Origin of the sequence: Streptococcus sp. 68 (assembly GCF_013277415.1) — a bacterium.
GTDB lineage: Bacteria > Bacillota > Bacilli > Lactobacillales > Streptococcaceae > Streptococcus.
The window spans coordinates 1-53,524 of record NZ_VMMX01000011.1 but is presented as its reverse complement, the minus strand read 5'-3'; the positions used below and the strand labels follow the sequence as shown (position 1 = coordinate 53,524).

Sequence of the window (53,524 nt, the reverse complement as noted above, 5' to 3'; positions counted from 1 at the left end):
GGTTTTACACCATTTAAAGCAATATCAAGTTCTTCTTCTAATGCTGTAGTATCTTTTCCATCAGCTTTATCTTTTGCAATTTGACGACGTAGTACACGAACTTCTTCTACTTCACGGTCTGCTACATATGAATAATAATCTTCATCTGCTTGTTCTAATGCAGCTTTAGCTTCTTCTGCTTCTTTTTCTGCTTGTTTTAATGTTTCTTCTGCATCTTTTAATGCTGCTTCAGCTTTTTCTAAATCAGCTCTTGCTGCTTCTCTATATTGATCAGCTTGTTCACCGTCAGCATCTTTATAGCTTGCTAATTCTTTTTCAAATTTTGCTTTAGCTTCTTTTGCAGCTGCTAATTCATCTTGAGCTGCTTTCACATTTTCTTTAGCTGCTTCTACAGCTGCTTTAGCTTCTTCTCTGTTAGATTCAGCTTCTTTTTCATCATGTTTAGCTGCAGCTAATCTTTCTTCTGCATCTTTAACATCTGTATTTTCTTCATCTAAACGTTTGTTGATTTTATCTTGAGCATCAGCGTCAATTCCACCGTTCAATGGTTTAACTTCTGTTACTTCACCTGATTCGTTACGAACTAATTCAGCACCTGGAGCAGGTTTTGCATCTTTAACTTCTTTAGGAGCATAGTTTGCACCATATTTTCCTGGTTCTGCTTCATCTGATTCTGTCTTGCTAGCTTCTGCTAAGTCTTTTAGCACTTCTTCAGGTGTAATCTCTTTATCATCAATAGCTTTTAATAAATCATCTTTACCGATAGCTGCTTTAGCTGCTAAAATTGCTGCTTCTTTATCAGTAATTTTATCATTTTTATTAATAGCTTCTTCAGCTTGTTTTTCTAAATCTGTGAAGTAATCAGCAACATCTTCCTTAGTCAAAGGAGATGAAGCCATTTCTTCAGCTTTCACAACTGATGGGTTTGAAGCAAGGAAACCTGCTCCCAGAACGGCAACGCTAGCCAAGCTAGCAGTGAAAAGTTTTTTCTTGTCCATAAAGTATTTACCACCTTTAATATCCTTTTTGCTATCATTATAGCATTTTCTTTCGGAAAAATCAAGAAATAACCTCCTTATTGACAAAAAAATAAGAGGAATTTCCCCTTATTTCTTTATTATATTCCTTACACCCACTCACCATTGGCATTTACCGTGTAACCATCGATAGTTGTGTTCACAGCCAAAGCTCCTGATGAATATGAGTAATACCATTTACCACTAACTTGGTACCAACCTGTCTTCATAGCGCCTGAGCCAGCAAGATAATACCATGTACCACCTTGCTTGAGCCAACCTGTTTGCATAGCACCTGAGCTGTTGAGGTAGTACCATGTGCCACCTTGGTTCAACCAACCTGTCTGCATAGCACCTGAACCATTGAGATAATACCATACCCCATCAATTTTTTGCCAACCTGTCTTCATTACACCAGAAGCATCCAAGTAGTACCATGAGCCATCTTTAACCCAACCTGTCTTCATGTTATCTTCCGCATCATAATAGTACCACTTACCATCAATTTTATTCCAACCTGGCTTGCTACTAGCACGATCCGCTAAACGATAAGTCACACCGTCAATAGTGACAGAACCTGTTTTACGTTCACCTTCTGGAGTAAGGTAATGATAAGCACCATCACTATCTTTTACGAGACCAACTTTACGTTCGCCATCATTTGTAATATAGTACCATTTCTTATTTGCATCTTGAACGAGACCTGTTTTACGGCTACCGTCTGCCAATAAATAATACCACTTCTTCTCAATCTGTTGAAGACCTGTTTGTTGAATCCCCTCTTTAACGTAGTAAATCTTCTCACCTTTTGCAATGATCGTAGTTGGTTTAGAACCATCATCAGTAATATAGTAATCCTTACCACCTTCATTGACCCAACCAGTTTTCTTCACACCATCTTCATCAAAGTAGTAGCGTTTATCTTTGAGTTCGAGGATTCCTGTTTTCATGACTCCTTTGTCATCAAAATAATAGATTTTTCCATCAACTTCTTGCCAGCCTGTAGCTAAATTATTATTAATATAAAGCTGAGGTTTCCCATCAACAGTTAACCATTTGTACTCAGTTTTTTGGTTAGTTGATGAGTTAGTATTAGAAGAATCTACACGATCCGTGTTATTTCTACCAGTACTATTGGTATTAACATATGTGTTATCGTTTGAAGCTGGAGGTGTTGCACCAGCGTTTAAAGAAAACTCATGTACCCAAATGCCTCCATCTGAATAACTTTTTTTATAAGTTAAACCTGTCTCCTCTCCTGGTTCATCTGAGTATCCCTCAGTATATTTGAAGGTTAATGGAATATTAGATTTATCTCTATATCTCCATTGTGTACTACGGAAGTTTTCTGGATTAGGATTTTCTGTTGTATTCTGACTAGCATAGACTGTTAGTTCATCTGAAATTGAAGCTAATAAAGTACTAGCACCAAGTAATGTTACCCCTGCAGCTCCCACTGCTAAAATATGTTTTGCTTTCATTTTTTTACCTCTTTATCACTTATTCCGTGTATAATGTTACACCCACTCACCATTTGCATTTAGAGTGTAGCCGTCAATCGTTGTATTTACTGCAAGAGCGCCTGAACTATAGGCATAATACCACTTGCCACCTGCTTGGAACCAACCAGTCACCAGAGCACCAGAAGTATTTAGATAGTACCAAACACCATCTACTTTTGTCCAACCAGTAGCCATTGCACCGTCGGAGTAGAGATAGTACCACTTACCACCTTGATTTAACCAGCCAGTCTGCATAGAGCCAGCGCTATTGAGATAGTACCATTTACCAGAGATAAACTTCCAACCTGTTTGCATACTGCCATCTGCCGCTAGGTAATACCAGCTGCCGTCACTGACCCAGCCAGTTTTCTTCACGCCATCTTGATCAAAGAAATACCACTTATCAGCGATATATTGCCAACCTGTAAGTTTCTCTTCCACTTTTTCAGTTCCAGTAACACTATCGTCTTTTACAAACCAATGCTTACGAACTCCTTGGTCAATCTTAGTTTCTACAAAACGATAACCTTTAAATGTACCATGTTCAACTTCTTCAGCTTTTTTGGTAGCATTAGCAGGAAGAAAAGCTTTTAATTCTCTACTAGTTCCATCTGATTCCATTACCAACCAAGAAGTCCCTTTAACTGTATCTTTAAATGGCTTTACAATATCAGGCTTTGCAGAAAGACCATCTACTTTATCTCCTGTAACAGTCACTGCTGGCTTAAAGTAATGCTTTAATACCGTTCCATCTATTGAAGAAGTATCAAATTGATATCCTGAAAAAGTACCTGGAGAAGCGGTTTCAGGTTTTGATGAATCATAAGTTTGAGCACCTCTTAAAACCTTTTCCTTCCCATCTTCCTGTTTTGTGACCCAAACAACTGTCTTATACACATTCGTTTCCGAAGCCTTTACAGCAGTTGCTTTTGCACCAAGAAGAGCAGCACTTGCCAAAGTAGCACCTAATAAAACGTTTATCACTTTTGATTTCATTGGAAACCTCCTATTATTTTTAACTATTATAATACTTATACAAAATAAATGCAAGAAAAAACAGGAGATAACTCTCCTGTTTTATATTTCATGTATTAGGATTATACCCACTCACCGTTTGCGTTTACGTTGTAACCGTCAACAGTTGTATTTACTGAAAGGGCACCTGAACCATTCACATGGTACCATTTACCAGCAACTTCAAACCATTGGCTAGCTTTCATAGCACCTGTTGCTTCAAGGAAGTACCAAGTTCCACCATCTTTCAACCAACCAGTTTGCATAGCACCTGATTTGTTTAGGTAGTACCAAGTTCCGTTAACGTTTACCCAACCAGTTTGCATTACACCTTTATCGTTTAGGTAGTACCAGTTGCCATCAACTTGTTTCCAACCTGTAACAGCTGTAGCGTTTTCGAAGTATTTCCATCCTTCAGCTGTGTTAGCCCAACCATATTGAGCAGCTGAAGTTTGATTACCAATTTTTGCAGCACGATCGTCAAGTTTGTATGGCAACTCGATTGTTCCGTTAGTGTACAATACTTTACCATATGCATTTACATCTTCAACTGTTAACTCTCCTACTAATTCAACTGCTTCTTTAAAGTCAGTAGCTGTCTTAGCAACACGGTATTGAAGTACTTCACCAGCTTTGAAGACTGTTGGAAGTTCAGCATCACCTGCTGCATTAGTTTTAACAGTAAAGTATTCTGGTTTCTTTTCACCTGAAGCTGGTTTCAAGAAGAAGTCTACTTCTACGTTTGGAACTGGACGTCCACCACCATCAACAACAGTTACACGAACATGACGGTCGAAACCATGTGCTGCATCACGGTCGTAACGGATGTATTTAGCTCCAATTGCAAATCCATAACCAAAACGGTCATGAGCTGTACCTTGGAAGTATACATCTCCACCTTTTTGAGTTGAACCATATCTTACTGAACCATCTGGATTATAATTTCCAAACGATTCTGCTGAAGTAGCTGAAACAGCTTGTACAGCACCAAATGCTGCAAGAGCGACTGCGCTTGTCAATAAAACTTTTTTCATCGTTTTATCTCCTTTGTTTTCTTTAAAATATTTTTTCGTAAGACTATCTTACTACCATACAGTATATAAATATTTGCAGGATTTGTCAAGGGTTTTCATCAACTTTTTACCTATTTTTTTCAAAAAAGGTGAAAAAACGTCTTTGTGAGATGAAATACCCTTCAAATACCGTATCTCCCAAGTGAAAATCTCACAAATTTCTTAAACCCTGAGTCAAACCTCACATATCTAATCCACATCAATAGTTGGATAGAACTCACTTCTATGGTATTATCCTATAACCCCTTCCAAATGTCAAGCAAAAATGGCAAGTATTTTGGAAATAACTCGCCATTTCATTAACTTTCTACTATTTAAAATGTGACCTCATAGCAAGGACTCAAACTCAGTAACTGACATGCCCAACTGTTCACTCGCAAATTCAGAGGTTAAAACATGTTGGCGTACTAAATCTAGAAAGGTAAAGATTTTCCCACGCTCCAGTCCCTGTTCAACGCCTTCTGCTCGTCCTTGTTCAAGACCCTCTGCACGACCACGTTCAAGACCTCGCTCTAAACCTTTTTCGATTCCTTCCGCTCTAGCTGTTTCCAAGGCATAGTCATGAGCGAGTAAGGCTTGTTCTTCACGCCTGCGTTGTTCACTAAACATTCTCCTGTCCTCCTCGGACCAGCTCTTGTAGTCCAGCAGTTGGTCTGCTTGGCTGATGGCTCGCTCGGGTTCTTGGGTAAAGGGCTTGTTGCCGAAAAACTCCAACCATGGCTTGCGAACCTCATCTTTGCTGGTTTCTCTATATTTTTAGGTCTTATTTATGATGGTCTTTCAATAGTTCTTCAAACTCAGCCACGGTCATGCCTAATTGCTCACTCGCAACCTCAGGTGTTAGAAGACCTTGACGTACTAGATTTACTAAACCTACTTTTAATCCCTCTTCTCGCCCTTTTTCAATACCCTCTGCACGGCCACGTTCAAGTCCTTGTTCAATACCACGCTCCAGTCCCTGTTCAATACCTTCCGCCCTAGCTGTTTCCAAGGCATAGTCATGAGCGAGTAAGGCTTGTTCTTCACGCCTGCGTTGTTCACTAAACATTTTCCTATCCTCCTCGGACCAGCTTTTATAGTCTAGCAGTTGGTCTGCTTGGCTTATGGCTCGCTCAGGTTGTTGGGTAAAGGGCTTGTTACCGAAAAACTCCAACCATGGCTTGCGAACCTCGTCTTTGCTGGTTTCTCTATATTTTTTTAGTTCTAAGAACGCCATCTTAACTAAATGGTTTTCTTGTCCATTATTGGTGATGGTTAATATCTCACCTGTCGTGTCCTCTCGCATACTAAAACTGTGAAAGGCTAAATCATCTTGAAAATAATTACTGTCAACGATAGCAATAGCGTATACTGGTGCTATGTGTTTATAACTTTGGTGAGTGTTTCCTTCTTGTTGGCGAATTTTTTCGAGATTTTGATTGACCTGACTACACAGATACGCCCACAGGCGATTGATGAAAAAATTCTGATGATGAACTTGAATTTCAATGATAACCTGTGTTCCATTGTCCAACTCCGCCAAGACGTCTATACTGGTATAGAAATCCTGAGCCGAGTAAGGCAGGGAAGGCAAGACATGAATGTTACTTCCCTCCAAAATGGTCACATTTTTAGCTGGCAAGTCCAGCATATCGCGAATAAATTGACAAGTGATTTCTGGGTTGCTAAAGATTTTCTTAGCAACCAAATCATTAGTTGGGCTAATGCCCGGATGACGTAAGGTCATATTTCTTCTCCTTTCATTATAGCACATTTTTAAATCTAGGTTTACTAGATTCTCTGGCTCTATCTATTTATTCGGAAAAGAGACGAAAAAAAATAAAAGTTATTAAAATTATTGTTTATCCTTAATTTTGTCTGTATTAAAAAAGGTTTCGACACCTAATTTTTAAAATTAAAGCACACTGAATCTAGGAACGATTTGAATCATCTTGACCTGCTCTTGGTATTCTTGACTGAGTTTCCAAATCTTCTTTACAGACGGAAAGAGCATCATCGTGTTCCTTGATGATTCTGATTTTCTCACCTTGTTCAGCTATTACATCGTCCGCTATAGCGATTCCAAAATCTCGCATCTTATCCTTCATTCATCTTGGTAATCAACTTCTTAATGTTTGGTTTCTCATCTGGATTGTCAAAGATTCTCTGAATAATAGCTTGAGCAAATAAATCATTCCTTAGTTCAACCAATCCACAATATATCTTTCCAATTGCTTGGCAAACCAATCTTACTAGATAATATGATATTTGACTTTTCCATCAACTGTGCCTCTAAACTCATTAAAAAATCGTTCCAATCTTGAACAAAAGAATGTGAATGATGTTGTATAAGATTTTTCATAGCTAAAAGATAAGCAAATAAATCGTTATTATGGGTCTTTTTCTTTTTAGTCTCTGCATTCTTGTTTATTTGACGCAAATCAGCTGAAAAGAAACTTGGACTTGCTATTGTAAAATTTTGACCATATAGTCTTAAATGATGTGCTGTCCTATTTCTCATATACCATGTAGCTGAAACCCAGCCAAATAATTTACTCCGGATTTCTTCTCCATGAATTTTAGAATTTACCACACCAGTTGATAAAAATGTAGTATCTATCCAATACTCCCGGTACTCTTTTTTCAGTGCACTTATAAAACGAGTTGTTTCCCCAAAAGTCATCTCTTGAAAAAGAACCCAAATTGGAAATTTAGAACCTTTATTTTTGATATGATGCTGTATTGAAAGACTTTGATTCTCTGATAAATGTTTTTCTATAATTGAAATAAATTCGTGATATAATTCAGAGTTTTCATAAATAGTTTCATCCAAGTAACACTCACCTTTTTGATATTTTCCATTATATTGCTGACAAAGCGATTCAATAAAAGTTGATTTTATAAACTGCTCTAATCTACCAGAAAATATAAACAGAAACTGTGACAACCAGTCATTAAATTCATACAATGAAATCGCTGCTTGAAATTTTCCTTTATGAAGATTATCTGGAACCTGTTTAATAAAAGCAGAAAACGAATAGTAATTATGGCAACGTAAAAAATTTTTGGAATCTAGTTCCTCTTCAGGTGACATATCTAGCTTATCTGAAAGATAACTTACCAAATCTTCAAGAGGTAAAAATGCTTTCATTTCTCTCTTTAAATCTCTTGACAAAGAAATACTATTATCAGTTGTGTACATCATTAACCTTCTAAATTTATAAAAAAATGACTCCAGTTGCTATGAAACAGGGAGCAAAAGGAGTGCTTGTATCTAAATACTATACTATTCTATAAAAAAAGTCAAGTCAACTTGATATTTTTTCAATTTGTGTCTAATTGTTCACTCGCAAATTCGGAAGATAAAGCATGTTGGCGTACTAAATCTAGAAAGGCAAAAAATTTCCCTTCCTCCCTAGCAGTTTCCAAGGCATAGTCGTGTGCTAACAAGGCTTGTTCTTCACGCCTGCGTTGTTCACTAAACATTTTCCTATCCTCCTCGGACCAGCTCTTGTAGTCCAGCAGTTGGTCTGCTTGGCTGATGGCTCGCTCGGGGTGCTGGGTAAAGGGTTTATTCCCGAAAAACTCCAACCATGGTTTACGAACCTCGTCTTTGCTGGTTTCTCTGTATTTTTTTAATTCCAAGAATGCCATCTTGACTAGATGGTTTTCTTGTCCGTTGTTTGTGATGGTTAAGACCTCACCTGTCGTGTCCTCTCGCATACTAAAACTGTGAAAGTCTAAATCATCTTGAAAATAATTACTGTCCACGATAGCAATAGCGTATACTGGTGCGATGTGTTTATAACTTTGGTGAGTGTTTCCTTCTTGTTGGCGAATTTTTTCGAGATTTTGATTGACCTGACTACACAGATACGCCCACAGGCGATTGACGAAAAAATTCTGATGATGCACCTGAATCTCAATGATAACCTGTGTCCCATTGTCTAGTTCAGCTAAAACGTCTATGCTGGTATAGAAATCCTGAGCCGAGTAGGGCAGGGAAGGCAAGACATGAATATTGCTCCCCTCCAAAATAGTCACATTTTTTGCTGGCAAGTCCAGCATATCGCGAATAAATTGACAAGTGATTTCTGGATTGCTGAAAATTTTCTTAGCAACCAAATCATTGGTCGGGCTAATGCCCGGATGTCTGAGAATCATTCTTTCTCTCCTTTCATTATAGCACAGTTTTAAATCTAGGTTTACTAGATTTGATGCTTCTATCTATTTATTCGGAAAAAAGACGAAAAAACCTGAGAATCATCTCAGGCTTGGTCATTAAATTTTTTTCTCAATACCGAAAAGTGGAGAAAGTGGTCGTTTTTCATGAATACGTACGATAGCATCCCCTAGGAGATGAGCGATTGAAATCTGCTCAATCTTATCAATCAAACGCTCTTCTGGCAGATAGATGGTATCCAAAACAACCAATTTCTTAATAGCTGAATTTTGGATATTGTCCATAGCAGGACCAGAAAGAACTGGGTGCGTACAGCTTGCATAGACTTCAACAGCACCAGCTTCTGCCAAGGCATCTGCCGCGTGACAAATCGTTCCAGCTGTATCAATCATATCATCAATCAAGATACAAGTCTTACCTTCGACCTTACCGATGATGTTCATGACTTCACTAGTATTCATCTTATCAACACTACGACGTTTGTCAATGATAGCAATAGATGTTTTCAAAAATTCTGCCAACTTACGGGCACGAGTCACCCCTCCATGGTCTGGACTGACAACCACATAGTCAGAACCAACCATGCCACGACGCTCAAAATAATCCGCAATCAGAGGAGCCCCCATCAAATGATCCACAGGAATATCAAAGAATCCTTGAATCTGGGCAGCATGCAAGTCGATTGTCAATAAACGATCTACTCCAGCTACTTCAAGCATATTTGCAACAAGTTTTGAAGTGATTGGCTCACGCGCTCTCGCCTTTCTATCCTGACGTGCATACCCATAGTAAGGCATGACAACATTGACAGATTCTGCACTGGCACGCTTCAAAGCATCCACCATAATCAAAATTTCAAGCAGATTGTCATTTACAGGCGAGCTAGTTGATTGTAGGATAAAGACGTGTTTCCCACGGATTGATTCTTCGATGTTGACCTGAATCTCTCCATCTGAAAATTGGCGAACACTTGATTTCCCCAACTCTATCCCAATCTCCTGCGCCACACGTTCTGCCAATTCTTTATTAGAAGAAAGGGCAAACAGCTTTAAATCAGAAAAAGACATGATTTCCTCCGGTATATATGTATCGCTTGTGCTTTTCACAAGATTTTTCCATCTACCATTGTAGCGCTTTTTACACTATTTTTCAATCAAAAATAAAAGAAGGGCACCATATTTGTACCCTTGCATCATTCTTTTGAAAAATATTCTAGTTCATCAACCCATTGTGCTTCTCAACAAAGCAATAAGCCTGATAAAAACCATAAAGAGTAATAGCCGTAACCACTGGAATCGCTAATGGCAACTCTGTCTCCAACTCCACAAAAGGAGAGTTAAACAGGAAGTGAGTTCCCAAGGCTAAAGCTAGGAAAATAAGCCCCTCTTTCTTGCCAACCTTCTGCCCTTTATAGGCTCTGTAAAGCAAGTAAACACCTACTACAGCCAAACCTGAAAAAGTCCAGTGAGAGGCAATTCCTGAGATGATACGCTCTAAAATCCTCGAAATAGTAAAGTCAAAGCCCTCTGGCAAATCCGTACGAATATAGCTAATATCCTCAATCATTTGGAATCCCAAACCAGAAGCAATCCCAAGTAAAAACAAAGATTTTAATTTTCGCACAGGAATTAACACCAAAACAAAAACAAGTGGCAATAATTTCAAGGGCTCTTCTACCAAAGGAGCCACAATAGCACTTTCAAAGGCATTTAAAAATGTACTATCTGGGAAAAGAACGTCCAGTAAATCATGGATATAAGTATTAGCAAAGCTAGACAACCAACCTGAAAGGAACATCCCACCCAATAAAGACAAAATCAAGGCCTTCTTTGGCAATTCCCATTTTTTCCCAATGCGGAAAAGGAAATAAAGAGCCGGAATCATATAAAAGAGAGCTAGAAAGATAGAAACTCCCATTAGTCCATATTCCGCAGCTGACATCGAACCGTCCGTATAGTAGATGGTTTCATACTGCAAACCAATACATAGCAATAAAATAAAAATAAATAAAATACTGTTTTTCTTCATACACTTTCTTTCTAAATGAATTTTTTACAATTCTACGACTGTCATACTTCCTGTATCCACATCGTAAATGGCACCAGAGATAATGACATCGTCTGGTATTAGGGGAGACTCGATAAGCAATTGCATGTCCTCACGTACACTCTCCTCTATATCTTGGAAAGGCAAGAAGTCCTGGTCTGACACATCGACACCTAGTTCCTCTTTCAGATACTCCTGAAAAGGTCCATTTTCAAAGGTCTGAGCACCACAGTCGGTATGGTGCAATACCACAATCTCTCTTGTCCCCATTTGTTGCTGGGAAATAACTAGCGAACGAATCATGTCCTCGGTCACCCGACCACCTGCATTCCGCAAGATATGAGCATCCCCAAGTGCCAAGCCCAGAGCTTGCGCAACGTGCAAACGAGAGTCCATACAGGTCACAATAGCCACTCTTGTTTTGGGTTTAAGTGGCAGATTTAACTGCCCATGTAGGGCAACATAAGCCTGATTGGCTTGCATAAACTGTTCAAAATACGACACGATTCCCTCCTTGAAAATTTGATAGTCAAATATTTCTCCTATCTTATCATTTTTAAGAGGATTTGTCACGGATTATGCAAATACCTTTTTCAAAACTTCCTGAATCGTTGTCACCCCAATGACCTGAATTTCCTTGGGTGGAGTGATTCCTGTCAAGGAATTCTTAGGTACATAAATCTTAGTAAAGCCCAGTTTAGCAGCTTCATTGATGCGTTGCTCGATACGATTCACGCGCCGAATCTCTCCAGTCAAACCTAATTCTCCTACAAAACATTCCTGAGGATTAGTTGGCTTGTCCTTATAGCTCGAAGCAATAGCAACTGCAACGGCCAAGTCTATCGCAGGTTCATCCAATTTGACACCGCCAGCAGATTTGAGATAGGCATCCTGATTTTGCAAGAGAAGACCTGCCCGTTTTTCTAAAACAGCCATAATCAAGCTAGCACGGTTAAAATCAAGTCCTGTCGTCGTACGCTTGGCATTTCCAAACATGGTCGGTGTCACCAAAGCCTGCACTTCCGCCAAAATCGGACGCGTTCCTTCCATGGTCACAACGATTGATGAACCAGTTGCTCCATCCAAACGCTCTTCTAGGAAAACTTGACTCGGATTGAGTACCTCAACCAATCCGCCCGACTGCATCTCAAAAATCCCAATCTCATTAGTGGAGCCAAAACGGTTTTTAACCGCTCTCAGAATACGAAATGTATGGTGACGCTCCCCTTCAAAGTAAAGCACCGTATCCACCATATGCTCCAACATACGCGGACCAGCCAGAGTGCCCTCCTTGGTCACATGTCCTACGATAAAGATGGCAATATTATTAGTCTTGGCCAGCTGCATAAGTTCAGCCGTCACCTCACGCACCTGAGAAACAGACCCCTGCACCCCTGAAATCTCAGGAGACATAATGGTCTGGATAGAATCAATAATGAGGAAGTCTGGTTGGATGCGCTCCACCTCAGCTCGAACACTCTGCATATTGGTCTCTGCATAGAGATAAAACTCGCTATCAATATCACCCAAACGCTCTGCACGTAGTTTAATCTGCTGGGCAGACTCCTCCCCACTGACATAGAGAACAGTCCCAACTTGAGACAGCTGGGTTGAGACTTGTAGGAGAAGCGTTGATTTCCCAATCCCAGGATCCCCACCGATAAGAACGAGACTTCCCGGTACCACTCCTCCTCCAAGTACACGATTGAATTCCTCCATCTCCGTCTTGGTTCGATTGACATTGATAGAAGTCACCTCAGCCAGTTTCATGGGCTTGGTTTTCTCACCTGTCAAGGACACACGCGCATTCTTGACCTCGGCAACCTCAACCTCTTCTACAAAAGAAGACCAAGACCCACAGTTAGGGCAACGCCCCAGATATTTAGGGGAATTATACCCACAATTTTGACATACAAATGTCGCTTTTTTCTTTGCGATGATAAACCTCTTTCTATATCTCTAACTCACACTCAATCACTTGGCAAAAATCAATCTTCTCATTTGGCACAAACTGACGCATGAGCATTCGATGAGCAACAACTACCACAGTCTGATGTTCTCGATACTTAGACATACATTCTAAAAAACGAGACTTCATTTCCGTAGCTGTCTCATATTGAATAGGACTATTAGGAAGTAACTCCCCCTCATTTTCTAGAAACATAGTACGAGCTTTTTCACAATTATCTGTGCCACTTTCATAGACCTGCCATTCATGTAATAATGGCTCCACTCTCAAAGGAAGTCCCGTAGCACAAACTACATAAGAAGCCGTTTCTAAAGCTCTTGTGACTGCAGAAGATATGATTATTTCAGCTGAAAGGAGTAAAGGATTGGTGCTCAGTTCCTGAGCTTGCTGCCGTCCCTTCTCAGACAAGGGTGCCAAATCTATCCCAAATCCCGTATAAGAACGCTTCTCTAACTCACAATAATCTGGCTCCCCATGACGTACAAAGATAATCTTCATTCTAGTGCCCTGTCGATCCAAATCCACCAGTTCGAATGCCATCAGCTGCATCTCCATCTGCAATTAAGAAAGGAGCAAAGACAGCCTGGACAACACGTTCTCCAACTTCAAGAACAACTTCTTGATCTGTGATATTCTTCATCTGAGCAAAAATATGCCCTTCATTCCCAGGATTTCCATAATAATCCCCATCAATGACCCCAACTGAATTAATTAAAACCAAGCCCTTCTTACGAGGATTTGAAGAGCGATCATAAAGGTAAAGAACCTCAGTCGGCTGCATATAAGCCTTAACCCCTGTCGGAACCAAGACAATCTCTTCTGGAGCGATAACTGTGCGCACAGCAACCTTTAAGTCGTAACCAGCCGCATGCGCTGTCTCACGCTTGGGCAATAAATTTTCATCTGTATAACTCGAAACCAATTCAAAACCACGAATTTTCATCATCTTCTCTTTTCTATTATCATTTATTCTAGATTATTCTATCTTATTTATTCGCAAAAAGCACGAAAAAAAGAGCACACAATTCAAATCGCTTAGGGCTGCTGGATTCCTCCCCTGACCCGCTTCACGCAGAACTGTTGCTCCATTATTTATTATATCACATTCCTATTCATTTTAAAAGCAAAATTATTTTTTCCGTCTATTTCTAAAAAAATCCTGCATAATAGCTGCGCATTCATCTTCCAAAATTCCCGTTTCAACCTCCACACGATGATTGAGACGCTCATCTGTCAAGATATCGTACAGACTCCCAGCAGCGCCAAATTTCTGGTTTTTAGCCCCATAGACCACGTTTGGAATACGGGCAAGCCCAATCGCCCCACTACACATAACACACGGCTCAATGGTCACAAAAAGCGTGCAATCCAGCAAGCGCCAGCTCTCCTCACTCAAGTTCGCATTCTCTATGGCCATAATCTCCGCATGCATAACCGCTCGCTGCAGTTCCTCACGCGCATTATGCCCACGGCCAATGATTTCTCCGTCCTTGACAATCACACAACCAATTGGAATTTCATCGTGTTCAAGAGCAATCTCAGCCTCTCTCAAAGCTTCCCTCATAAAGACTTCTTTTTCTTCAACTGTATAATTCATCCGTTTCTCTTTTCCTACTTATCGACTTTATTATTATATCATGAATCCCAAGACAAAAAAAGCCACCGAATGCGGTGACTTTATAGGGAGATTATTATGAAAAAGGTAAAATAAAATCTTATTAAATCAATGCTTTTGGAGGGTGCCCCCTCCAACTCCCCGACCTCTGGACAAGGTCTATTTTTTTGAAAAAAATTTAAAAAACTTTCTCAAAACGCTTGACTTTCTCGGTATACCGTGATATAATATAATCAAGATAAGGAAAGGAGGTGAGAAAATTGAACAAAGAAGATTGGCTTAGGTTACTTGAAAAGGCGATAGATAATATCCCTGAAACGGTAACTGCTATCGCAAGTCTAGTGACTGCAATAACAGTTGCAAGGCAAAACAAAAAGCGTAAACCCAAATTCCGGCAAAAGAAAAGGTAAACGCTAAGAGGTGGGGGCGAAAGCCCCTCACACCTCTATTTTATCAAATGAAAAGAGGAAAAGCAATGGTTAGTGCAATAGCTATTTTTATAATTGCCATCAATGTATACATTTATCTAAAAAATAAAAAGGACAAATAATATGAGAAAAGTTATCCAAGAATTGTTAGACAGTTCGATGTCTACATCTGCTATTTCGCAAGGCGCTGGAGTTCCTTGGACTACTGTTTCTGACCTCAGAAAAGGAAAAACAAGCATGGATAAAATGGCGCTTCTAACGGCAGAAAAGCTCTATGAATTTGCTATAGCTGATAAGCAGTGATTTCGGTCACTGCTTTTATTATTGCAAACAAAAAAACCGCAAGCCTGAGCCTGCGGTTAGTGTAATCTATTTTGAAGCCTTTCTATTTAGTTGTAATCAAACCATCTGGCTCTACTGTGAACTCTGGCTTGTCTGCCAGTGTTCCATCTGGTTTGAGGTAGTACCAGCCTGTTCCGTCTGCGGACTGGACGAAGGCGTTTGATACCATGGCACCTTCTTTACCGTCTAAGTAGTACCAAGTCTCCTTGTACTTGACCCATCCTGTCTTCATAGCGCCCTCTGTGTCAAAATAATACCACTTATCAGCGATTTTCTTCCAGCCTGTCGCCATTTCACCTGACTGGTCAAAGTAGTACCAGTTGCCGTCAGTGTGCTGCTTCCAGCGGTCCGCAAGCATGTAGCCTGAGCCGTCGAAGTAATACCAAGTGCCGTTGATTTTCTCAAACTTATCTTTTGGATAAGAGCCGTCTGAGTGTACATACCAATAGCCTGTATCGTTCTTCTTCCAGCCTACTTCAATTGTCAAGCCACTTTCAATATCCTGCTTGAACTGTTCACGGCTAATGCCCCATTTGGCTAGATATGGATAAGGGTCAACGTGGTCTGAGTTGTTATTAGGTTGGTTATTGGTACAGTATTCATGCGTTTTGATACCTGCCAAGTCGTCTGTATCAAGCGTTTTAGGTAAACCTGCTTCATCAGCTAGATTGCGTAAGAGTTCGATATAGAGGCGGTAGTCAGCCATGAACTCTTCTTTAGTTGAATGGCTTTCAATCAATTCAACTGCTGCATAGGTCTCAGCATTCCAACCGCCACCAACGTCCCACATTCCCTTGTTTACAGGGCCTACTTGCATGACACGACCGTTACCAACGACATGAGAAAAGAACCCAAGTTCAGGGTTCTTTCTGTAGTGGTAGTCCGCCTCGTTCTGAGCTGTTGAGTTACGGTTGCCTGTTGAGTGGGCATGGACTTGTCGGTAAGGCTGTACCCCAACCTGTGGCAAGCCTGTACGTAGTCTGCTTGTATCGATATCCATACCTACTCCTTCCAAGCGTCATTCATCTGTTTCACGGCTGACTCAACAAAAGTATCCAAGTCCTTGTTGGTCATACTGATGTTATATTTGGTCAGCTCTGCACGGATTTTAGCACGAGCCTGTGCCAGTTTTTCATCTCCCTTGTAGCCAGTTTCAGCAGCTACCTGCTCAACGGCATTTACTGCGTTCTTGGCTAGGATTTCAGCGATGATAACCGCTTTCTCTCCACCTTTACGCAAAAGATAGTCTTTCACTGCTTTTACAATACCGCCTACTGCTACTGCTAAAAAGCCTGTCGCAAAGGCAATGATGAGTTCGTTAAATTGTGTCATATGTTGTTTCCTTTCTATTTTGGTTCATACACATCATAGATAGTATTGGGGTCTTTCGTTCTGATAGCTTCATATTGAGCCTTTGTACCAACCCAATATTTCAAGGCTTGCCCACCGTTTTGGTTGATGATGTTTTGGCCGGGCGCACCATCTGCTCCTCTAGGCCCTTGAATGCCCTGCAGTCCTTGTTGCCCTCTTTCGCCTTGGACACCCTGCGGACCACGTTCTCCTGCAGCGCCTCGTTCGCCATCGTTAACATTATCTAAATGGGTAAAAGCAGAGGCTCTCAATCCTCTATAATTCACTTCAATGCGGACTTCAAACCAGCCACCAGAGCGCTGAGTAGCGTTCCACTGACCAAATTTACCATTTGCATCAGGCGTTTGATTTCTCAAAACACCCCAGCTATTATTGCCAAAACCACGGTAGTAATAATCAAGAGTATAGCCACTCGTGACTGCTTCACCATCGTAGAATACATCCGCAAACAGATTCAATTGGCTAGTAGAGCCATTCTTATAAGAACCCTCAATACGAACGCTGGCATTTAAGCTATGCCCATTTTCCCCTTTTAAGCTTTCTCTCTGGCTGGAGGTCAGATTGTCAAATGACGGGCGATTTTCCAAGGCGGAAATCCTAGCCTTGATGGGGATATCATTGTACAACTCCCATTTTTGGGCATAAGTAGACAAGTCTTGGTGGGAGATCAAGTAGCCTTTCTCTTCCAGCTCCGCTTTTGTAACGAGGGTTTCTGGATTGACTCTCGGTCTACTCTCAAGAGAGTCCAGTCTTTCCTTAACCTCCCTATCCTTTAGCTCTGAGTCTTCTTTGATCGCCTTGACATCCCTACCAATAGCTGTTGCTAGATTTTCAAGGTTACTCATAGCTATCACGCTTTCGCTGCGTTGTAAGTCGCTACCAAGTCAACATTGGCAATCTGGTCTACACGTCCGCTGACTTCGGTAATTTTTCCAAGAAGTGCGCTATTTTCATCTTGTCCCATACTTGTGATTTTTTCCGCGATTTCTTTCAGTGTGTCAAGATTTTCAGGCGTTCCCTCACCCAAGATTTCAGCCTTAACTTCAGATTTAGCTTGGGCGATTGCCTGATTCATGGCAGACGTGCTGACTTTCGTTTTAAGCTCTTCGTTTACCTTTTTGTTATCTTCCCCCACTGCCTGCGCAAATGCTGTTAATTTTGTAGTATCCATTTTGTGTTACACCTTTCCTAAATTGTAATAAAAGAGCAGGTCTGGCAATTCCTGACCTGCTGGGCTCTCGCCTACAGTTCTACCTGCAAGCTGTTTTTCGACTTCTTTTGCAATATCCAGCTCTTTTAGAGCGTGGACTTCTTCAGTGACCAATTCCTTATCTGAGGCGACTATCTGGATATGGACAGATTTATCACTGGGGAAAACATAGCCTCCAGCCGTGATTTCCAAGCGATAACTCCCAATGGGCAAGATAGCGTCCAGATGAAAACTCACACCTTGACTGGTAACAGCTACCTGCTTCTTCCACTGGTAGCCCTCCTTGGTCAGACTGATCAGCGCCTGCTCCCCTTCCAGAGAGGAGATGACTTGGTAGTCTTCGTCTAAGAGGGCAAAACCAAAGGTAGAAGCCAAGTCCCCTTGCTTAATCAGGTGACCGCCGTCAATCTGTGCGAGATTGGTCATATTGAGATTACAGACCATTCTGCACCTCTTTCTTTACTGTTTACTTTGTATCAAGGTTTTCAGTTCTCTCACATCTTCACCTAGCGATTTGACCTGTTCAGCCAGCACCAGAATAGCCTTGTTTTGTTCGTCATGGTTATCCAGTCTTTTGTTAGCCGACATTCGAAATTCGCGTAAGTTCTCAATGTCTTTTTCTATAGCTGTCATGCGATTTTCCTGTTTGGTTGCCCTGTCCTTCATGGAAAAGTACAAGACAACCACAGGAATCAGAGAAAAGAGAAACCGAATCAATAAGTGCTCAATCTCTGTCATAAACACCTCGCTAGTTCGCCAAGTGGCTCAAACCACGTCGCTTCAATTCCTTGCGCACACGGTCTTTCCAGCGTTTATGTACCCACGAAAAGTCAACTGCTCCACGTTCCAGTAGGTTGATGTACATATCGATTTTTGCTTGATCTAGTGTAATCTTACTCATTGCTGCTACCTCCATTGTCTTCACTAGGGCTCTCTTGGTTTGTCGTTTCAGAAATGTCATCTTCTTTCTCGCTTTCTTTCTTATCTTCTACCGCTGGGGTTGGTTGTGTAGGCGCTTCTGCTACTGGTTGTTCAGTAGTTGGTTGCGCTGGTGCTGGTTCATCAGCTTGGTTTTCTGTGTCCGTAACCTGAGGGGCTTCCTCGTCTGCCTCCTCTTTCTCCACCCGGTCAGGCTCTCCTTGAACTTCCAGCTTTTCCAATCGTGCTAAGATATCCTCAATATCCTGAGCATTCTGGAGATTGACCTTCTGCATGCCATCCATGAGCTGGTTGGCTCTCTCCAGCGCTTCCGTTGTCTTAGCCAATTGTTCTTGGTTCTTGACAATGGCACTTGTTGGGTCAAGTTCCGTTCTAATAAAATCTAAAACAGCTTGAACCAAAACATCTTCATTATCATGCGTGCGATTGCCTGGCAATTCCACACGCTCATAGCTGTAGCGCCCAGGTTCTTCTTTCTCAATCGTTACGATTGTGACATTCTTCTCCCCCTTTAAAATCGGGCTTCCTGTTAATTTGTAAGTCATTTGTTAGTTCCTTTCATTTTTGCTTGCGTTTCGTCAAATAGTTCTTTTAGTGCTGGTTCATATTCCAGCACGGCTTTAAAGCCCTGTAATTCAGCTAAAGTCAGCGTATAACGTGCCTCTAAATGAGCACTACCCAATTCGCCTTCTGCCAAACGGTTAACGAGTAACTCAGCGACTAGCTTGTCGATTGTGTTATTATCCATGTGTGTTCTCCATTTCTTTGATTTTCTGGTCTAGTTCTTGGACAGCCTTCAGCAAGTAGGGTATGAATTTCGAATAGTTGATAGACAGATAAGATGTTACCTCATCTGTTTCAACTGCATGAGGGACTACCTCTTGTACTTCCTGCGCAATCAAACCAACCTCTTCATGTTTCTGGCTCTCGATAAAATCAAAAGAGACCATGTTCAATGCTTGGATTTTATCCAAGGCATTAACTGGACTCTCTTTAATATTTTCTTTCAAGCGCCTATCTGAACTCGAAGTGATACCAGCTTTTTCACGAAAAAGCCCAGTAGTAAGTTGGTTCCACCAAACGGTTCTATTCCTACCTCCAGCTGGATTGCCACCTTCTCCATAAATGTCCTTATTCCCCATTTCAATTCCGTTTTTGAAAAAAGGAGATTTTTCAAAATGCACTCCGCCATAAAAGTTAGCATTTGATGTTTGGGAAAAATCCGTTTTACCGTGAAAGTCTGCTCCGTTTCTGCAATACATATTCCCTGATGTTGTTACATACCAAGCATTAGGCCCAGGTCTATCCCAACTATAGCCCCAATTAGCCCAAAAAGCAGTATTCTCCCCATTATAACTTCCGCCTTCGCCGTTTCCCATACCAACTGAGAATTGGTTGATACCAGAAATCCAGCGACCTCTTCCTTGGTCAAAACGACCAATGGTGAAACCTCCAATTTCACCCTGATAGGCTTGTAGGAAGGTTGAGCTAGATACGACAGATTCAATCTTGGTTGTGAAGATTTCCTTAGATGTCAACTTGTCAATCAAGGCATCTCTAGCGGTCAGGTTCCGAATCAGGGCATCATCTACGCTGATTTTATCGCCTGTAATGGCGCCTGCTTGGATATGGTCAGCAGTGACAGAACCAGCGGCCATCTTCCTAGCTGTTACAGCACCATCTACCAACATATCGGACTGTACTCTAACTCGTGGAGCGATGATATCAACCCCTCTCGGACTTGCGGAAATAGTAGAGGCTAACTGCTCACCAGTTAAGGTAGTTGAACCGATGGTCACACCTTCAGGCGTCACTTGTACCCTCGCACTGTTAGCAGCGTCTCGCACTTCCTGCCTGATTTCTCTGGCCGTCTGAGCGATGGCACTTTTGATATTCGTATCGAAGAACTGGGTCAGCGCCCCTTGATTGTTCTGCTGGATTTTGCCCCAGAGAGTACTGTTCGGGTCTCTCAATTCCAGTTCTATTGAGCGCATATCCTTGAAGAGACCTGACAGGGTACGTTGCGTTACAGTTGGTTCTACAAAGCTTGTAGGAAAATCCCCCTGCTCCAGCTGAATATCCGTCAGCACCGTGTCACCCACACAACCCATGTGGTGCAGGTTCAGCAGCTCATCTCGTGTCTGTGGCTGAAATACCTTGTAATACCGTCCGTTATGCTCAAGAGCAGGCGAACGAACGTTTTGAATGGTTATGTCCATGTGTTACCTCATTCTGTCATATAAAACAATATCTTTATAATCATCTCTAAACCAGTTTCGTGTCAAATCAGATAAAGCTTGACGCTTGCTTGATTCATCTACTCCTGCATCTTCGTTTTGACCTAGTAAAAACATAAAAGATGGACTAGGTGTTGATAAATTATAAGCATATACCTTAACAAACTTTTCTTCTATTCTCAAATAGTAGTACCCTGATTTTAATCCTTCATATCGGTACAAGAATCGAGTACGGCAATCTAAAGCAGCTGACTGATAGTTAATATTTGATATAGTCAATGACAAAGCATTTACAATTCGAAATCTGTATTTTTTCCAGATTAGCTTATCTCCTATATATCTTTCAACAACTTCCTTGCCACCCACGTAAATTCCTTCTCTAGCCATACTACCTCCTACGAACTACTATAGATGTCATATATAGTATTGCTATCCTTGTTAGGAATCGCGTCATATTGAGACCTTGTACCAGACCAATATTTCATTGGTTGCCCACCATTCTGGTTGATGATGTTTTGGCCGGGCGCTCCGTCACGTCCTCTAGCTCCATCCGCACCTCTGGGGCCTTCTGGTCCTGCTGGACCCGTTGCACCATTCGCCCCCCTTGCACCGTCACTAACATTGTCAAGCCGTGTGCTAGCAGCTGCTTTAATGCCGTTGTGCGTTACAACGATGTAGACCTCAAACCAGCCTCCTGAACGCTGAGTAGCGTTCCACTGACCAAATTTACCATTTGCATCAGGCGTTTGGCTCAGCAAACTTTGCCAGTTGTTGTTCCCAAAACCTCTGTAGTAATAATCAACAGTATAGCCACTAGTTAACCGTGTTCCGTCATAGTAGACGTCCGCGATCAGATTTAACTGACTGGTTGCACCATTTCGATAGCTTCCCTCAATACGTACATTGGCATTTAAGCTGTGGCCATTCTCGCCTCGCAAGCCCTCTCTCTGTTGACTCGTCAGGTTCTCGAATCGCATAACACCGTCTGCGCCTCGTGGTCCTGTTTCCCCACGTTCTCCACGGTCACCTTTTGGTCCCGTCAGATATTGAAGAGCTGAAAATCGATCACGGCCATTTCCGACCTTGACTTTGCCTGTGTCACTTTCTACCCCTAGCTCTCCGTCAAGCAAGACCAGAGTGCTACTTGCCCAATCACTCGCAGACATACGCTTGTGTTGTACCCTTACTGGAATTGTTTCCGTCATGTTCTACCTCCATCAAAAATAAAAGTTGGACTCTCGCTCCAACTTCCCTCATATCTAGCATTTTGCCCATCAGCAACCATCTTATAGACTGGCGCAAGTTCAATCCGTCTTGTCTGATTGTCAATCGTCACAGACTGCTCTAAATCTTGATACCAGTCCCCTGATAATGTCAAACGATAGGAACCGTAGTAGACCGCCAAGACCTGCTCCTCTTTCTGGGTTAGGTCTTTATCAATTGCTGGCATGACTGTATTAGCAGGCGCTAAATGAACGTGTCCACCGTAAAACGGTGTCTTATTCACTACCACAGTCACATCTGTCTTACCGTACGGCGTGCAGGTTGCTGACCAGCTGATGACGTACTGCTTCCCTAGTTCAAAACCCTCTCCATTGTGTCCGACCTCTACGAAATCCGTTCCATAGCTAATTTTCTTAGCCGTGCCACCTTTGAGGCGATTCTTGTTGTACTGGGTATTCCCGTCACCGCCAATCAGGCTAGCATTGACCCTTGCAGTTTCACTGACCTGCTCCAATTTCTTGCTGAGTTCAGCGATTGAGTCAGCGCCACTCATCAATTCCTCACGAATCCGCTTCACGAACTCAGGACGCTCTTTCTCCATTTCCTCGTGGATTTTAGCGCCAAATTCTTCCGCCTTAGCCTTGTACTGCTCGATGGCATCCGTGATAGCTTTCTCACGCTTGGCAAATTCAGCATCAAAAGCACGGTCAGCGTTTGCGATCGCACGCTCAAGCATAATGTCAAATTGTGTCTCTTGTTTGTCCAAGATTGCATTTGCTACTGCTGATACTCCGCCACCATTTCCTCCTGATTTCACTTTATCGTCAAAGGTAATGGTCAGATAGGCTCCTTGGCCGTTGTTTGCTAAACAGTCATACTCATAGGCAATTGCTTTCTTATAAACGTCTACATTGTGCTTATAACTTTTCAGGTTTACTGTATCGCCCATGTGAACAGTTTGCCCATCAAGTTCATAGGCTTCAATCTTGATGGCATCTGTAGCCTTATCTATGTGTTCGTTAGTAAATTTAGCGCTAGCCCACTTTGTCAACTCATCAACGGTCTGAATGTTATTATTGGTATAACTTCTTTCGTTGATGTAAGGGTAGGCACCAATTAAGGGACTATCAACCGTTACGGCAATCGTTGTGTCTTCTTCGGCTCCTTCTGCCTTAAAAGTAGACTTGGCATGGATCCGAGTAATAACATTTTGTGAGTTTTTGGTTCGTTGATAGGATTTTAAGTTTTTGTGAGTAGAGATGATAACACCTCTGTCCTCTCCTCTATTTCGCTTGATTGAGATAGCGAAATTATCCCGAACCATCTCTCCTTCCCATGTTCCCACAATTGAGTGAGCGCCATCCATTAACACGCTGTAGAGTGTTTCTACTTCTTTCGTGTTTATGGTGCGCCTGTCCGTGATATCACTGGTAAATGAAAAATCATTGATAGGAGACTTAGCAACTTGTACCAATTGAGAAAGAGCCTGCCAACAACTCTGCTTGTTGACAGACAGAGGATTGATAGACCGCTGCATGACATCATCAGTGATATGATAAGCAGTGATTTCTAAATGATCATCATTCTCTACTGGCTTCTTGATACGGAACAGCTGAGGTCCAATCACAGGCGCTGGCGCCTTTATCAACATATCCTCACGGAAAAGCTGATAAATCTCAGAGTCCGTGATAGGGTAGCGAACAGTAAGGATGAAATCCCCGTTCATTTGCTCTTTTATGACTGCTGAAGTCGCTTCATGCAGTGGAATACCGTTCCATTTAACATTACGAGTATCACTTTCAAGCAAATATAACATTACGCCCACCCCCAAACTGTCTCAATCGTCATGGAACTAATACCAGCACCCAAGACAATCCCAACATCTTGTTTCTTGATAGGGTCAATCGTGATAAAATCCCCTGTCCACTTAATTCTGGAACCTGTTCCGTCCAAGAAACTAGGATTGTTAGGGTTATTTACCATGATAGCTCTTCCAGACAGTCTTTCTAAGCGAATGACCTGCCTGTCCACTGTGAAACTAACCTCTGTCGTACTTTGACCAGTTAAGGTAATTGTCGGGAAAGCTAAAGCAGAGCCCTTGGTTCTTAAAGTTCCGCTTCTTGAAAAGGTCTGATTGTCTGTGACTTTGAAAAATTTTGTAGGATGACACTCAAATGTGACTTTGAGCGCATAATATCCTGCACGATTTCTAGTAGTCTCAGAAATCTTTACCTTGTAACACCACATCTTAGTAGTCTTGACACGTTCGCTTTCAAGCCAAAAGTTCTCTCTGGCAAAGAGAGCCAAGAAACGGTTCAAGTCCTCTTCTTTTGGTTTGACTAAGTGAAGTGTGTAGGATTTCTCAACCATCCCTCTATGATGATTGGTTTGTAGGATGGCTCCGCTAATCCCGTCATGCTCCCATAGTTTTGTCTTACTATTGGCAATCACGATGGATGGCGCTTCTTCTACAATGACGTCAAAAGGAAAAGAGGAGGTGGCTACACCATCAATCACTAATTCATTATGTTTGATCATGCAATTCCTCCTCTAAGTTGTGTTTTCCTTTGCAGTTCATCCGCAATCTTTTGAGCGACAACGTCAGCAATACGATTGATATCCATCTCTTCACTGATGTTATTTCCACTAATGCTGACATTGATAACAGGAGACAGACCTCCCATTGTTTGAGCGATTCCACGACCGATAGCTCCCAAGGTTCTTTCGTTCAGTGGTAAGACAGCCTCATTTCCAGCTTCTCCACCAACCATCAAGCTATTTCCATTTGAACCGAAAACAGTCGGCTTGGTCAAGATACCGCCCTTGGCATACCACTCTACGCCAATACTTGGCAACCCATTACTCAACCAGTCAACTGGGTTGAGAGAGCCTGAAATACTAAAGTGTGGTAGAGGGATATGAGGCCATCTAAATTCAAAGTTAAAGAATCCCTTAATAGCTTCAATTGCACGACCAACTAAATCCTTAGCCCCGTTAATAGCATTGCCGATTGTATCTTTAATGCCATTCCAGACACTGCTTGCAGTTGACTTGATACCATTCCAAATGTTGCTAATCGTATCTCTTATACCGTTAAAGACACTTGAGACTGAGCTTGAAATACCATCAAATATTCCTGAAAGAGTGGACTTGATGCCGTTCCAAACATTTGAAGCAACCGTTGAGATGGTGTTCCAGATGTTAGACAATACCTGCGCTATGCCATTAAAGATAGTCCCAATGACACTTGCAATCCCATTCCAGATTGTTTCTCCAACACTCTTGATGGTTTCCCAAGCGCCCGACCAGTCACCAGTAAGGATCTGCATCACTGCCTTGATAATACCCAAAACAACGTTGATAGCTGTTTCAACTACCGTTTTAATCACTTCCCAAACTGTAGACGTGATAGTCTGAATGGTGTTCCATCCTCCTTCTATAAGTGGACCTAGAACAGTCATAGCAGCGCTAATGATAGCGGAAAGGCCAGTCCAGACTGCGTCCGTAATAGAACGGATTAGCTCTTGGTTTTCAGCCCACCATGTTACAACGGTGCCAAAAATACTCATGATGAAGTTTGAAATTTCACCTACAACAGTATTGATGACAGATGAAATAGCCTCCCACACAGCTGTGACAGCGTTGCGGAATCCTTCATTCGTTTCCCATAAGTATTTTAAAATGACAACGACCGCTGCCACTGCTGCTGCTATTGCGGCTGCTGTAGCAATGATTGGTAAGGCGGCGGTAATCATGCCTCCTATTGAAAGTCCAAGAGCTGTTGCGGCGGCCTGCATGGTCAAGAATATCGGTGCTAAAACTCCTACTGCGGTAACTACAGCTCCTATGATTACTATAAATTCTTTAATCGGGCCAGGCAAAGTACCAAACCAATCTGCCACACCTTTTATGATATCTCCTAAAGCTTGAAAAACAGGAATCAACATTTCCAAAAGAGGCTGACCTAATGCAGCCAAGGCATTAGTCCCAGATTGTTTTAGATTTCCCATGACGTTTTCTAAGCCGTCAGATTCTCTTGCAGCTTGACCAAGTGCTCCAGAAAGTTCATTTCCATCTTCAACCATTTGAAGCAAAGTCAATTGCTTTTGTGCTTCACTCAAATCCTTGAATGACTTGCCATATAGTTTGTTTGCTGCCGCATTACGAGTTGTTTCTGTTGCAGATATCCCCAAAGCCGCATCGTTGGCAAAATTTCCTTTAAGAAATGATTGAAGGCTCTCAGTAACACTTTCAATAGATTTGTCGTAAAAAGCAGCACCATCTGCCGCTGCCTTAGTTGCCCTAGTAGATAAATCTAAGGCTTGAGCTGTATCTAAACCAGATGTTTTTGCAAAGGAGGCCATTTGGGTGAAACTTCCTTGTAATCGTTCTGGTACAATAGACATTTCTTTCCCAATATTATTAAGAGCCTCTCTAGCTTGACCTTCCACATCCCCAAAAACTGTACTAAATTGGGCATTACTTGCTTGCATTGAAGCAGCAGCTTCAATAGCTTCTTTCCCAACGTCAACAAGTTTTTCTGAAATATCACCCAACTTCTCACTAAACTGTTGGAGTAGTTCAGCTCTTGCAGCTTTAGCTATCTCACCCAAGCTTTCTTGTGCGCTATCCGCTACAGACTTAGTCCCCTTCATCTCATCGTTGAGATTGTTAAAAGCAGTCTTGGCATTATTCAGCTCTGATTCCATCTTGTTAGCTTCGGCTGAGTTTTCACCATATTCTTTTTTAGTGATTTCTAACTGCTTTTCAAGGTTTTCAATTTGACGAGAGACAATTTCAGACTGTGCACCAATCTTCTTTTCAGCCAATGCCAACTTATCAGCTTCGCTAGCGTTGGCACCCATCTGGCTTTCCTGCAGTTTAAATGAACTGACAACTTTTTCAGATTCACTGGCAAGTAGTTTTTGCTCATTCTGCAATTCTTTCAGTTGGGTTTGGTTATTCTTGGTTGCATTCCCATTACCCTCAAGAGCTTGATTGACACTAGCTAGTTTTCCCTCATATCCTTTTAAGACATTTTGAGTCACTTCTACTTCACGCTGGAAAGCACGATACTGATCTGCGCCAATATCTCCTTTTTTGAACTGTTCTTCAACTTGAGATTGAGCTTGTCTTAAGGTTTCTAGTTTTTCCCGAGTGGTTCCAACTTGCTTCTGTAAGACTTCTTGTTTTTGGGTTAATAAAGTAACATTCCCAGTATCAAACTTTAAAGCCTTATCAATCTGTTTCAGCTCTTTTGTTGCGTTAGCAGATTCTTGATTGACACCTTTTAACGCTTTTTGTAAGGGCTGGGTATCGCCATCAATTTCAATTTTTATCCCTTTGATATTTCCTGCCATATTTCCTCCTTTCCTTAAAAAATAAGGAGCGCTGAGAGGTTTTCTATGACCAGAACACTAGCCAACTAAAGGAACTTGTCCTCACAATCGCTCTCTCAGCACTCGCTTTTTCTCTAAAATGCATCAAAATCAGCTTGGGTAGCCTTCCGACTACCCGTTTTATTTTCGCTACGCAAATTGACATAATCTGTCTGATAATCTAAAGCCATCCCAATGGAAATGTGCTTGAGATCATCGATAGATAAGCCAGTTTCCTTGCAACAAGATAGATAGGATTCTACCGTGAAGGCTTCTTCGCTTGCTGTTTCTGATGTGTCTGTTTCTTTTTTGTCTGCAGTACCGTATTCAACATTTCCATCATTAGCGGACAAACTTCGTCAAGAGGAAATTCTTCCATCTCCATAAAGAAATCATCAAACGGTTTAATTTTAGGATTGCCAGATTTAGCAAATACCCAAAATAGACGATAGAAAAAGGTAATATCAAAATCTTCTAAAAGAGATAGGTTGACGCTTTCCGCTACCAAATCATTACCTTTTTCTAATTGATTCAATTGAGCTACCAATTGTTTATTTTTCAATAGCCCTAAAAGGTCCTTGAAAAAATCCTGCCCAAACTCATTCTTGTAAGCAATTGGAGTATAGGCATTTGTTGCAAGCTCATAGCGCTTATTGCTGATTTTAATACTTCGACGCATTCTTTACTCCTTACCCTAGAGATGTTGGCTCATAAACGCTAGTAAACCAAGCGTCATACACTTCTTTTTTGTCAGCTGACGTAATCGAACGTTTCACGACGCTATCAAGAGGACGTGGTGAACCCTTAAAGCTAAGTTCGCGTTCATTGACAGTTGTTCCACTCTTAGTACCAGAGCCGTTTGATGGACGACTAGCAGAGCAGTAGTAGAGAACGTAGCGAGTCTTATTTTTATCTCCTGAAAATTCAAACATAATAGCAAACGGTTTAGTTGAAGCATCGCCTTTTTCAGTCAATACTCCTGTTTGCTCATCCTTGATTTCTCCTAGGATTTTCGTCGCAAACTCTTCCGTGATATGCGGTACTTTCAATTTTCCTTCATACCCTTCATTTGAGTTCATGAAGTGGTAGTCCACGTCGTCTGCTGGGATTGCTTTCGATTCTCCTTTTGGCTCTAACTCCAAGTTCATAGCTCCAGGGAAACGGAAAATTTGCCCGTAGCTAATGATTTGTGTTTCACTGTTGATGCTTTCGATTGGTGCGATATGCACGTTTTTCAATCCAAAGGTTACTTTATTTTCTGTTTTTGTCATCTTCTTCTCCTTTAGTACAAATAAACAGTATAAGGCTTGACAGATAGTCTTTCTGTCGGGATATAGCTTTCTTCTGATACCTCAAAAACAAGTTGATGTTTAGACAACAACTCTTCCAAGCTCTCTTCCAAATCTTCGTCTTTACGTTCAAAGATAAGCTCTACAGTCACAGATTTAATCTGGTATTTCTGTTCGTCGTCTGCTCTCTTGATATCTGGATGTGATTCAAAGTAGATAAGGTAAGGTGTTTGAGGAACGTGTCCAGTTTCAAATGCACGATAGGTGACAGGCAAGTTTGCCTGTTCCAAAATAGCAGCAAAGTCTGATAGCCTCATTTCCCAATCTCCTTGATTCGCTTCTCAAAGTTTTCTTTAACTTTCTCCTCAACAGGTTTAATGTGTGGAAATGCCTGACTACGACCGCCATTCCTCAAAGCATGCCCATTTTCCAGTAAGTGAGTTAAACGATATGTTGGAGCTGCGTTGTAGATGACGTATGACCCCTTAGCATTTTTCTTGAAACGCCAATTTCTAGCATACTTTCCATGACGTTTTGGACTCGTCGTTTTTAATTCCGTAACGGCTTCGTTTACAACGTCCTCAGCAATCAGGTCAATCTTGTCTTCTATCTCAGCTGAGTATTCACTTAAAGCTTTAGCGATTTCTGCTGATAAGTCACCTGTTAAACTCATGGCAATTCCTCCATCAAGGTCAGCTCCAGAATTTCTAAACCAATCGGAAATGTCTTAAGAATACGATACCGTTTCCCATTAAATTCCGCTTCTTCCTCGTTGTTATACTCAAAACTATGAATATCAAGGATAAGGCTTGGTCTAAGTCCAACCTGGCTAGCCTGATAAAATTCAGAACGAGTAATGGAACGCTTGCGACATAAAATAGTCAACCGCTTTTCTTCAAATAGAGGTTGGTGTAATTTATCTAGTCCTGTTTTAATCTTAGAAATTAGTGTAATTTCATTGTTCCACGCCATGACTTACCTCAATTTCAAATTATGCAATCGCCATAAAAGGTGGCGTGGCATATCCACCCCACCCTCATAGCGAAAGGCTGCAAAATCAACTACAAACATTTGGTCTTCTGGGCTGTCTAAGTCAAGTAGAACTCCTAAGTTATCTTCTAGTTCTGTTTTGACAGCTTCGATGATTTTCTCCAAGGGCTTATCGCGTAGTTTTGTTGCTATACCCAATTTTAGCCTAAGCAATTCTAATAATTGAGCATTGTCCATAACTACTCCTCGTCTCCCTCTTCAGGTTTCCCATCTACTACCTTTGCTTCTTCCTTTTCTACTTCTGTAGTTAATGTGTCATCTTTCGACATATCCTTATCTTCTACATTCATCAAAAAGATAGATCCTGCACTATTTGCCCCATTTAGCAGAGTCTCCGCAAACTCTTTATCAAGTTTGTGCTTAGCTCTAGGGTAATTATCCCCAACCTTATAGCAATGTTTCTTTGGGTCTCGTAAGTCCTTAAAAGGACGGATTACCTTATATACCATTTACTACCTCCTTACAAAACAGCATCTGTATAGGTCACATAAAATCCTGCATCGCTATCTACCTTGACTACATCAAAACGATTAGCAGTTGCCAAATACTGACCGTAGATTTTATCATCTTGCCATTTGACAGTAGTCTGAGCACGGTCAAACAATGTCGCAAATTCTCCAATATCTCCAATAAAGGCTTTCATGTCTCCCGTACTTCCCCCGATAATATCGTCAGGATATACAACAATAACACGACCTGCAAACTTGTATCCAGTCGGAGATGTGATATCTGTTTGAAGCATGTAGCGACCGTCCTTGTCCTTGATTTTATCAAGAGCAGCGAACATCGATTGGGTACATACAATAGTTGCATCGTAGTACGGTTTCAATTCCACATTGAGAATATCTTTCAAACCGTCCAAACCAGTTGCGTTTTTAGCTGTAGCTGTCTTGAGAACTTTAGCGATTTCTTTATTCTTAGTGATACGTTCTTGGTTTTTAGCTTGTTTGGCAACCAATCCCATGACATCGTAGTCAGCGTCATCAATCAATTCTTGAGACACAGGCAAATGCCCACGACGTGTTTTAATATCATAGTTTACTTTTGTAAAGCTTGGTTTGGCCAGAGATGGATTTTCTTCCAGTTCTTCAACGGTATTCATTGTTTGATCTGTCAATTTAACCAAGGTCCATTTACCACTAGCGTTTTTAACCTTGACTACATTTACCAATGAAATCAAGTCAGTCTGGTCTTGTTTTGCTTCTCTCGGTGGCATCAAATCAACTGGAATGATAGCTTCACCTTCAGTAGATTTAAAACCATCAGCACGCGCTTCTTTTGTTCGTAGGTAATGATTAAATGCTTCACGTTGTCCCAATGTCTTTCCTCCTCGTTCTTCCATTTTCCCCGGAGTCGGTGCTTTACGATTTTGCTCTTCGATTTGTTTATCTAACTCATCAATCTCGTTTTCAAGCTGTACTTTTTCAGTTTCTTTTTCTTCAATTTCCTTTTGAAGACCGTCTACAGTCTTTTCAACTGCTGAAACTTCTTCCTCGGTTTCAGCACGGTCCAACTTTTCTAATTCAACAGCTGAACGTTTCTTCAACTCTTCAATTGTTTCTTCCAACTCAACTACCTTAGTTGCTTTTGCTCTCATACGAGCACCAAAGATTAACGCCTTATTCATAGCTTAAATTTCTCCTTAATTTCTTTCTTGCGCTTATCTAGCGCTTCACGATTCGCACGGCTCTGACTTTCGAAGTCTTTTTGTCGTGCAGCAATTTCCGTTTGCGGATAGGCTGGGAAAGTACATGGGCTCACTTCAAAGATTTCTAGTTCTAAGACAGTGTCCAGATACGAACCATCTTCACGTTCCTCTGTTTCGATTTTTATCGGGATAAAGCCAAAGCTACATCCGATAACATCTCCACGCTTGACACGGGCATAGGCTCCAACCGCTTGAGGATCATCCTTGTTAATGATGATGTCCCCAAAAAGACCAACATCATCAACACCCAGTGTCAGAGTTCCGTTACCTGTTCGACCGAGAACAAGACTATCATCGTGGTTAAATAAAGCTCTGATATCAGCGTCTTTGATGGCTTTCTCAACTCCAGCACGCTTGATAACTTCACGGTAGCCTGACCACAATTCCGTCTCCTCGTCAAACTTGATAAAGTAGCCACTCAAAATCAAATCACCAGAGTCTTCTTCCCTAGTTTGAAATTGAGTGGCACGATAACTATTCCGTTTCTGCATTCTCTTCCTCACCTCCTTTCAATTTATTTTGATCTCCTAGTTTCTCCTGAGGGAGAAAGTTTTCAAGAACAATCAACTCTTCCATCTCAGGATCAGGAGCCATCCCTAGCCAATCCCTCCACTCATTCCGACGCATGGCAGCACTGTTTGCCATTTGTTGAGCAACAGCAGACAACTCCGTAATGTTGTAAGAGAAGAGTGAACGAGGATTTAGTTTAAAATAACGATTGCTGGATACCAACAAGTCCCTTGTTAGAGTTTGGGTTATGGTAGTAGCGATACTCATGACAGTCGTATTTACAAAGTTGTTATACTCTGTCTTGTTGAACTCTCCCACGCCCAAAATAAAAGCAGGTACTCCTAATAGCCCTGCAACGGTTCTTTTATCTAATTCCACAGAATCGTTTAAAGCGATATCCGTTAGACTAAGCGGTTTTACCTGCTGGATGTCCAGCAATGCCTCTGGAACAATCCATGGAGCTCCAACCCTGCTAGTACTTAAATACTTCTCAGCGATACGCTCACGCCCTTGCTCCGAATCTAGTTCAGCACTAGACGAGTCAACCTTGACGATAAGACTAGGAATGTTCTTACCGTTCATGAAGCTTTTTTTAGTCTTGGTAGCCATATTCAAACTTTGAACCACATCTGTCAACGTCACCCTAAAACCAGTACCAATGTATGGAATATCTGGATCTGGATTGATGACAAAGTGAACTACTTCATCAGGGGAATACTCTTCACCCCTAAATGAGATTACATAGGAATCCTTATCTGTTTGGAACGAAACTTCTCTCATCGGAAATGGTCTTAGATTGGAAATATAATCCGTAACAGGTTCATATTCCACATGTAAGACAGAATTTCCATCGCCGTACAAAAGCAAATCGCGCACAATCTTGAAAATCCATGACTTCCTTGTCATGTGTTCACACGGATTGATGTCAATCTTTCTAGCAAGCCCATCACGGATTCTGATATCACCTTTATCTGTATTCTCCATCAGATGGATGGTCATATTAGAGACCAAATCAGCAATCTTATTAACCGCTGTCACCACATCTGGATTTCTAGCCAAAGGTACATAAGAATCCATCAAGTTTGACAGCCCTAAATCTGAATGACTCAGCATATTGATTGGTTTACTTGGCTTGTTTCGTTTCCAAATCTTATCAAAAATACCCATGTTTCCTCACCTCCTTTCTCTCTAATCAAAGAATCTCATCACATCGCCACCCTTACCAAGATTAGCAAGAGCCTGTATACAAGCAAAGACGCTGGCATCAAACAAGTCAATCCTTGCAGTACCACCGTCTCCGTCTAATTTTTCATATTGCACAGCGTCATCCACCTTTTCAATTGCTCTAACATTGCTCACACAGTATTCATAAGCGTCAGAATGAAGATAGTAAAATTCCTTGTTCTTGACTTTGAACTCAATCCGCCTGAACCCCTCGGATTTCAGATAGAACAACTGAGGCTGGTCAATCATCTTAAACTTAGCCTTTTTCATCTTGGCTAAAAACTCACGACCAAACTTCCTATCCATCCCCACAGCTTGGATTTTAAATCCACGCTCACGCATACTGATGAACCATTTGACGATATCATCATAGAGAACCGTTGGAGTGTTGCTCATCGTCAACCAACCATCGGACTTCCACCCAAAAAGTGGAATCCCATCATCGTTAGCCTTCTTCTGAGCGTTAATCCGAGGAAAGAAAGCATGTGTGATACAGATATCAATATCTTTTTCACCATCATGATAGACACCGTAGAGAGCAGCTGCTGTTAAGTCATGTAATCTTGACAAGTCCGCACCACCATACCAACGAATCGGCAAGCGTGCCAGCTCTTCTAAACTCCAATCGTAGCAACTATCCGACGCAATGAACTCATCAGGATTAAAATAAGCGTTCATAGAGTTAGTGAAGATATTCAGGGTCTTATTGAAAAACTCGTTTCGAGTCTGAGGATCATTCATAGCCTGCTCTGCTTCTTCCTTGAGAGCCTTGAGCGAAACCGTGACACCCCATGACGGATTAGCCATCTTGAGGATGTTCTCGTCCAGATAGTCCACTACATCACCATCAGCAGATTGATTAGCCTTGCAGATGAAGATGAAAAATGAATCATCAGTGACCAATTGCTTGAGCACCTTTTGACAGTATTTCAGACGGTTAGCAAGGAACCCAGTAGGAATATCCCCAGCTGTAGAGATAACAAAAAGCATACTGTTACGGTATGCCGACATTGTTTTTTTCATAAGACCATGCTTCTTACTGTTCCTCATTGTGTGAGCTTCGTCCAAGATGATAACATTCCCATTCAAAGAGTCCAGACGGCTCTCATCATTCGCTAGAGCTTGGATAAAGAAAGAACCCTCATCACCAAAATTAGCAGTAATAGAGTGTTCCTGGTTATTATCCTTGATACGAATGTTCTTATCGTTCCAGCGTTCAACATTGAATCTTAAAAAACCAAAAGCTTCCATCGCTTGCTTGACTGAGTTAGCAACGATATAGCATTTTGAACCGCTATCCGTGTCCAGAATCTGATAAGCAAGTGCAATTGCAGCAGTAAACGAGGTCTTGCCATTCTTCCGAGCAAGCATAATAAGCGCTTCTTTGAACCTGCGCTCATTCGTCCCCTTATAGTAAAACCCAAACAGGTTCACAACTACAAAGTGTTGCCAAGGTTGCAAGAGTAATGGCTTGTTACGGATAGACACCGCAAACATATCATCGCCCTGTTGGTGAACTATCACGTTTTCGATAAAGTGAATGACAAAATCCACCATATCCACATCCATCTCAAAAGCAGGATTTTCTAAATCACGGAAAAAACGTTCAGCAGCAAGAATGTTCTCTTCGCAATGTTCTTCTCGGTGAGTTAAGACGTGTTGAGCGTATTCTTTTGCTTTATCAAGATTACCCATTGCCAGTCACTCGCTTCTTCTTGATTTCGTTCTTGAACTTCAGGACTTCAGTAAGAACTGACTCACCCTCTTGTTCTACTACCTCACCGAGAGATTTCGGATTCATCATCAGCTGATTAGAGTAGCTGAGAATGTCTTTCCTCAAAATTTCCATTGCTGTCAAGATTGGAACTTTGCGCTCATTTTCAGCACCAGCTTTATTGACGTAGGTGTCTGTTACTGGATAACCCATGTCAGCATAATCTTGAGCAAGTTTCTGATACTGGTATAACATACCTGCAAAAATGTCAATGATCATTTCGAACTCTTTACGATAAGTGCCCAAGTCTTTCATCTGCTTGACCACTTTTGACTTAATTGACTTCGCTGTAATTGGTTTAGCCAAAAACTACCTCCTTTCGTCAAAATCGCTTAGTTTTTATCCCCTTTTTGTTTGAAGCCTCCCGACTTGGAAAAAGTTCCCTTCACCGGTTCTCAGAGGCTTCGAAAAAAATTTTTTGAAGTGGGGGGGATAAAAAATTTTTTTCATTTTTCATTTTTGTTTTTGAAAAAATTTAAAAATTCTTTTTTTCTTTTCTTCTGCCAATAAATTCCATTTCCGATTATCTTATCGTTGTTGCGGTCATGGAACGTATTATGTTTGCGGTTGGCCAGCGGCAAACAATTCCAAGATACATACTCCAACTCTGGATACTCAGATACTGGGTAAATATGATGAACCATTTCAGCTGGAACTGACTGCCCGTATCTTAGACTTTCTTGGCAAAGGTAATCGTGTTGTCTCATGACCTTGTCACGAAACTTGTACCACTTCCTTGTCTTCAAGCTCTGTCTGACTGGTTTGTTGTACATGATATATACTCCTTTGTAAAACAAAAGGACAGGCTCTTGACCTATCCCATCTCATACAAGAAATCTATGCTACCATAATAAACCTTTTTTTGCGAGACTTCAAGATGTCTTTTGTCTCATCTTTTGTCTACAAAATCATATACGAGAGCTCCAATAAATACTAAAGGCAGAAATAGAAAAATCAATCCATGTTTAAATATTTTCCCTATGTCTTCTTTTGTCCAATCGAAAACAATTTTCAAAAACATCAATGCGATAAAATAACAAACTAAATATCCTATGAGTAACATATTCCTCTCCTCCATCTATACCAATTTTATCCCTCACTTTCACATATCTTATATTTTGTTAAACTCACTCTAAATCTCAAACCCTTGTTAATCATGGATTTTAAAGTGTTTCATTTTTTCGGTTTATGCTTAACTCATTATGTGAAAGTAATATCTAAAAAAATTAAATGACAAAGTTCCGTAGTGCATCATCAAGCTCTGCTTGTTCTATCCCTATGTATCTCAATGTGATTGCAGGCGATGAGTGATTGAACATTTTCTGTAATGTTCCTACGTCCTTTGTCTTGTTGTAATATTTATAGCCGAATGTCTTGCGCATTGTATGTGTGCCGACATTATCAATGCCAAGCTCTTCAGCAGCCTCGTGAATAATTTGATAGGCTCTCTCACGAGTGATTGCTTTATTTTTCCCTTGCCTACTCTTGAATAGAAAATGATGGAATGGTTTATCTTCGACATATCTTCTCATTTCTTTCTTGAGTTCTTTTGTCATCCGCCTTGTTATCTGCTTGCCAGTCTTCCGTTCTCTCAGCTTGATGTGCCAGCCTTGAACATCTTTAACTTTTAAAGTGAGGATATCTCCAACTCTCAATCCAGTATTCAGACCTGTGATGAATAGCATATAATACATCTCATTCCATTCTCTGAGATAATCTTTCATAGCTTGTATATCATCGTTCTCTTTTATCGGTGATACAAATTCCATAACTGCCTCCTTTCTACAAAACAAAAAGCCAGCTGGTTGCTGACTCATGATGTTCCTCTGTTAAACAACTTTTCTGGAAAAAATAGGATGACTCCAACATGTGATTTGTGTTTTTGTTTCAGAAGTTCATGCTATCATAATAGACCTTTTTTTGTGAGACTTCAAGATGTCTTTTGTCTCAATCTTATTTACAACTCACCTTTCAAAATAGCGTACTGTTCTAAGATAATCCTTCTACGTCGATAGATTGTAGCTTTGCTCATGAATTTTTGTTCTGCTATTTCTTCCCATCTCAGTTGAGGGTATCTCCAGCGTAGATTAAAGATCTCCATATCCTCATCCACTAGATTACTCAAGAGTTTGTTAATAATCCCTTTTAATCCTTCAAGAAATTTTAAAGTCGGATCATCCGCGATTCTGATTGCGATAGTTTCGGTAGGTTTGCTTATTCCTACAGTAGGTCCACTTTGAGCATCTGGATTTCTGGTTTCTAATTCTAGCCTTCTTAAATCTATTGTGCGTTGAATGTTTTGAAATTTGAAAAGTTCTCTGTCTAACGTTTTGAGTTCTTCGTCGCTCAATTTTTTCAATTTCCACCTCCAAGTTTTTAAAAAATGTAAACAAGTTATCAAACATTTGAGAGAAAGTCTTTCGAATATTAGAAAATGCCTGGTTAATCATTTTAGCTATAGCTTCAATTTCTTCAGTACTTAATTTCCGTAGTTGTTTTTCTAATTCTTTTTGCTTTTCTTGTATCTGCCGTTTAGCTATCTTCTTCTTAATTCTTTTGTTCATTGAGTCTTATTTCCTTTCTTGGATCTCAATCCCAAAAAACGTACAGATATCTTCGATGGCAAACTCTGAAATACTTGCACCGTTCTCCCAATTATTGATTGTTGAAACGGAATAGCCTAACTTATCGCTTAACTCTTTCTGAGTCAGTCCACGCTCTAGCCGTTTTGTTTTCAAAATGGTATTGAACTCTTTGGGGACTATATCGAATAAAATTGATTCCTCAACTCCTAACTCTTCAGCTATTCGTTTTCTAAAACGTTCAGGCGGCACCTTGCCTCTTTCCCAACTACCAATCGTGTTTGCTGAAACACAGAGCACTTTCCCAGCTTGTGTTTGTGTCAATCGCCTTGATTTCCGCCACATCCGTAATTGTTCTGGGAATTTTTTGTTTTCTCTATTCATCATCCACCTCTCCTATTTTTACCAAAACTCTGCCATTCGGATATCTATTCTTACTCGTCTTTGTTCCATAAAATCTAACTGTTTGTTCAGTTATCCCAAGTTCTCTACTTATTTGCTTAACTGTCCCGCAAGTAATGAACTTTTCACCTTTGTAAAGAGCATACTCATTCATACCTTTTCGCCTCAATTAAAAAATATTGTAAACATATCTTTCTTGATGTCTTCATACGCTTTAATTTCTTCCTCGTAAGCTTTTTTTAATTTTAAAATAGCTTGAATTTCTTGAACGAACTGTTTTTGAACTTCAAGGTCATCGTCGAAACGGATTTCCAATTTCGCAATATTTGAAACCTGCAAATTCAGACCTGTCTTCCATTTATGAAAAAACGGAGGGAAAGCGTGCTTTATTGCGAAAAATAAATAATCTGGTAAAATTTGGTCTTTGCTTTCAACGACGACATATTTATGTGAGACAACCCCGTCTTCTTCCAACCGCAGGATCTCTCCTTTCGTTGCAGAAACCTGAATCAACGTAGCACCTTTACGATATATTTTTCTCTCATTAGCTCTCTCAAAGTGAGCAACCTCCGTAATGTTTTTAGTTCTCTTTACCATAACTCTAACTGCTCCTGTATTGGTTCTAATCGTTTTTCAGTCACATCTAAGCGATCGGGATATTCTTCTTCTGTAAGTTTTATAAAATTATCTAAATCTTTTTTGAAGAATTGTAAAAATTCATCTTCAGCTTTTCTTGTTTCTGATATAGCTGTAAGCAATTTTTCCATCACTTCGTCGCTTTTTGGAATAACTGGCGGTTCATAAGTATCAATATAAGTATTATTTTGAAGTGTCCAATCATTTTCTTTTATCTCATCAATCGTTACTAACTCTGATTTCTTTTTCACGACTAATCTATCTTTAGCGAGAGTTACGATCTTTTCAATATGTTCAGGTAATATTATATTTTGTTTTGGTCTAACTTGTACATCGTCACTTGCATCTAAAAAATACACATCTTCATTTCTCGTTCTATTCAGTTCTATAACGACGACAGGAATAGAAGTGGCAAGAAATAACTTTTCAGGAAGTGTAACAATCTTATTTACATATCCATTTTTTACCAAATTTTTTCTAATTTCTTTTTCAGCCTTATCTCTGAATAAAATTCCCTGAGCCATAATTGCAAAAAGTTTTCCTTCTTGTTTTAAATAATGAAATCCATGTAAGAGAAATGCATAATCGGAGTTAACTTTTGGTGCAACTCCAAGATCATTAAATCTCACATCGTTTTGTGGAGGATTCCATGACATTCCGTAAGGCGGATTCATGACAACCACATCGAACATTATTGCTTCAGTTTGTTCTTTTTTACTTATAACTCCATACTCTTCTCCTTTTTTAATTTGATAAATTCCAAAGATTTCGCCTGTCAAAACATCTTTATGGACGACCTCACTCTCTTGATTTCTCAGAGCTAGATTTAGCAGCAGAAATGGAATAACTCTACTTGAAAATTCTTCGCAACGTACAAAATCTGCTTTATGTCGTGCAAGATAAGAAATTGTCAAAGTTCCTGTTCCAGCACAGACATCAAGCAAGTTATTTCCCGAAGGAGTCAACTTACTAACTAGTTCACTAATTCCATCAGGCGTATAATCCTGTTTCAAACTTTTCCGATCAGCTTGCTCTTCTTGAAAGAAATCTCTGAATAGATCAATTGTTTTGTCTGTATATTCTTCATCTACTCGTCTCAATATTTCATCTTGTCGCTCTGACAATAATTCTTCAAACAACAATCTTGGAATATCAATCACTTCTCGACAATCCAGTAAATTCAAAAATAGCTCTTTGATGTTTCGTCACCTTCCTTCTTTTTCCATCTCCTCAATCAGCCAATCAAGGTTCTTACGTGCCTTCTTCAGATCTTCAAGACCGTTTGCACCTTGGTAGTGGCTTGGTTTGTTGATGTTGTCAATTATTTCTGGGTTCATTCCTTATCCTCCAAAAGTTCTGGGTTTTCGTAGATATTGCCAATGACTTCATAATTCTTGCGAATATCTTCATAGTCCATAGCTTGAAACCATTCATCATCATCACAACTAGAATTAAGGTGAAACCCGATATTTTTTATTTTATATCCAAAATCTTCCTCATAAATCCATTTACCAAATTTGACTACGCTGGGCATTCCACTATTCCTAGAAACCACATCCCCCTCGAAAATCTCCACCCCGTTCTTATCCTTGAGTCCTGTTGATTGCATGAGGATCAATTCTGACTTTTCGATAGGAATAAGAAGTTTGGAGTCCGATGTTGGTTTTTCCATGTTGCAAATCAAGCCGTTATCTGTGATAAAAAAATGTTCTACGAATTTCTTTTCTACGCTATCCCACACTCTAAATTTTGGTGTCATGCCAAATCCTCCTCCTTCACAAAGCTGCCATCAATCCAACGACCCTTGCGATCTTTGATTTCTTGGTAAGCCAGTTCAAAACATTCCTCGAAGCTATAACCAAGTGCATTGCTGATTGATTTTAGATGACCAATCAATAGAGTCAATGATTTTATACGTAAGGTCATAAGTTTCAGATGTTGTTCTGTTTGAATGTTGCTAATACATGTATTTGCGTACGCGAATGATGTCATAATATCGTTCTTTCTAACATTCTTCGACTCTTCAAAAATACTATCCACATCCACTTTGCTCAGCAAGGCCAGACCGACAATCACGACTGTACAGTCTCCGATACTATCCTTGGTCAGTTGCTCATTCTTCTTGAGATAGCCAGCACATAACTCGCCAAATTCTTCACTCAATTTCAAAGACTGCTTGTCTAGTCGTCCACCATTTTCTAAATCACGGTCTATAAACCATCGTTTGACTTGTTCTAGTGTGTTCATGATAACTCCTATCTTTTCGTTATTCTTGGTAAAATTTCATTCACGATGAATATATAATTAGGTGCAAGAGTTGCTTTTAAAACAATTGCAAGAACTAATGTTATCAAGCTTGCGCTTGATGAAATGCAACTAATTTTTAGTGGTATTTTTAAGTCCTTTCTTTTCCGTTCAATGCGTTCTAATTTAATTTCTTCCTCGGTTTTTCCTGTACGTATATCATAGGAATAAACAAAACCACCATCGTATGTAAAATATATGAGAGTTAAAACTGCTAAAACTACTGCAGAAACACTAAATATTATAATTGACATGATTTGAAAAAGACTGAAGAGATCATAAATCATCTTTTCTTTAACGAACATTTCATAAATCTGTGGTGCATTCCCTTTAAATGTTGTAAGCAAAGAACTTACTTCATCAACAGTCATATTTAGCATTTTTGCTAAAGCTTGTAAAATATCGTCCATTAGAGTAACACCTCATCCCCAACTTTCACTTTCTCGTACACATCCTTAGTAACCACGAACACACCGTAGTCACGAATGGTAAGCGTGTATAGCTTCCCCTGTCGTCCTTTCTCAACGACCTTACCAAAAATCTCAGCGCCTGCGTTATCCGCCTTGTAGATAACCATCGGCTTCTTCTCTTCCAAATCTCGAATCCTGTCCATCTGCCAGATATTTAATCCGGCAGACAATAAAATCCAGATAGCTATGAATCGTTTCAATCTGTTACCTCCTTGATTTTAACAAATAAGATCTTGCTGGGATTGAGCAACACAATCTCAGGACCAAGATTGATTTCAAGAAGTTGCTTGTTTTCATAACGAAATTTTAATTCATTGATAAAATCATCTCTATCTGTTTTGAATTCTATTTGCTCGCCTCCTAACCCTATGATAAACGTTATTTTCTTCATCACTCCACCCCATTTCTCAATTCAAAATCAATTCCATATAAGAGCAAATCATTTTGAAAGTCAACAAATGCTTCAATCATCTCAGCTTCTTGAAAGTCGTATTCCTCAACCGTACTTAAGAAATCATCAATATCATTTCTTTGGACACTTCCGTATTCTGTCTTTGTATGTTCCATAGCTGTTTCATAGCCATCTACATCAATTGTGTAGCGTATTCTGCCACTCGAAAAATCATATTTGTAATTCTTGATAATCATCACTCCACCTCCTCAATCTCAATACCTGGACAATCGAACACCCAGCCGAATCCAGCTTCTTCTAGTTCTTTACGGGTGTGGGAATATATAGCATTGTCTAAACTAAGGCTTTTTGTAAAGTAATACCTTTCCAAAAGTTCTCCATAAACCAACATATTTTCTTTAATATTCCCTTTAATCTTAACCCGATACCGCCTCTCTTCCTCGACCTCGTAGCCGTTAAGCCATGCACGAGCAAATGTTTCTTGGTTGTTTTTATCCTCAAGCCATTCCCTGATTTCTTTTTTTCCAAATAAATAATCCATCGCTTGAAACAAATCCCAGTCACCAGTTTTTTTGAAATACTCAATTTTTTCCGCCACAAACTCCGGAACTTTGACCGGTTTGGGTTCGTCTAGTTGTTCAAAGATTTCTTTAACATCTTCCCACCAAACTGCATAACCTTGATAATTGCCAATTATTGTTTTTCGTTCTTCGAATTTCTCAATCAATTCCTTAAGTTTCATCTTCCAACTCCTCTACTTTCTGCCTTAATTCTTTATTCTTTTTCTTCAACAAATCGCGCTCCAGCGCTCTAATGCGTCTTTTCCGTGCATCGCACGGCTTCGAATACTCGATTATCTTCTCTTCATTTTGCTCAATTGTACGTTTCAGTCCTTCGATTACTACCTGTTTATCGTACTTCATCGTCTAAAAATCTTTCAATAGCTTCTCTATAGGAGACTTCCGCCATACCGTCTAAGTCGTTCAGGGCTTCAATATAGTCTGGACGCCCTTGCCCATACTGCTCTTTCAAAAATTCAACAAAGAGATGAATTTCCTGATAGGTTACTCCAATCATATTTCTTACCTCACACTAAAACGGAAAATCATCTTCTTCAAGGGCATAGCCTGGCATTTGTTCCTCAATGTTCGAACGGTTAGCTGTATCATCACGCTTTTCAAGTCGCTCAAAACCATCTGCGACCACCTCGGTCAGATAGACCCTGCGCCCCTCCTGATTCTCATAGTTCCTTGTCTGGATGCGCCCCGTCACACCGACCAGATTGCCTTTCTTGCACCATTCTGCGAATAGCTCCGCCTGCTTGCGCCACATCATACAGTTGATGAAGTCCGCCTCTCGCTCGCCGTTTGCTCCCTTGAAATTCCGATTGACCGCTAGCGTAAAGGTGGCAACCGCCACATTCGACGGCGTATATTTTAATTCAGGGTCTTTCGTCAAGCGCCCTACCAATGTAACGTTATTGATCATCTTTCTTCTCCTTTCTTGCTGCACGTTCCCCGACTAAGTAGCCGAGAAATAACCACAGAATAGCCATTCCAAATTCTTTAATAAGTTCAATCATTTTCTTATCCTCCTGAAAAAGTTGCTAAATAGTAACAATCCTTCGCACCATAGTCAAATCGTGTTGTCCGCTGACCAATGTGCTTTTGAAACCTTGGATGAGTGATAGCCGAGAAAGCCCATTGATGGTCTTTCATCTGCTCAATGAGATCATCGACATTGTCAAACGTCCCAAGGTAAAACTTGCAGTGCCCATTGTAAACGAAGTAAAGCTCTAACATCACTCCACCTCAACTGGGTAAAAGTTCCCAAAGGAACCCCTCAATGCCTTTCCAACTTGTAAGGCTGCCGCCCGAGAAACAAACCGCAAGGCTTTCTTCTCCTCAGAACATGAAATGTCCAAGCCAGTCACACCAATAACTGCGGACCTCAGAAAGGGCTTATCCTCTCTTGTCCCATGCTTTAAAATAAACATCAGCCACCTCCATTCTCAAGCCTTTCAAGTAATTCACGTTTCCGTTTTTCAAGCTCTTCCTTGTCCTCCTCGCTTGTCGTATTCACATAGTTAGGTTGAGACCATTCAGGAACGTTAGATTTTGCTTGTCCTTGGCGATTACTGATTTTACTTTCTCTGTATTGACGCTCACGTTCATCCACTGCTGCAATCGTCAAGACCCCGTCTTTTTTCCAATTCGTCAAAATTGCTTTAATATAACTAAAATTTCTTTTACCATTGTCAGCAGCAAGACCAATTGCTTTCAGGACAACTTTCGCTTCCATGCCGTCCAAGGTGATGAACTCTTTCAAGATTTCAAATTGAGTTCCATCTAACGGAGCAATACGAGATTGATATTCTTCCACGATGAGCTCGACTGGATTTTTATCTTTCTCTATATCTATATCTTTCTCTATATCTTTCTCTATATCTATATCTCCGTTGCAAGTTGTTGCAATAGTGTTGCAATGCAACGCTGTTAATTCTCTGTGCTTACGACTTCTGCGAGTGCTCGCGGTTTCACTTCCTACCATTTCAGGAACTTGCTCTAAAAAATAATCCCTATCATTTTTTCTAGTCAACAAGCCCTTGCTCTCCAAGAAAATCAAAGTAATTTTAATATCTTCGACATTCTCATCAATGACAAGAGCGATTTCTTCAGCTAGATTGTCAGCAAGTCCATCATAGTAAATATGCCCTCCGTCTTCCAAGCTAATTAACATCATTTTGAGATAAATGATGGTATGTGTATCTCCACCAGCAATTTTGCGAAGTAGTTTCATCTCCTTTGACTTAAAGAAGTCTTGGGCAAGCTGGATCCAGAAATACCGCTTGTTTTTTAACGCCATAATCTCACACCCCACTTCCTACGATTAGCACGGTATTTCATCCGCATATCCTCATAGATGTACGTGCCCTCTAATGCCATCTTCTCGACCTTTAACAGCTTATTTTCAGATACCACATCACGATAGTCCTTGGCTAGTTTTTCATAGTCGGTTAGGTATTCTTTGATAAGTGAAATTTTCCTGTTCTCGTCCTCTAAATATAGTTCAAAATCAGACTTTTCTTCATCAGACGACATCATTTCAATATTCACTCTCTCATGCCACAACAGCCATTCAATCAATTCTTCCATTTTCTGCCCTCCTCATGACAAAAATCTGATTGCAGACTGTTTAGGTTCTGGTAATGCCAGAGGTTCTGGGCGTAAGCCTACAGGCGGTTCGTTGTCGTATGTGAAGCCTTTGAACTCTCTGCGGATATTCTTGCGGATTTGTTGGCGTTCTGCCTCTCTACCACGTTCGTATGCATGGTTGTAGCCTTGGATAATCATAGACGCAAATTCTTGCTCTTCTCGTCTCTCTTCTTCCTCTCGTTGTTCTTGCAATTTGATATGACGGCAAGCTCCTGCAAATCCAATCAGCAAGGCTCCAACTCCCATCAACTGGTCTAAAATCGGTGGTTCAAACATTTTTATCTCCTTATCCTCTTTTTGTGTTATAATATAGTCAAATAATTTTGCTAAGACCTTGTCCAGAAGCCTTTTAGTAAAGTTATTATATTTGATTAGAGAGCCATTCTTTGATGGCTCTTTTTGACCATTTCTTACCAGGTAATTCCTTTGGAAATCCCTTTAAGTAACGATAATTATCTGAAAAGGTGGCATACTTAATTCCTAGAAATTCGCAGGTAGTGTTCACATCCATCAACTCTGGATAGTGATCACTATCTTTTTCTATTTCGACTAGCCTTGTGATTGTGTCCTTGATAATAGATTTAATCCATTCAGACAGTGAAAGTAGAACATTGTCCATCTTCTTCCCCTTTCTAGACGTCATCAAATGAGTTCAATTTCATGATTTTCATCTTGGTATTAGTGCTTGGCTCCCACGTCATCCAGTAAGCAAGAGCGGCATCCGCATGCTTCTTGGGTAGCAAGTCATAGCGACTAATGTTGAAGTGGTCTTTGAAATCAATCTCAGCTTGTCTAAAGACTGACTGAGCGAAAGTCTTATCCGCATAAGCTGGACTGTCGATACCACCCAAGCAAGCCACGACCCTAGCCTTGCGCTTCTTCAAGAGCGACTGAGCATAGCTTGGATGAATCGGTTGCTCACTCTTGAGGTAGTCGATATCTTCCAGCATGCTAGCTTGTTGCTCACGCAATTTCTTCTGTCCAGTAAATAGAGCAATGAAGGCATCCTCGTCCAAATCCTCACGGATGAATCCCCCTTGCTTACGAATAGCTGGCAAAACCTCTGATGTCACCCAGCGCTTGAACTCTTTAGCTTGAGGCAACTTGCTGGATAAGATAAGAGAGTAGAGACCAGATTCGTTGATGATAATAGTTTCTTGGACCCTTCCTAAATTATCTGTGAGGCCCTGTTTTAGGGCGTCATCTTCATCAACATGAAGAGCAATCGCATTTCTAGCCTTGCTATATCCTAGGATGTCTGCAACATCTTTCCCAACGAACCAAGGCTCGTCATCAATTGTCAAAGTACGGACTTCCTGCCCGTGAAAATTAAAAATTTCGTTCATAATGTTCCTCTTCTTACTTTTCCTAGTGTTAAAATAGTTTCCCAAACATCTAGTCCCTCAAGACTATCGATCATCATCTGACTAAGTTGGTGATTTTTCTTCTGCCAATTCAGTATTATTTTTGCTTGCATGTATGGACCTCTCAGTGATTTATCCAAGGATTCTCAATTCCTAGAACATCTGTGACTTTTTCTTTTACATAATCACTTCCTTTGCCATATTTCAGTAGCTCTGAAATAACTGATGATGCTACAGATACTTGTTTTGCCAATTCGGCTTGAGTCATATCAAGCTCAATCAAACGAGTTTTGATTTTAGCCTTGATTATCTTTAGTTCTTTACTCATCTTCTTCCTTTCTATATTTCTCTGCTTCTTTTGAAATTTTCAAAAGCATTGAAAGTCCCCCAACTACTCCATCTAGATACCCTCGCCCATAATCTGTCGCTAAGAGTTCCAATAATTCTTTCAGGTCTTCTTCGTTCATCCCTGACCTCCTTTTAAAAAATTATCTAAAAAGTTAGCGAATTTTCTTGACATTTTTAAATAAATGATTTAAAATCAAACCATAGAGAAAAGACCTACTAAAAGTAAGGTTCTACCTAGAAAAAACGGACGCCAATCAGTTTCATTAGGCTTTATTTTTTAGTTGTCTTATTCGCTAACTCTTTAGCTTACGAATATAATTTTAAATTATTTATTTAATTTTGTCAACAACTTTAATCAAATAATTTAATTATTTTTTCGTAATGCTTAGAAAGGTTGATAAATCAATGTTTCCAACATACGAAAAAATCAAAGAACTTGCAAAAAAACAGGGACTTTCTATAAATGCTTTGGAAGAAAAGCTTGGATATAGCAGAAACACACTATATTCCCTAAAAAAACAAAAAGCTAGTACAGAAAGAATGCAAGAAATCGCTGATTACTTTAATGTATCCTTAGACTACCTGCTCGGACGTACAGATAATCCAGCTATCGCTGGTAATTCAAAAGAGTACACATGGCAAGGGAAGACACTGAATGTTGAAGAAATGGCATCTAATGTCATGATGTTTGGTGGCCGAGAATTAACAGATGAAAAGAAGAAAATCATCCAGTCTATCATTGAAGGTTATCTCAAAGAAGCTGGTGATTAGAGGTGCTGCTTAGTGACCGAAAAAGAAATTATAAGTCATTTTCAGGTTCGCATTGTCGATTTTGACGGTGAGCTAATACCTGATGAACTTGGATTTTACGAAAAAGAAACCAATACAGCTTTCTTGTCGAATAAACTCAGCAAAAAAGAAAGGGTTAAGGTCCTACTTCATGAGCTAGGACACAAGGACCATACGCGCTCAGAGTACCAGAACGCTCGCTTACGCTGTGAAAACGAAGCTGATAGGAATATGATCCATCATCTCGTAAAAGACGCACTAGAAAGCTTAGACGACCCCACAGAATTTGATTACCTCAAATTCATGTCCTACTATGATCTAAAAACTATGACTAATGAAGTCATGGTTAAGGAAGAATATCTAGCATTGGTTAATTAAATGATATTGTGGGTATTTGGCTAGAGGAGGAAATTGTGCAAAAGACTGTTGAGAAAATACTGTTTAGAGTTGCTGGTGTAACCAAATATAAAAAAGCGGTTAAAGAAGCCTGTAATCTAATTGCCGAAGATAACGGAATCCCAGAATATGCAAAGTACTATAGCAATTTATCAACTAAGGAACTTAGAGAAGAACTTGAAGAATATGGCATGAAAGTTTTCAAATATCAAGATTTAGACTTTTTCAATATTGAGCTTGTTCCAGAAGTAGATAATAAGTATGATCCTAATGCTATAAAAGTTTTGATATTTAATAATCATGTAGGATATGTTCCTGCGACTGTTGCTAAAACAATACGAAAATATTTTGATAACAAAAAATATAACTTTGTAATAGAGGGAGAGATAAAAGGTGGACCATACAAAGAGTGGGATGATTTAAACGATAAGGTTATTACTAATAACGACTTAGATATTGGTTTTGAAATATATCTATCAGTTATTGATTCTACGCTAGAAGAAAGTAATGAAGTCTCACCGACGACTCCAATCGAAAATGTGGTACATAAAAAGACTGAAAAAGAAAGCTCTGAATTGGCATTAGATGTTCATGAAATAGATTTGCGAGAAAAAGAAGAGCAAAAAAATATTGAGCCTGTGCTAACATCCGATGCATTAGAATTGAAAAAAGAATCAGATTTAGTACAATTATCAAAACCAACTATCCCTATTGAAGGAAACGCATTAAATGTTGCTGATTCTACTCAATTTACTACTTCAGTTGAAACAACACTAAAAAAAGAAAGTCCTACAATTAAATCCATTATATTATCTAGTGTCGGTCTACTCTTCTTACTTGCTTCCCTATCTCTACTGTTTGAAGGAAAAATTGGGCCATTCTTTATTGGACTAATAATATCTTATATCTTAATAAGACCAATAATTAAATATCTAAAAAAATAAACGGAGGAAATATTATGGCGTTATTTGGTGGAAAAGATAAAATTTCAAAAAAAGATACTCAAAAACAAAAATATTATGCGGATGCTATCCCATATTTTGAAGAAAATGACATGATTCATATTCTTGAAAAATATCCTGAGCAAGCTGCATACATCGGAAATATACTAAGTAGCAAAACTATCGCTTTAGCAAATGCAAGCGGTCCTGGTGCGTTTGAAAAAGTTCAAATACAACAAAATCAGATTATCATTCAACAAAATGAAGAGATAATCTCCTTGTTAAAAGAACTTAAAAAATAAAAAAAGCCCCACAATCTCCCTCGCCAAAGTTTGATTGTGAAGCTTACCCTTATAAAAAATCAGCCATTTAAAAGGCCTCTTTTCTATACCCTATTTTACACCATGAAAGGAGTGATGTCAATATTCTCAATGTTTAGACCTTGTCCAGAAGCCGATAAACAAGGAGAATACAATGAAATATAATAAAACAAAATACCCAAATATCTATTACTATGAAACTGCAAAAGGCAAACGTTATTACATCAGACGCTCTTTCTATTTTCATGGTAAAAAGAAAGAGATTACTAAAAGCGGTCTCACAACCCTTCCACAAGCTCGTGCATCCTTGGCAGAGATTGAACAACAAATCAAAGACCAAGAATTAGGTATCAATACTAATCTGACTCTCAATCAGTATTGGGATATCTATTCTGAAAAGAGATTATCTACAGGGCGCTGGAATGACACTTCCTACTACCTCAATGATAATCTCTACAAGAACCATATCAAGCCCAAATTTGGTTCTACCCTGCTTAAAAACCTAGATAGAAATGAGTATGAACTCTTTATCGCTGAAAAGTTGCAGAACCATACCAGATACACTGTTCAAACCCTCAATTCCAGCTTCATGGCATTGCTGAATGATGCCGTCAAAAATGGGAATCTGCTCTCAAATCGCTTGAAAGGTGTCTTTATTGGCCAGAGTGATATTCCTGCAGCTAACAAGAAAGTGACTCTCAAAAAGTTCAAGACTTGGATAGTAAAGGCAGAAGAGATTATGCCAAAACAATTCTACGCTCTGACCTATCTTACCATTTTTGGATTGAGAAGAGGAGAAGTCTTTGGATTGCGCCCAATGGACGTCACTCAGAACGACAGTGGACGGGCTCTACTGCATCTTAGAGACAGCCGAAGCAACCAGACCTTGAAAGGGAAAGGAGGGCTTAAAACGAAAGATTCAGAGCGATATGTCTGCCTTGATGATATCGGAACAGACCTTATCTATTATCTGATAGCTGAAGCTTCTAAAATTAAGCGAAAGTTAGGGATTATTAAGGAACAGCACAAGGATTATATAACTATCAACGAGAAAGGTGGTCTCATCAATCCAAACCAGTTAAATAGAAACTTCAATCTAGTGAATGAAGCAACAGGATTGCATGTAACACCTCACATGATGCGCCACTTCTTCACGACTCAAAGCATTATTGCAGGGGTTCCGCTTGAACAATTAAGCCAGGCGCTGGGCCATACAAAAGTCTATATGACCGATCGTTACAATCAAGTAGAGGACGAACTTGCTGAAGCTACAACAGACCTATTTCTTAGTCATATTCGCTAAAAAATCCCCGCCAAAATCTCAAAAATTCCCCGCCAATTCCCCGACCAAAATCCGAAAAATACCGAAAAATATCGAAAAATGATTTTTAGAATAGTCCCAAAAAGCCTGAAATAGAGCCAAAAAACTCCACCTGATTAGGTGGAGTTAAGGGAGATTATTATGAAAAAGAAAAGTTTAGGATATTTGTTACAACAAGTTAGGAGGTCTTCTTGTAACTGTCTATAGTATACCCGATCTATCTTAAACAAATCTTAAAAATCTCTTAGGACCAAACACTTTCTAAAATATTTGTTTGTTCACGACCAGGACCTACTGAGAAAGTAGAAATACGAACGCCAACCAATTCACTCACACGACGAACATAATTACGCGCATTCTCAGGAAGGTCTTCCAAATTACGAACTCCAGTAATATCTTCTGACCAACCTGGCAACTCTTCATAGATAGGCTTGCAACGTTTCAATTGCTCAAGACTAGCTGGATAGTAGTCAATACGTTGACCATCAAGATCATAGGCCACACAGATTTTCACTGTATCTAAACCACTCAAAACATCGATAGAGTTCAATGAAAGGTTAGTGATACCAGAAACACGACGACTATGGCGCATCACAACTGAGTCAAACCAACCCACACGACGTGGACGACCAGTTGTTGTCCCATATTCATGACCAATTTCACGGATGCGATCTCCCACTTCATCAAATAATTCAGTTGGGAAAGGTCCGTCTCCTACGCGACTCGTATAGGCTTTACATACACCTACAACCTTGTCAATCTTACTTGGACCAACACCAGACCCAATTGTCACACCACCAGCGACAGGGTTTGAAGAAGTAACAAATGGATAAGTACCTTGGTCAATATCTAGCATAACACCTTGGGCACCTTCAAAAAGCACACGTTTACCGTTATCAAGCGCATCATTCAAAATGACAGATGTGTCTGTCACATACTTCTTGATTTGTTGACCATATTCGTAATACTCTTCAAAAATATCATCGAAAGCAATCGCTTTACTGTCATACAATTTTTCAAAGAGACGATTCTTTTCAGCAAGGTTACGTTCTAAACGCTCACGGAAAATATCTTTATCTAAAAGATCTGCAATACGAATCCCAACACGAGCAGCCTTGTCCATATAAGCTGGACCAATTCCCTTGATTGTAGTCCCAATCTTATTGTCGCCCTTAGCTTCTTCTTGCAAGCGATCCAACTCGATATGATAAGGCAAAATAACATGGGCACGATCAGAAATACGCAAGTTATCAGTTGTCACACCTTCCTCATGAAGATAGCTCAACTCTTTTACAAGAGATTTAGGATTTACAACCATTCCGTTTCCAATAACAGAGATTTTTTCAGGAAAGAAAATCCCAGATGGAATCAAGTGCAACTTAAATTTCTTACCATCAATCACAATCGTGTGACCTGCATTATCACCACCTTGGTAACGTGCAATCACTTCTGCATTCGCTGAAAGGAAGTCTGTAATCTTCCCTTTACCTTCATCACCCCATTGGGTACCTACAACAACAACTGAAGTCATAATCTTGTCTGAGCCCTCAGGCTCTTCCTTTCTCACATACATGGCAGGAATCTCACCCGCAATTATATCTTACAATTTATTATAAGAAAAAATCGCCTTTTTATCAAGAAGAAACAATAGAAAGATTTGCTATTTCCAACTATTAAAAAATGTTTTAGAAAAAATTCCGGCTATTTATCATTATTTTTCCACAAAAAGTTAAATTTGTTCGGAAATTAACTCATATTGTCTCAACAAGCAACAAAACCTTGTTTCATTATCAATTTTTCAAGATACAAACGATAAGCAACACGATAATGGTAAACGATAAAATCCCTACGACACCCAATGCCATATCTAACTAAATAATAAATCAAAAATTTAAAATGAAAATGTTCCCAGTCAAAATTATCACCAAATACAGTACCATACTCTTCTTCGATACTGTCATAGAAATCAGTCATCTGCTCATAAATACTTTTTAGCATAAATATATACTCCTTTTCTTTTTTATAAACTTATTCTAACAAAAAATTTTAAACAGTTATTAACAATTCCTGAATTGTTAAAATACCAACCTCAACAAGATAAAAAATAGGAAAAGTTGACAGAATAGAAACAAATTTACTACCTGAATTAAACTATTGTAAAGACCTTATTAACTGCGTTAAATACTAAAAGAGACTGAGGTAAAAATCTTAAAATAAGAAAAACGCATAGTATCAAATTTTTCAAACTATCTTTAAAACATTTCTCAAAGATAACGAGAAAATTGTCAATGTCCTTAAACTAGCCTATTCTAACGCCAAACTAGAAGTCACTAATAATCCCATCAAACTTATCAAGCGCAACGCCTCTGGTTTTCGGAACTTTGAAAACTTCAAAAAAACGGATTTTCATCGCTCTAAACATCAAAAAAAGAAAGGACGAAATTTGCCCTTTCTCGAGATTAGCTTTTCTGGCTCTATAATATTTGTAGTGGGTAAATCCCCTATGGATATTATGGAGCCTATTTTATTGTAGAAAAAAAGTCCCATATCATCTATAATGAAAAGCGACCAAACCATCATTAGAAAGATTCATATGGAACAATTACATTTTATCACAAAACTACTAGACATTAAAGACCCTAATTTCTAAATTATGGATATTATCAATAGGGGTACACATAAGGAAATTATCGCTAAACTGGACTACGACGCCCCATCTTGCCCTGATTGCGGAAGTTAAATGAAGAAATATGACTTTCAAAAACATTCTAAGATTCCTTACCTCGAAACTACTGGTATGCCTACCAGAATTCTACTTAGAGAGCGTCGTTTTAAGTGCTATCAGTGCTCGAAAATGATGGTGTCTGAAACTTCTATCGTCAAGAAAAATATCTCGCTTCATTAGGTGCGAGATAGATTATTAATGGCTCTATAATATTTGTA

The 53,524-nt window shown here is 39.9% G+C and carries 75 protein-coding genes, 1 other RNA gene and 6 pseudogenes (1 of these 82 cut by a window edge); 9 read left to right on the top strand and 73 right to left on the bottom strand.

All coding sequences use genetic code 11. The features are described from left to right. The 17 genes and pseudogenes from HT720_RS06795 to tadA form a co-directional block, all read right to left on the bottom strand. A protein-coding gene (locus tag HT720_RS06795; protein ID WP_240156328.1) for an LPXTG cell wall anchor domain-containing protein crosses the window boundary here: on the bottom strand, positions 1–998 show its 5' portion. The gene continues 553 nt to the left of window position 1, outside the view; the window shows 998 of its 1,551 coding nt (coding positions 1–998); the start codon lies at positions 996–998; the stop codon falls past the left edge of the window. Positions 999–1,126: 128 nt separating this feature from the next. Next, entirely contained in the window at positions 1,127–2,497 is a 1,371-nt protein-coding gene (locus HT720_RS06790) for a nucleoside triphosphate hydrolase (RefSeq protein WP_173275135.1), read from the bottom strand. Positions 2,498–2,533: 36 nt separating this feature from the next. After that, positions 2,534–3,514 (bottom strand): N-acetylmuramoyl-L-alanine amidase family protein, encoded by a 981-nt coding sequence (locus HT720_RS10370; RefSeq protein ID WP_173275132.1) that lies wholly within the window; start codon positions 3,512–3,514, stop codon positions 2,534–2,536. A 101-nt stretch (positions 3,515–3,615) separates the two neighbouring features. After that, positions 3,616–3,912, bottom strand: a pseudogene (locus HT720_RS10245) (hypothetical protein); the annotation flags it as partial. Between the two features lie 1,020 nt (positions 3,913–4,932). Beyond that, positions 4,933–5,361, bottom strand: a pseudogene (locus HT720_RS06775) (hypothetical protein); the annotation flags it as partial. 7 nt (positions 5,362–5,368) lie between these two features. Further along, positions 5,369–6,331 carry an Rpn family recombination-promoting nuclease/putative transposase gene (locus HT720_RS06765; RefSeq protein ID WP_173224594.1) on the bottom strand — a complete coding sequence of 321 codons (963 nt, stop codon included), beginning with the start codon at positions 6,329–6,331 and terminating at the stop codon, positions 5,369–5,371. 184 nt (positions 6,332–6,515) lie between these two features. Then, complete coding sequence (locus HT720_RS06760) at positions 6,516–6,680, bottom strand: hypothetical protein (protein WP_004242079.1); 165 nt, start codon at positions 6,678–6,680, stop codon at positions 6,516–6,518. 107 nt (positions 6,681–6,787) lie between these two features. Then, positions 6,788–7,786: an Abi family protein gene (locus HT720_RS06755; protein ID WP_173275128.1), complete on the bottom strand. Its 999-nt coding sequence runs from the start codon at positions 7,784–7,786 to the stop codon at positions 6,788–6,790. Positions 7,787–7,908: 122 nt separating this feature from the next. Next, positions 7,909–8,748 carry an Rpn family recombination-promoting nuclease/putative transposase gene (locus HT720_RS06750; RefSeq protein ID WP_173275125.1) on the bottom strand — a complete coding sequence of 280 codons (840 nt, stop codon included), beginning with the start codon at positions 8,746–8,748 and terminating at the stop codon, positions 7,909–7,911. A 117-nt stretch (positions 8,749–8,865) separates the two neighbouring features. Continuing rightward, the gene (locus HT720_RS06745; RefSeq protein ID WP_000010159.1) at positions 8,866–9,834 is read right to left on the bottom strand and encodes a ribose-phosphate diphosphokinase; all 969 of its coding nucleotides are present in this window, start codon (positions 9,832–9,834) and stop codon (positions 8,866–8,868) included. A 145-nt stretch (positions 9,835–9,979) separates the two neighbouring features. Next, entirely contained in the window at positions 9,980–10,795 is an 816-nt protein-coding gene (locus HT720_RS06740) for a PrsW family glutamic-type intramembrane protease (protein ID WP_173275122.1), read from the bottom strand. 24 nt (positions 10,796–10,819) lie between these two features. Beyond that, positions 10,820–11,317, bottom strand: coding sequence for a carbonic anhydrase (locus HT720_RS06735; RefSeq protein WP_004237611.1), 498 nt, complete (start codon positions 11,315–11,317; stop codon positions 10,820–10,822). A 72-nt stretch (positions 11,318–11,389) separates the two neighbouring features. Next, positions 11,390–12,754: a DNA repair protein RadA gene (gene radA / locus HT720_RS06730; protein WP_135783528.1), complete on the bottom strand. Its 1,365-nt coding sequence runs from the start codon at positions 12,752–12,754 to the stop codon at positions 11,390–11,392. Positions 12,755–12,764: 10 nt separating this feature from the next. Continuing rightward, positions 12,765–13,322, bottom strand: a complete 558-nt coding sequence (locus HT720_RS06725) for a histidine phosphatase family protein (RefSeq protein WP_173275119.1) — start codon at positions 13,320–13,322, stop codon at positions 12,765–12,767. Next, positions 13,282–13,725 carry a dUTP diphosphatase gene (locus HT720_RS06720; RefSeq protein ID WP_173275117.1) on the bottom strand — a complete coding sequence of 148 codons (444 nt, stop codon included), beginning with the start codon at positions 13,723–13,725 and terminating at the stop codon, positions 13,282–13,284. The genes HT720_RS06725 and HT720_RS06720 overlap by 41 nt, the downstream gene beginning before the upstream one ends. Positions 13,726–13,781: 56 nt before the next feature. Next, an RNA gene (ffs, locus tag HT720_RS06715) (signal recognition particle sRNA small type) lies at positions 13,782–13,879 on the bottom strand. Between the two features lie 32 nt (positions 13,880–13,911). Next, positions 13,912–14,379, bottom strand: coding sequence for a tRNA adenosine(34) deaminase TadA (tadA, locus tag HT720_RS06710; RefSeq protein ID WP_001110112.1), 468 nt, complete (start codon positions 14,377–14,379; stop codon positions 13,912–13,914). Between the two features lie 278 nt (positions 14,380–14,657). Between tadA and HT720_RS06705 the strand changes: the two genes are divergently transcribed. Next, positions 14,658–14,807, top strand: coding sequence for a hypothetical protein (locus tag HT720_RS06705; protein ID WP_001030862.1), 150 nt, complete (start codon positions 14,658–14,660; stop codon positions 14,805–14,807). Between the two features lie 141 nt (positions 14,808–14,948). After that, the gene (locus tag HT720_RS06700) at positions 14,949–15,128 is read left to right on the top strand and encodes a hypothetical protein (protein ID WP_173275114.1); all 180 of its coding nucleotides are present in this window, start codon (positions 14,949–14,951) and stop codon (positions 15,126–15,128) included. An 82-nt stretch (positions 15,129–15,210) separates the two neighbouring features. Here the strand turns inward: HT720_RS06700 and HT720_RS06695 are convergent, their stop codons facing one another. From HT720_RS06695 to HT720_RS06445, 54 genes and pseudogenes are all read right to left on the bottom strand, one after another. Then, a complete protein-coding gene (locus tag HT720_RS06695; RefSeq protein ID WP_173275111.1) occupies positions 15,211–16,167 on the bottom strand; it encodes an N-acetylmuramoyl-L-alanine amidase family protein in 957 nt (318 codons plus the stop codon). Between the two features lie 2 nt (positions 16,168–16,169). Then, positions 16,170–16,499 carry a phage holin gene (locus HT720_RS06690; RefSeq protein ID WP_173275108.1) on the bottom strand — a complete coding sequence of 110 codons (330 nt, stop codon included), beginning with the start codon at positions 16,497–16,499 and terminating at the stop codon, positions 16,170–16,172. A gap of 14 nt (positions 16,500–16,513) precedes the next feature. Then, positions 16,514–17,383 (bottom strand): collagen-like protein, encoded by an 870-nt coding sequence (locus HT720_RS06685; RefSeq protein WP_173275105.1) that lies wholly within the window; start codon positions 17,381–17,383, stop codon positions 16,514–16,516. Positions 17,384–17,388: 5 nt separating this feature from the next. Continuing rightward, complete coding sequence (locus HT720_RS06680; protein ID WP_107945002.1) at positions 17,389–17,709, bottom strand: hypothetical protein; 321 nt, start codon at positions 17,707–17,709, stop codon at positions 17,389–17,391. 6 nt (positions 17,710–17,715) lie between these two features. Further along, on the bottom strand, positions 17,716–18,192 hold the full coding sequence (locus HT720_RS06675; RefSeq protein ID WP_173275102.1) for a hypothetical protein: 477 nt from the start codon (positions 18,190–18,192) through the stop codon (positions 17,716–17,718). 15 nt (positions 18,193–18,207) lie between these two features. Further along, positions 18,208–18,486 carry a hypothetical protein gene (locus HT720_RS06670; RefSeq protein ID WP_000134981.1) on the bottom strand — a complete coding sequence of 93 codons (279 nt, stop codon included), beginning with the start codon at positions 18,484–18,486 and terminating at the stop codon, positions 18,208–18,210. Positions 18,487–18,496: 10 nt separating this feature from the next. Then, positions 18,497–18,649: a hypothetical protein gene (locus tag HT720_RS06665; protein WP_000036642.1), complete on the bottom strand. Its 153-nt coding sequence runs from the start codon at positions 18,647–18,649 to the stop codon at positions 18,497–18,499. Continuing rightward, positions 18,642–19,232 (bottom strand): hypothetical protein, encoded by a 591-nt coding sequence (locus tag HT720_RS06660; protein WP_173275100.1) that lies wholly within the window; start codon positions 19,230–19,232, stop codon positions 18,642–18,644. Before HT720_RS06660 ends, HT720_RS06665 begins: the two co-directional genes overlap by 8 nt. Next, positions 19,229–19,435, bottom strand: a complete 207-nt coding sequence (locus tag HT720_RS06655; RefSeq protein WP_173249838.1) for a hypothetical protein — start codon at positions 19,433–19,435, stop codon at positions 19,229–19,231. The genes HT720_RS06660 and HT720_RS06655 overlap by 4 nt, the downstream gene beginning before the upstream one ends. Continuing rightward, positions 19,428–20,339, bottom strand: a pseudogene (locus HT720_RS10240) (tail fiber domain-containing protein); the annotation flags it as partial. The pseudogene HT720_RS10240 and the gene HT720_RS06655, both read right to left, overlap by 8 nt. A gap of 189 nt (positions 20,340–20,528) precedes the next feature. Continuing rightward, positions 20,529–20,906, bottom strand: a pseudogene (locus tag HT720_RS10235) (gp58-like family protein); the annotation flags it as partial. A 3-nt stretch (positions 20,907–20,909) separates the two neighbouring features. Further along, complete coding sequence (locus HT720_RS06645) at positions 20,910–21,311, bottom strand: hypothetical protein (protein ID WP_050365290.1); 402 nt, start codon at positions 21,309–21,311, stop codon at positions 20,910–20,912. 8 nt (positions 21,312–21,319) lie between these two features. Continuing rightward, positions 21,320–22,129, bottom strand: coding sequence for a hypothetical protein (locus tag HT720_RS10365; RefSeq protein WP_173275094.1), 810 nt, complete (start codon positions 22,127–22,129; stop codon positions 21,320–21,322). After that, entirely contained in the window at positions 22,126–23,964 is a 1,839-nt protein-coding gene (locus HT720_RS06635; RefSeq protein WP_173275092.1) for a phage tail spike protein, read from the bottom strand. The genes HT720_RS10365 and HT720_RS06635 overlap by 4 nt, the downstream gene beginning before the upstream one ends. Further along, positions 23,964–24,686 carry a phage tail protein gene (locus HT720_RS06630; protein WP_173275089.1) on the bottom strand — a complete coding sequence of 241 codons (723 nt, stop codon included), beginning with the start codon at positions 24,684–24,686 and terminating at the stop codon, positions 23,964–23,966. Before HT720_RS06630 ends, HT720_RS06635 begins: the two co-directional genes overlap by 1 nt. After that, the gene (locus HT720_RS06625) at positions 24,683–27,508 is read right to left on the bottom strand and encodes a phage tail tape measure protein (protein ID WP_173275086.1); all 2,826 of its coding nucleotides are present in this window, start codon (positions 27,506–27,508) and stop codon (positions 24,683–24,685) included. The genes HT720_RS06630 and HT720_RS06625 overlap by 4 nt, the downstream gene beginning before the upstream one ends. Positions 27,509–27,785: 277 nt before the next feature. After that, positions 27,786–28,205 carry a hypothetical protein gene (locus HT720_RS06620; RefSeq protein WP_173275083.1) on the bottom strand — a complete coding sequence of 140 codons (420 nt, stop codon included), beginning with the start codon at positions 28,203–28,205 and terminating at the stop codon, positions 27,786–27,788. Between the two features lie 10 nt (positions 28,206–28,215). Then, complete coding sequence (locus HT720_RS06615) at positions 28,216–28,797, bottom strand: major tail protein (protein ID WP_173275080.1); 582 nt, start codon at positions 28,795–28,797, stop codon at positions 28,216–28,218. An 11-nt stretch (positions 28,798–28,808) separates the two neighbouring features. Then, on the bottom strand, positions 28,809–29,132 hold the full coding sequence (locus HT720_RS06610) for a hypothetical protein (protein WP_172934931.1): 324 nt from the start codon (positions 29,130–29,132) through the stop codon (positions 28,809–28,811). Then, on the bottom strand, positions 29,129–29,488 hold the full coding sequence (locus HT720_RS06605; protein WP_172934932.1) for an HK97 gp10 family phage protein: 360 nt from the start codon (positions 29,486–29,488) through the stop codon (positions 29,129–29,131). The genes HT720_RS06610 and HT720_RS06605 overlap by 4 nt, the downstream gene beginning before the upstream one ends. Continuing rightward, complete coding sequence (locus tag HT720_RS06600) at positions 29,485–29,787, bottom strand: phage head closure protein (RefSeq protein ID WP_172934933.1); 303 nt, start codon at positions 29,785–29,787, stop codon at positions 29,485–29,487. The genes HT720_RS06605 and HT720_RS06600 overlap by 4 nt, the downstream gene beginning before the upstream one ends. A gap of 3 nt (positions 29,788–29,790) precedes the next feature. Further along, positions 29,791–30,042, bottom strand: a complete 252-nt coding sequence (locus tag HT720_RS06595) for a hypothetical protein (RefSeq protein ID WP_173275077.1) — start codon at positions 30,040–30,042, stop codon at positions 29,791–29,793. Between the two features lie 2 nt (positions 30,043–30,044). Next, positions 30,045–30,314, bottom strand: a complete 270-nt coding sequence (locus tag HT720_RS06590; protein ID WP_173275074.1) for a hypothetical protein — start codon at positions 30,312–30,314, stop codon at positions 30,045–30,047. 11 nt (positions 30,315–30,325) lie between these two features. Then, positions 30,326–31,492 carry a phage major capsid protein gene (locus tag HT720_RS06585; protein WP_173275071.1) on the bottom strand — a complete coding sequence of 389 codons (1,167 nt, stop codon included), beginning with the start codon at positions 31,490–31,492 and terminating at the stop codon, positions 30,326–30,328. After that, positions 31,489–32,064, bottom strand: a complete 576-nt coding sequence (locus HT720_RS06580; protein ID WP_173275068.1) for an HK97 family phage prohead protease — start codon at positions 32,062–32,064, stop codon at positions 31,489–31,491. Before HT720_RS06580 ends, HT720_RS06585 begins: the two co-directional genes overlap by 4 nt. Further along, positions 32,048–33,250: a phage portal protein gene (locus tag HT720_RS06575; RefSeq protein WP_173275065.1), complete on the bottom strand. Its 1,203-nt coding sequence runs from the start codon at positions 33,248–33,250 to the stop codon at positions 32,048–32,050. Before HT720_RS06575 ends, HT720_RS06580 begins: the two co-directional genes overlap by 17 nt. 21 nt (positions 33,251–33,271) lie before the next feature. After that, positions 33,272–35,002 carry a terminase large subunit gene (locus tag HT720_RS06570; protein WP_173275061.1) on the bottom strand — a complete coding sequence of 577 codons (1,731 nt, stop codon included), beginning with the start codon at positions 35,000–35,002 and terminating at the stop codon, positions 33,272–33,274. After that, positions 34,995–35,387 (bottom strand): P27 family phage terminase small subunit, encoded by a 393-nt coding sequence (locus HT720_RS06565; RefSeq protein WP_001118282.1) that lies wholly within the window; start codon positions 35,385–35,387, stop codon positions 34,995–34,997. The genes HT720_RS06570 and HT720_RS06565 overlap by 8 nt, the downstream gene beginning before the upstream one ends. A 140-nt stretch (positions 35,388–35,527) precedes the next feature. After that, a complete protein-coding gene (locus HT720_RS06560) occupies positions 35,528–35,854 on the bottom strand; it encodes an HNH endonuclease (protein WP_173275058.1) in 327 nt (108 codons plus the stop codon). 453 nt (positions 35,855–36,307) lie between these two features. Next, a complete protein-coding gene (locus HT720_RS06555) occupies positions 36,308–36,850 on the bottom strand; it encodes a site-specific integrase (RefSeq protein ID WP_173249854.1) in 543 nt (180 codons plus the stop codon). A 188-nt stretch (positions 36,851–37,038) separates the two neighbouring features. Continuing rightward, complete coding sequence (locus tag HT720_RS06550) at positions 37,039–37,440, bottom strand: transcriptional regulator (RefSeq protein ID WP_173275055.1); 402 nt, start codon at positions 37,438–37,440, stop codon at positions 37,039–37,041. Between the two features lie 211 nt (positions 37,441–37,651). Then, positions 37,652–38,050: a helix-turn-helix transcriptional regulator gene (locus tag HT720_RS06545; protein ID WP_173275052.1), complete on the bottom strand. Its 399-nt coding sequence runs from the start codon at positions 38,048–38,050 to the stop codon at positions 37,652–37,654. Between the two features lie 180 nt (positions 38,051–38,230). Further along, positions 38,231–38,662: a hypothetical protein gene (locus HT720_RS06540; protein WP_173275048.1), complete on the bottom strand. Its 432-nt coding sequence runs from the start codon at positions 38,660–38,662 to the stop codon at positions 38,231–38,233. Continuing rightward, positions 38,656–39,885: an N-6 DNA methylase gene (locus HT720_RS06535; RefSeq protein WP_173275044.1), complete on the bottom strand. Its 1,230-nt coding sequence runs from the start codon at positions 39,883–39,885 to the stop codon at positions 38,656–38,658. Before HT720_RS06535 ends, HT720_RS06540 begins: the two co-directional genes overlap by 7 nt. Before the next feature lie 21 nt (positions 39,886–39,906). Further along, complete coding sequence (locus HT720_RS10360) at positions 39,907–40,038, bottom strand: hypothetical protein (protein WP_275690484.1); 132 nt, start codon at positions 40,036–40,038, stop codon at positions 39,907–39,909. Next, positions 40,035–40,460 (bottom strand): YopX family protein, encoded by a 426-nt coding sequence (locus HT720_RS06530; protein WP_173214387.1) that lies wholly within the window; start codon positions 40,458–40,460, stop codon positions 40,035–40,037. Before HT720_RS06530 ends, HT720_RS10360 begins: the two co-directional genes overlap by 4 nt. Beyond that, complete coding sequence (locus HT720_RS06525) at positions 40,457–40,948, bottom strand: MazG-like family protein (protein ID WP_173275032.1); 492 nt, start codon at positions 40,946–40,948, stop codon at positions 40,457–40,459. Before HT720_RS06525 ends, HT720_RS06530 begins: the two co-directional genes overlap by 4 nt. Before the next feature lie 8 nt (positions 40,949–40,956). Next, on the bottom strand, positions 40,957–41,415 hold the full coding sequence (locus HT720_RS06520; protein ID WP_173229522.1) for a hypothetical protein: 459 nt from the start codon (positions 41,413–41,415) through the stop codon (positions 40,957–40,959). Next, the gene (locus HT720_RS06515; protein ID WP_173275029.1) at positions 41,415–41,675 is read right to left on the bottom strand and encodes a DUF1372 family protein; all 261 of its coding nucleotides are present in this window, start codon (positions 41,673–41,675) and stop codon (positions 41,415–41,417) included. Before HT720_RS06515 ends, HT720_RS06520 begins: the two co-directional genes overlap by 1 nt. Then, positions 41,672–41,866, bottom strand: coding sequence for a hypothetical protein (locus HT720_RS06510; RefSeq protein ID WP_000724358.1), 195 nt, complete (start codon positions 41,864–41,866; stop codon positions 41,672–41,674). The genes HT720_RS06515 and HT720_RS06510 overlap by 4 nt, the downstream gene beginning before the upstream one ends. Next, positions 41,866–42,123 carry a hypothetical protein gene (locus tag HT720_RS06505; RefSeq protein ID WP_173275025.1) on the bottom strand — a complete coding sequence of 86 codons (258 nt, stop codon included), beginning with the start codon at positions 42,121–42,123 and terminating at the stop codon, positions 41,866–41,868. Before HT720_RS06505 ends, HT720_RS06510 begins: the two co-directional genes overlap by 1 nt. After that, positions 42,123–42,629, bottom strand: coding sequence for a DUF1642 domain-containing protein (locus tag HT720_RS06500; protein WP_173275022.1), 507 nt, complete (start codon positions 42,627–42,629; stop codon positions 42,123–42,125). The genes HT720_RS06505 and HT720_RS06500 overlap by 1 nt, the downstream gene beginning before the upstream one ends. Continuing rightward, positions 42,619–42,810: a hypothetical protein gene (locus tag HT720_RS06495; RefSeq protein ID WP_173275018.1), complete on the bottom strand. Its 192-nt coding sequence runs from the start codon at positions 42,808–42,810 to the stop codon at positions 42,619–42,621. Before HT720_RS06495 ends, HT720_RS06500 begins: the two co-directional genes overlap by 11 nt. Further along, positions 42,797–42,964, bottom strand: a complete 168-nt coding sequence (locus HT720_RS06490) for a hypothetical protein (protein ID WP_173275015.1) — start codon at positions 42,962–42,964, stop codon at positions 42,797–42,799. The genes HT720_RS06495 and HT720_RS06490 overlap by 14 nt, the downstream gene beginning before the upstream one ends. A gap of 15 nt (positions 42,965–42,979) precedes the next feature. Beyond that, entirely contained in the window at positions 42,980–43,375 is a 396-nt protein-coding gene (ssb, locus tag HT720_RS06485) for a single-stranded DNA-binding protein (RefSeq protein WP_000609557.1), read from the bottom strand. A gap of 98 nt (positions 43,376–43,473) precedes the next feature. Continuing rightward, positions 43,474–43,689, bottom strand: coding sequence for a hypothetical protein (locus tag HT720_RS10230; RefSeq protein ID WP_240156327.1), 216 nt, complete (start codon positions 43,687–43,689; stop codon positions 43,474–43,476). After that, entirely contained in the window at positions 43,689–43,883 is a 195-nt protein-coding gene (locus HT720_RS06480) for a hypothetical protein (RefSeq protein ID WP_173275012.1), read from the bottom strand. Before HT720_RS06480 ends, HT720_RS10230 begins: the two co-directional genes overlap by 1 nt. Continuing rightward, positions 43,883–44,752 carry a phage replisome organizer N-terminal domain-containing protein gene (locus HT720_RS06475; RefSeq protein WP_173275010.1) on the bottom strand — a complete coding sequence of 290 codons (870 nt, stop codon included), beginning with the start codon at positions 44,750–44,752 and terminating at the stop codon, positions 43,883–43,885. Before HT720_RS06475 ends, HT720_RS06480 begins: the two co-directional genes overlap by 1 nt. Then, on the bottom strand, positions 44,743–44,991 hold the full coding sequence (locus tag HT720_RS06470; RefSeq protein ID WP_240156331.1) for a hypothetical protein: 249 nt from the start codon (positions 44,989–44,991) through the stop codon (positions 44,743–44,745). Before HT720_RS06470 ends, HT720_RS06475 begins: the two co-directional genes overlap by 10 nt. A 63-nt stretch (positions 44,992–45,054) precedes the next feature. Continuing rightward, entirely contained in the window at positions 45,055–45,378 is a 324-nt protein-coding gene (locus HT720_RS06465) for a hypothetical protein (protein WP_173275004.1), read from the bottom strand. An 85-nt stretch (positions 45,379–45,463) separates the two neighbouring features. After that, positions 45,464–45,721, bottom strand: a complete 258-nt coding sequence (locus HT720_RS06460; protein ID WP_000370959.1) for a hypothetical protein — start codon at positions 45,719–45,721, stop codon at positions 45,464–45,466. 13 nt (positions 45,722–45,734) lie between these two features. After that, complete coding sequence (locus HT720_RS06455; RefSeq protein WP_173275003.1) at positions 45,735–46,448, bottom strand: ORF6C domain-containing protein; 714 nt, start codon at positions 46,446–46,448, stop codon at positions 45,735–45,737. Positions 46,449–46,590: 142 nt separating this feature from the next. Next, positions 46,591–46,794, bottom strand: coding sequence for an XRE family transcriptional regulator (locus HT720_RS06450; RefSeq protein ID WP_173275002.1), 204 nt, complete (start codon positions 46,792–46,794; stop codon positions 46,591–46,593). Further along, positions 46,787–46,933: a hypothetical protein gene (locus HT720_RS06445; protein ID WP_172448391.1), complete on the bottom strand. Its 147-nt coding sequence runs from the start codon at positions 46,931–46,933 to the stop codon at positions 46,787–46,789. Before HT720_RS06445 ends, HT720_RS06450 begins: the two co-directional genes overlap by 8 nt. Before the next feature lie 286 nt (positions 46,934–47,219). Here HT720_RS06445 and HT720_RS06440 point away from each other — a divergent pair, with 286 nt between their 5' ends. The 5 genes from HT720_RS06440 to HT720_RS06420 all read left to right on the top strand — a co-directional run bounded on the left by HT720_RS06440 (position 47,220) and on the right by HT720_RS06420 (position 50,563). Further along, positions 47,220–47,585 carry a helix-turn-helix transcriptional regulator gene (locus HT720_RS06440; RefSeq protein WP_000484469.1) on the top strand — a complete coding sequence of 122 codons (366 nt, stop codon included), beginning with the start codon at positions 47,220–47,222 and terminating at the stop codon, positions 47,583–47,585. A 12-nt stretch (positions 47,586–47,597) separates the two neighbouring features. Next, positions 47,598–47,981, top strand: a complete 384-nt coding sequence (locus tag HT720_RS06435) for an ImmA/IrrE family metallo-endopeptidase (RefSeq protein WP_112445529.1) — start codon at positions 47,598–47,600, stop codon at positions 47,979–47,981. A gap of 35 nt (positions 47,982–48,016) precedes the next feature. Beyond that, on the top strand, positions 48,017–48,943 hold the full coding sequence (locus HT720_RS06430; protein ID WP_173275001.1) for an HIRAN domain-containing protein: 927 nt from the start codon (positions 48,017–48,019) through the stop codon (positions 48,941–48,943). Positions 48,944–48,957: 14 nt separating this feature from the next. After that, positions 48,958–49,242: a hypothetical protein gene (locus tag HT720_RS06425; protein WP_173275000.1), complete on the top strand. Its 285-nt coding sequence runs from the start codon at positions 48,958–48,960 to the stop codon at positions 49,240–49,242. Positions 49,243–49,414: 172 nt separating this feature from the next. Then, on the top strand, positions 49,415–50,563 hold the full coding sequence (locus HT720_RS06420) for a site-specific integrase (protein WP_173274999.1): 1,149 nt from the start codon (positions 49,415–49,417) through the stop codon (positions 50,561–50,563). Positions 50,564–50,825: 262 nt separating this feature from the next. Here the strand turns inward: HT720_RS06420 and HT720_RS06415 are convergent, their stop codons facing one another. Together HT720_RS06415 and comW are read right to left on the bottom strand one after the other, a co-directional pair. Beyond that, positions 50,826–52,112 carry an adenylosuccinate synthase gene (locus HT720_RS06415; protein ID WP_173275297.1) on the bottom strand — a complete coding sequence of 429 codons (1,287 nt, stop codon included), beginning with the start codon at positions 52,110–52,112 and terminating at the stop codon, positions 50,826–50,828. A gap of 230 nt (positions 52,113–52,342) precedes the next feature. Then, positions 52,343–52,579: a sigma(X)-activator ComW gene (comW, locus tag HT720_RS06410; protein ID WP_173274998.1), complete on the bottom strand. Its 237-nt coding sequence runs from the start codon at positions 52,577–52,579 to the stop codon at positions 52,343–52,345. A gap of 238 nt (positions 52,580–52,817) precedes the next feature. Between comW and HT720_RS06405 the strand changes: the two are divergent. Both HT720_RS06405 and HT720_RS06400 read left to right on the top strand, forming a co-directional pair. Then, positions 52,818–53,061 (top strand): annotated as a pseudogene (locus HT720_RS06405) (transposase); the annotation flags it as partial. Positions 53,062–53,234: 173 nt separating this feature from the next. Further along, positions 53,235–53,471: pseudogene (locus HT720_RS06400) on the top strand (transposase family protein); the annotation flags it as partial. Between the last annotated feature and the right edge of the window lie 53 nt (positions 53,472–53,524).

What these genes read in the sequence shown, in the direction of transcription:
- HT720_RS06790 (WP_173275135.1), bottom strand. Translation starts at nt 2,497, where the DNA reads ATGAAAGCAAAACATATTTTAGCAGTGGGAGCTGCAGGGGTAACATTA.
- HT720_RS10370 (WP_173275132.1), bottom strand. Translation starts at nt 3,514, where the DNA reads ATGAAATCAAAAGTGATAAACGTTTTATTAGGTGCTACTTTGGCAAGT.
- HT720_RS06765 (WP_173224594.1), bottom strand. Translation starts at nt 6,331, where the DNA reads ATGACCTTACGTCATCCGGGCATTAGCCCAACTAATGATTTGGTTGCT.
- HT720_RS06760 (WP_004242079.1), bottom strand. Translation starts at nt 6,680, where the DNA reads ATGCGAGATTTTGGAATCGCTATAGCGGACGATGTAATAGCTGAACAA.
- HT720_RS06755 (WP_173275128.1), bottom strand. Translation starts at nt 7,786, where the DNA reads ATGTACACAACTGATAATAGTATTTCTTTGTCAAGAGATTTAAAGAGA.
- HT720_RS06750 (WP_173275125.1), bottom strand. Translation starts at nt 8,748, where the DNA reads ATGATTCTCAGACATCCGGGCATTAGCCCGACCAATGATTTGGTTGCT.
- HT720_RS06745 (WP_000010159.1), bottom strand. Translation starts at nt 9,834, where the DNA reads ATGTCTTTTTCTGATTTAAAGCTGTTTGCCCTTTCTTCTAATAAAGAA.
- HT720_RS06740 (WP_173275122.1), bottom strand. Translation starts at nt 10,795, where the DNA reads ATGAAGAAAAACAGTATTTTATTTATTTTTATTTTATTGCTATGTATT.
- HT720_RS06725 (WP_173275119.1), bottom strand. Translation starts at nt 13,322, where the DNA reads ATGGCATTCGAACTGGTGGATTTGGATCGACAGGGCACTAGAATGAAG.
- HT720_RS06720 (WP_173275117.1), bottom strand. Translation starts at nt 13,725, where the DNA reads ATGAAAATTCGTGGTTTTGAATTGGTTTCGAGTTATACAGATGAAAAT.
- tadA (WP_001110112.1), bottom strand. Translation starts at nt 14,379, where the DNA reads ATGAATTATACAGTTGAAGAAAAAGAAGTCTTTATGAGGGAAGCTTTG.
- HT720_RS06700 (WP_173275114.1), top strand. Translation starts at nt 14,949, where the DNA reads ATGAGAAAAGTTATCCAAGAATTGTTAGACAGTTCGATGTCTACATCT.
- HT720_RS06695 (WP_173275111.1), bottom strand. Translation starts at nt 16,167, where the DNA reads ATGGATATCGATACAAGCAGACTACGTACAGGCTTGCCACAGGTTGGG.
- HT720_RS06690 (WP_173275108.1), bottom strand. Translation starts at nt 16,499, where the DNA reads ATGACACAATTTAACGAACTCATCATTGCCTTTGCGACAGGCTTTTTA.
- HT720_RS06685 (WP_173275105.1), bottom strand. Translation starts at nt 17,383, where the DNA reads ATGAGTAACCTTGAAAATCTAGCAACAGCTATTGGTAGGGATGTCAAG.
- HT720_RS06680 (WP_107945002.1), bottom strand. Translation starts at nt 17,709, where the DNA reads ATGGATACTACAAAATTAACAGCATTTGCGCAGGCAGTGGGGGAAGAT.
- HT720_RS06675 (WP_173275102.1), bottom strand. Translation starts at nt 18,192, where the DNA reads ATGGTCTGTAATCTCAATATGACCAATCTCGCACAGATTGACGGCGGT.
- HT720_RS06670 (WP_000134981.1), bottom strand. Translation starts at nt 18,486, where the DNA reads ATGACAGAGATTGAGCACTTATTGATTCGGTTTCTCTTTTCTCTGATT.
- HT720_RS06665 (WP_000036642.1), bottom strand. Translation starts at nt 18,649, where the DNA reads ATGAGTAAGATTACACTAGATCAAGCAAAAATCGATATGTACATCAAC.
- HT720_RS06660 (WP_173275100.1), bottom strand. Translation starts at nt 19,232, where the DNA reads ATGACTTACAAATTAACAGGAAGCCCGATTTTAAAGGGGGAGAAGAAT.
- HT720_RS06655 (WP_173249838.1), bottom strand. Translation starts at nt 19,435, where the DNA reads ATGGATAATAACACAATCGACAAGCTAGTCGCTGAGTTACTCGTTAAC.
- HT720_RS06645 (WP_050365290.1), bottom strand. Translation starts at nt 21,311, where the DNA reads ATGGCTAGAGAAGGAATTTACGTGGGTGGCAAGGAAGTTGTTGAAAGA.
- HT720_RS10365 (WP_173275094.1), bottom strand. Translation starts at nt 22,129, where the DNA reads ATGACGGAAACAATTCCAGTAAGGGTACAACACAAGCGTATGTCTGCG.
- HT720_RS06635 (WP_173275092.1), bottom strand. Translation starts at nt 23,964, where the DNA reads ATGTTATATTTGCTTGAAAGTGATACTCGTAATGTTAAATGGAACGGT.
- HT720_RS06630 (WP_173275089.1), bottom strand. Translation starts at nt 24,686, where the DNA reads ATGATCAAACATAATGAATTAGTGATTGATGGTGTAGCCACCTCCTCT.
- HT720_RS06625 (WP_173275086.1), bottom strand. Translation starts at nt 27,508, where the DNA reads ATGGCAGGAAATATCAAAGGGATAAAAATTGAAATTGATGGCGATACC.
- HT720_RS06620 (WP_173275083.1), bottom strand. Translation starts at nt 28,205, where the DNA reads ATGCGTCGAAGTATTAAAATCAGCAATAAGCGCTATGAGCTTGCAACA.
- HT720_RS06615 (WP_173275080.1), bottom strand. Translation starts at nt 28,797, where the DNA reads ATGACAAAAACAGAAAATAAAGTAACCTTTGGATTGAAAAACGTGCAT.
- HT720_RS06610 (WP_172934931.1), bottom strand. Translation starts at nt 29,132, where the DNA reads ATGAGGCTATCAGACTTTGCTGCTATTTTGGAACAGGCAAACTTGCCT.
- HT720_RS06605 (WP_172934932.1), bottom strand. Translation starts at nt 29,488, where the DNA reads ATGAGTTTAACAGGTGACTTATCAGCAGAAATCGCTAAAGCTTTAAGT.
- HT720_RS06600 (WP_172934933.1), bottom strand. Translation starts at nt 29,787, where the DNA reads ATGGCGTGGAACAATGAAATTACACTAATTTCTAAGATTAAAACAGGA.
- HT720_RS06595 (WP_173275077.1), bottom strand. Translation starts at nt 30,042, where the DNA reads ATGGACAATGCTCAATTATTAGAATTGCTTAGGCTAAAATTGGGTATA.
- HT720_RS06590 (WP_173275074.1), bottom strand. Translation starts at nt 30,314, where the DNA reads ATGGTATATAAGGTAATCCGTCCTTTTAAGGACTTACGAGACCCAAAG.
- HT720_RS06585 (WP_173275071.1), bottom strand. Translation starts at nt 31,492, where the DNA reads ATGAATAAGGCGTTAATCTTTGGTGCTCGTATGAGAGCAAAAGCAACT.
- HT720_RS06580 (WP_173275068.1), bottom strand. Translation starts at nt 32,064, where the DNA reads ATGCAGAAACGGAATAGTTATCGTGCCACTCAATTTCAAACTAGGGAA.
- HT720_RS06575 (WP_173275065.1), bottom strand. Translation starts at nt 33,250, where the DNA reads ATGGGTATTTTTGATAAGATTTGGAAACGAAACAAGCCAAGTAAACCA.
- HT720_RS06570 (WP_173275061.1), bottom strand. Translation starts at nt 35,002, where the DNA reads ATGGGTAATCTTGATAAAGCAAAAGAATACGCTCAACACGTCTTAACT.
- HT720_RS06560 (WP_173275058.1), bottom strand. Translation starts at nt 35,854, where the DNA reads ATGTACAACAAACCAGTCAGACAGAGCTTGAAGACAAGGAAGTGGTAC.
- HT720_RS06555 (WP_173249854.1), bottom strand. Translation starts at nt 36,850, where the DNA reads ATGGAATTTGTATCACCGATAAAAGAGAACGATGATATACAAGCTATG.
- HT720_RS06545 (WP_173275052.1), bottom strand. Translation starts at nt 38,050, where the DNA reads ATGATGAATAGAGAAAACAAAAAATTCCCAGAACAATTACGGATGTGG.
- HT720_RS06540 (WP_173275048.1), bottom strand. Translation starts at nt 38,662, where the DNA reads ATGGTAAAGAGAACTAAAAACATTACGGAGGTTGCTCACTTTGAGAGA.
- HT720_RS10360 (WP_275690484.1), bottom strand. Translation starts at nt 40,038, where the DNA reads ATGAACCCAGAAATAATTGACAACATCAACAAACCAAGCCACTACCAA.
- HT720_RS06530 (WP_173214387.1), bottom strand. Translation starts at nt 40,460, where the DNA reads ATGACACCAAAATTTAGAGTGTGGGATAGCGTAGAAAAGAAATTCGTA.
- HT720_RS06525 (WP_173275032.1), bottom strand. Translation starts at nt 40,948, where the DNA reads ATGAACACACTAGAACAAGTCAAACGATGGTTTATAGACCGTGATTTA.
- HT720_RS06520 (WP_173229522.1), bottom strand. Translation starts at nt 41,415, where the DNA reads ATGGACGATATTTTACAAGCTTTAGCAAAAATGCTAAATATGACTGTT.
- HT720_RS06510 (WP_000724358.1), bottom strand. Translation starts at nt 41,866, where the DNA reads ATGAAGAAAATAACGTTTATCATAGGGTTAGGAGGCGAGCAAATAGAA.
- HT720_RS06505 (WP_173275025.1), bottom strand. Translation starts at nt 42,123, where the DNA reads ATGATTATCAAGAATTACAAATATGATTTTTCGAGTGGCAGAATACGC.
- HT720_RS06500 (WP_173275022.1), bottom strand. Translation starts at nt 42,629, where the DNA reads ATGAAACTTAAGGAATTGATTGAGAAATTCGAAGAACGAAAAACAATA.
- HT720_RS06495 (WP_173275018.1), bottom strand. Translation starts at nt 42,810, where the DNA reads ATGAAGTACGATAAACAGGTAGTAATCGAAGGACTGAAACGTACAATT.
- HT720_RS06490 (WP_173275015.1), bottom strand. Translation starts at nt 42,964, where the DNA reads ATGATTGGAGTAACCTATCAGGAAATTCATCTCTTTGTTGAATTTTTG.
- ssb (WP_000609557.1), bottom strand. Translation starts at nt 43,375, where the DNA reads ATGATCAATAACGTTACATTGGTAGGGCGCTTGACGAAAGACCCTGAA.
- HT720_RS10230 (WP_240156327.1), bottom strand. Translation starts at nt 43,689, where the DNA reads ATGTTAGAGCTTTACTTCGTTTACAATGGGCACTGCAAGTTTTACCTT.
- HT720_RS06480 (WP_173275012.1), bottom strand. Translation starts at nt 43,883, where the DNA reads ATGTTTATTTTAAAGCATGGGACAAGAGAGGATAAGCCCTTTCTGAGG.
- HT720_RS06475 (WP_173275010.1), bottom strand. Translation starts at nt 44,752, where the DNA reads ATGGCGTTAAAAAACAAGCGGTATTTCTGGATCCAGCTTGCCCAAGAC.
- HT720_RS06470 (WP_240156331.1), bottom strand. Translation starts at nt 44,991, where the DNA reads ATGATGTCGTCTGATGAAGAAAAGTCTGATTTTGAACTATATTTAGAG.
- HT720_RS06465 (WP_173275004.1), bottom strand. Translation starts at nt 45,378, where the DNA reads ATGTTTGAACCACCGATTTTAGACCAGTTGATGGGAGTTGGAGCCTTG.
- HT720_RS06460 (WP_000370959.1), bottom strand. Translation starts at nt 45,721, where the DNA reads ATGGACAATGTTCTACTTTCACTGTCTGAATGGATTAAATCTATTATC.
- HT720_RS06455 (WP_173275003.1), bottom strand. Translation starts at nt 46,448, where the DNA reads ATGAACGAAATTTTTAATTTTCACGGGCAGGAAGTCCGTACTTTGACA.
- HT720_RS06450 (WP_173275002.1), bottom strand. Translation starts at nt 46,794, where the DNA reads ATGAGTAAAGAACTAAAGATAATCAAGGCTAAAATCAAAACTCGTTTG.
- HT720_RS06445 (WP_172448391.1), bottom strand. Translation starts at nt 46,933, where the DNA reads ATGAACGAAGAAGACCTGAAAGAATTATTGGAACTCTTAGCGACAGAT.
- HT720_RS06440 (WP_000484469.1), top strand. Translation starts at nt 47,220, where the DNA reads ATGTTTCCAACATACGAAAAAATCAAAGAACTTGCAAAAAAACAGGGA.
- HT720_RS06425 (WP_173275000.1), top strand. Translation starts at nt 48,958, where the DNA reads ATGGCGTTATTTGGTGGAAAAGATAAAATTTCAAAAAAAGATACTCAA.
- HT720_RS06420 (WP_173274999.1), top strand. Translation starts at nt 49,415, where the DNA reads ATGAAATATAATAAAACAAAATACCCAAATATCTATTACTATGAAACT.
- HT720_RS06415 (WP_173275297.1), bottom strand. Translation starts at nt 52,112, where the DNA reads ATGACTTCAGTTGTTGTTGTAGGTACCCAATGGGGTGATGAAGGTAAA.
- comW (WP_173274998.1), bottom strand. Translation starts at nt 52,579, where the DNA reads ATGCTAAAAAGTATTTATGAGCAGATGACTGATTTCTATGACAGTATC.